We start from the raw sequence: 57343 nt of genomic DNA, 5'->3' as shown, positions 1-57343 counted from the left end.
AGCGTCACTTCGAGCCGCGTGAGGACCGCCTGCGCGGCCTTCGGATCGCCGGCCTGCAGGCTGCGCACCGCGCCCTGGTGCATGACCTGGAACACGCGGCCGAGACGCGAGCCCAGCAGGAACGACGACGTCGCGCTGCTCAGCATGTCGTGCCGCAGCACGTGCGTCGCACCGAGCGTATCGGCGATCACGAGCGCGCCCGCCCCGGTGACGAGCGAGCTGAAGCCGATCGACTTCCACAGCTCCGCCTTGCGGAACGACGGTCGGTGCACGCGCAGCGCGTTGATCTGCGCGAGCGCCTGCAGTTCCTCGATCATCTTGGCCTGTTTCGGGTTCGCCGCGATCTGCCGGCCGACGCTGATCGGCTTCGACGGATCGTTCTTCAGCGCTTCGCGCTCGACCACCGACTGCCAGTAGGCGCGACTGTCGGCCAGCGGCCCGGCGGGATCGGCGCTCGTCACGACGGTGCCGCGTGCCGGCGCGCGGCCGCCGGTTTCCGCGAGCCAGCGTTCGCCGAAGCGGCGGGCGAGTTTTTCGGTGCGCGTGGCGGGCGGATGGTCGGCCGACGCCCACTGCGTCATCGCATGCTCGATCGTCGCCTTGCGCGCCTGGTTGACGAGCGCGGTCGTGTTGCGTTCGTACAGTTCGCTGCGCAGCGTCGCGAGCGCGTCGTCGGACAGGCCTTTCGACTTGCCGATGCGCGCGATCTCCGCGAACAGCACCTGCTGCTGGTTCGCGAACGCCTCGGGGCTCACCGGTTCGAAGACGCGCGTGAGCGCGTCGGCGCCGTGCAGCCGGGCGAACTTGCCGTGACGGTCGGTCTGGTAATAGTCGACGATCCGTTCCGCCAGCGCCCGCGTCAGGTCCTGGTTCGCGATGAAGTCGGTCCCGTGCGTGCCGTACGACAGCCCGACGTGCAGCCAGTCGATCGCCTTGCGGTCGAGCAGCGCATCGAGCAGCTCGACGTGGCCGGCGCCCGGCACCGGTTCGAGCACGGCGTCCCACCCGTGAAAGCTCAGCATCACGTTCGGCGCGGGTGCGCCGGGGTGATCGTGCGACCAGCGCTCGAACGACGTCATGAGCCGCGTGTATTCGGCGTAGCTGTCGTTGGTGCCGGCGATCGTGCGGCGGTCGTCCGCGGACACGAGCGGGCGGCCGGCCGCCGCTTCGAGACGAAGCTGGAAACCGTAGCGCGACGCCGCGGTGAGCCATTGGTGCAGATGCGCGATGTCGTCGAGCTCGAGCGTGCGCGTGGTGCCGTCCGGCGCCTCGCGCGTGATCGTCGCGTCGGCCTCGTTGTAGCGCGCGCCGATCGGGGACCCGAACTGGCGGGCGCGCCGGATGAACGCCGGGTCGTGCTTGCCGCCGCGCGCGGCCGCGAGCGTGTGCGGATCGACCGGAATCGACACCACCGGCATCGCGCCGCCATATTGGTCGATGTAGCGCACCGCGAGCGCCGGATCGTCGCGCAGGTTGAACGCACGCGCCATCGGTGCGACGCGGTCCTGGATCTCGGCCGGCGCGCGCACGAACGCCTGGATCGCGCGCTTGTCGATCATGCGTGCCGCGCTGTGGCGCGTGGCGTACGCCTGCATCCACTTCACGAACCGGTTGTGATCGCCGCGTGGATCGGCGACCGGCCCGCGCGACGGCATGCTCGACACCTCGCGCGCGAGACCAAGGGGGATGCCGAGCGCTTTCAGCATCGGTGCGTCGGCCAGGATCGTCTGCGGTTCGTCGGTCAGCGCGAGGCCGCCGGCATCGGGCTGGTTCCGGCGTGCGGCGACCGCCTTCACGCGGTCGACCGTCGGGAACCAGTCGGCCACCTTGGCGGCGCCGTAGCGCATCACCCATTCCGCGACCGTGCTCGAACCCAGGCTCGGCTGGTATGGCCGCAGCGTCAGCGGCTTGGCGGCCGGCGTTTTCGGCGGCTTCGGCGCGGCCGGCACGTTCGACGCATTCGACGCATTCGCGGCGCGGCGGCTGCGCCGGCCGCCCTTGCCGCGCAGCGCGTTGCGCACCCGGCCGGCGGGGCGGGTCGTGCCGCCGCCCGCCGGCTGCGCGGCCTGCTGGGCGGCGGCGAGGTCGGCCTGCGCCGCTTTCACGCGATCGATCTGGCTGGCGATCTGCGTGCGGATCCAGCGCGTCGCGAGGTCGAACTTCGCCGGCAGCGCATCGAAATTCGATTTCTCGTCGAGCAACTGCGTGAGCCGTTGCGCAAGCGCGGCTTTCTGCGTGGCGGTCGCGCGCGGATCGAACGCATCGGGCGCGAGCGTCGACAGCAGGAAGTGCTGGTTCGCGCCGAACGGGCCGCGCCCGAGCGGCATCTCGTCGAGCGGGCGGCCCGCGTCCGGCCGGTCGCGCAATTGCTCGGCGTCGTCGTACCAGCGCGCGTTGCCGTCGCGGATCGCGATGATGCCGCGGCGCGCGTGCAGCGATTCGGCGACCGGATGATCGGTCTCGTACACGTACACGTAGTGATCGCCGCGGATGGCCTTCAGCTCCAGCGCGCGCATCAGATGCAGCGTGTTCGCGCCGCTGAAGTCGATCGCGAGCTGTTCGCTGTCCGGGACGAGCTTCGGCGGCAGCAACGGACTGTCGGCGCCGTCGATCTCGGCGATCTTGCGGCGCACGCCGGGATCGGCCTTCGCGAGGCCGCGCTGCACACGCGTGCCGAGTTTCTGCATCGGCGGCTTCTCGTCGCCGAGCGCCTTGCGCATCGCGGCCGGCGCGAAGCCGCCGTAGCGCTTGACCGTGTCGTGCGCGACGTCCGTCACGACGAATCGCACGCCGCGCCGGCTGCCGGACAGATTGCGCGCGCGCCGGCGGAACGCGGCGCCGAGATCGCGCGGTGCGATCGTCGCGTCGCCGAGCGAGGTCGACTCGTGATAGGTCCAGTCGTGCGCGGCGTTGCGCGTCGCGTAGCCGAGCACCTTGCCGGTTTCCTTGTCGATCGCGTAAAGGGTCGCGCCGTCGCCGGCCGCCTTCGCCGCCTGCTTCGGCCGGCGAAAACGCGGCGCGTCGGCGAGCGATTTCAGCGTCGTGACGACGCTCGCGTCGGGCGTCGCCGCCGCCTGTTCGGCTTCCCAGGTGCGGCCGTCGCTGCGCGCGGTGATCCGCGCGGCGCCGCCGTACTCGCGCAATTGCGCGAGCGACACGGGCGACACGTAGAAATCGACGTCCGCCCGTTGCGCGCCACCGTTGTCCTTCAGCGCGCGATAGACCGCGTCCGGGATCGGCGCGGCCGGATCGGCGGACGCCTTGTCGACGAACGTACCGTTGCCGTCGGTGCGCATGCTCGCGACGAACTTCGGCTGCGCATGGCGCGCCTCGACGGACGCGTCCGGCCGCGGTTCATGCTCGGCGATCAGCACGTGCGCATTCGTGCCGAACGCCTCCTTCATCTGCTGGAGCGACGCGAGCTGCGAACCGTCGATGCGGACCAGGTCGCGCTTGCCGTGCGACGCGAGGTGATCGAGCGCATGCCGGCGGCTCGCGGCGTCCGCCGTCGCGGCGGCGGCCGGCACGTTCGACGCCGGCTGCGGTGCCGGCGCCGGCATCTCGCGCGGCACGCCGCGCGCATGCATCGCGTCGGCCTGGTTCGCGTAGTACGCGCGATAGTTCATGTGGCCCGGCACGGACGGCGCGGCATCGCCGAAGGCGGCCGCGAGCCGGCGCAGCCCGGCTTCGTCACCGGGCATCACGTGGTCGGCTTCCCGTGCGATCGCGTCGGGCAGGCGGGCGTCCCGGGCGATGTCGATGCCGCCGTCGTCGAGGATTTCGCGGCGCACCGCGAACGCGTTCGCCTGCGCGCGCGCTTCGGCCATCAGCGCACTGTCGGTCAGCGCCTCCGGCGACGAGCGATCGAGCGCGAGGCGGCGCGTGATCGTCTCGACCGCGTGCTGCGCTTCGTGGGCGAGCGTATAGACGAGCGTGCCGGTGCCGTGGAACTGCCCGTCGAGCACGATCCGCTGCTTCGCGGTATCGATCCGGCTGCCGCGCCCGGGCCGGCCCACCACGATTTGCCAGCCGGCCTCGCCGGCCAGCGCGACCTGCTGGCGCAACAGGCTCGAGCGGTCGATCAGCGCATGAGCGGCCTTCGGCAGCGGCGCGCCGCCGAAACGCATGCGGATGCGCGTGATGACGGACGGCTTCTGCACGAATGCGTCGGGCGGCAGGTGTTCGGCGATGCCCGGATGCGCGAGCTCGATCGCGCCGCGCGCGATGCCGTCTTCGAGCGTCACGCGCAGCGCGCCGATCTCGCGGACGATGCCTTCGACGTTCAGCTTCGGCGCATCGGTCATGACCGTCGACGGGTCGCTCAGGTAGAAGTCGCCGTGCGCGTCGAACACGCCTTCGAAGTCGTAGTACAGGCGGTGCCGCGTGGTGATGTCGCGCGCACGGTCGAGCTGCGCGAATGCGTCGCGGGTGACGCGCGCCGGCAGCACGCCGGCCATCACGTCGTGGCTGCTCAGCGACGCGAACGGCGCGTACATCACGGCCACGCGATCGAAGGCCGCGAACGGGCCGCCGACCGTGAGCGTGCGCAGCCCGTGCGCGCGCAGCGCCGCGAGGCCTTCCTGTTCGAGGCGGATCGATTCGATGTGACCGAGGATCGCGCGATTGTCGGTGCCCAGGTAGAGGCCGATCGCATTGCGGCGGCCGAGCTCGAACACGGTCTTCTCGATGCCGGCGCCGGTTGCCGCGCCGGTGAAGCGCTCGACCGGCACGCGGGCGGCCGGATCGCCGCTGACGTGGACGCCGTTGCCGTCCACCTCGAGCGCGCCGAGGTCCGGGCGCAGGTGCGGCGCCGGATCGTAACGCAGCCACGCGTTCGTATGGCCGAGCCGTGCCTCGGCACCGAGCCCGACCGCGATCGTCGGCGGGGCGTAGACGGGGCGCTGCCAGACGTTCGCGAGCCACGCGGCGGCGTCGCGGCCGTTGCGTGCCGAGAGGATCACCGACGAGCCGGGCAGGCCGAGCACCGAGCGGTGCGCGAGCGTGACCTCGACCGGCGTGTATGGCCGGCCGTCCGGATCGACGAGGCGGCCTTGCGCGTCGGTGACGCCATGCACGATCACGATGCGGCCGTCGCGGTCGTAGGACAGCGGGCCCGAGCGGTCGAGCGTCAGTGCGTCGACGCCGGCTACCGGCTTGCCGTCGAACGGCGACGCCTTCACCGGACGGGCGCGCGACCATGCCGTTTCCTCGGCGAGCGTGGCGGCCGTGTCGCGCGGCGCCGGCATCGTGACCCCGGTACGCCGCGCGGCCTGCGCGTGGCGCCGATACAGCTCGCCGTAGGTCACGCCGCCGTCGAGCGACGTCGGGCTGTGCTCGAACGCGTCGGCGAGGCGCGCGAGCGAGGCGGCGTCGCCGGGCCGCGCGCGGCCGTATTCGTTGGCGATCGCCTCGGGCAGCGCGACGTGGCGGCCGATGTCGATGCCGAGATTCGCCCGGATCTCGTCGCGCACCGCGAACGCGTTGACCTGCGCGCGCGCCTCGGCGAGCAGCGCGCTACGCACGTAACCCTGCGTCGAGCCGTAGTCGAGCCCGAGCGTGCCGGTCGCGGCCTCGAGCGCGTGGCGGGCTTCGTGCGCGAGCACGTAGACCATCGATCCGGTCGACCGCAGGCCGCCGTCGATCGTGACGCGGCGCCGCCGCGTATCGATCTTGCTGCCGCCGCCGGGCTTGCCGCGCACGACTTTCCAGCCGGCGTCGGTGCCGAGCCGAAGCTGCTGAGACAGCAGGCTCGACGCGTCGATCAGCCGGTACGCTTCCTTCGGCAGCGGGGCGCCGCCGAAGCGCATCCGCACGCGCGTGATGACCGACGGTTTTTGCACGAACGCATCGGGCGGCGGCGTTTCGGCGAGCCGCGGATGCGCGAGTTCGATGTTGCCGCGCTCGAGGCCTTGCGTCAGCGCGCGCTCGATTACCGCGAGCCGCTGCAGCGCGGTGAAGTGCTCGCCCGCGCCCGTGCCGATCGGGCCGGGGTCGCTCAGCAGGAAATCGCCGCCGCGCGTGAAGAGGCCTTGCAGGTCGAAGCCGATGCCCGTGCGTTCGACGACTTCGCGAATCTGCCGGATATGCTCGAGCGCCGCGCGCGACACCACGCGCGGCAGCGCGCCCGTCTCGAAGCCGTAGCTGTGGAACACGCCCAGCGGCCGGTACAGCACGGCGACGCGGTTCAGCGCGGAGAACGGACCGTGCATCGTCACGGTCTTCAGGTCGTACGCGGCGAGATCGTCGAGTGCGATGCTCTCGTCGATCGCCGCTTCGATCTGGCGGGCTTCCGACGTATGCGGGCCGTGGTCGTAAACCGCGAGCGCGGCATCGTGGCCGAGCGCGAACACGGTTTTCTCGCCGCCGGCGCCGAGCAGTTCGCCGACGTGACGCTCGACGTCGATCCGCGCGGCCGGATTGCCCTCGACGTGCACGCCTTCGGCGTCGGCCGCCAGCGGCCCGAGATCGTGCGGTGCCGCGGGCGCCGGGTCGTAGCGGCGGAACACGCCGGTGTCGAGCAGCGCCGCGCGTTCGCCGACCGCGTGTGGGGGCGGCGCATACACCGGCCGCTGCCACAGGTTCGCGAGCTGCGCGGCAGCCGCATCGCCGCCGTGCTTCGCCGACAGCACGATCGAATAGCCGTCCTTGATCAGGAACGACGGCGCCTGGTCGAGCGCGTATTCATGCACGCTGGCCGGTTGTCCATCCGCGAGCAGCGTGCCGTCCGGCAACGTGTCGGCATGCAGCATCAGCACGCCTTCGTCCTGCAGCATCGTGAAGTGGCGGCTGCGCGCTGCTTGGAGGTCGGCCGCGGCAGGCACGGGCCCGTCGCCGAACGGCGACGCATAGTCGGCATGCGCGCGGCTCCAGGCGACGCGTTCGTCGAAGCTGCGCACGCCGCGCGGCGCGTCGGCGGTCTCGTGCGTTTGCGGCGCGGGCATCCGGCGCGGGATGCCGCCGCGGCGCTTCTGGCGCGACCATACGTCGTCGTAGAAGTCGCGGTAGGTCTCGCCGTCGCGGCCCGATACGGGCGCATCCGCGAATGCGTCGACGAGGCGTCCGACCGTGCCCGCGTAGTCGTGCGACGGCGCGCGCCACGCGGCGCCTTCGCGCTCGATCGCGTCGGGCAGGCGCACATGCGCGGCAATGTCGCCGCCGCCCGCGAGCTTGATTTCGTAGCGTGCCTCGAACGCGTTGATCTGCGCGCGCGCCTCGGCTTCGAGCGCCTTGCGCGTGAAGCGGCTGCGGTTGCCGTAGTCGAGATTCAGCACACCGGCCATCGCCTCGACCGCATGGCGCGCTTCGTGCGCGAGCGTATATGTGATGCTGCCCGGATGCTGGAGCGCGCCATCGATCGTCACGCGGCGCTTGCGCGGGTCGATGCGGCTGCCGCCGCCGCGCTTGCCGAGCGTCACGCGCCAGCCGGCGTCCTGCAGCATGCGCAGTTGGGTGGCGAGCGTGCCCGACTGCATCGCGAGCGCCTGTGCGGCTTCGGGCAGCGCCGCGCCGCCGAAGCGCATCTGCATCCGCGTGACCCAGCCCGGCTTCGATGCGCCGGGGTCGGGCGGGGCGGTCTCGGTCGTTTCGGGGTGCGCGGCGGCGAGGCCGATGTCGTCGTTCGCCGCGGCGCGACGTTCGCCGCCGGTCGGTGCGGGAGCGGTCGGGTCGCCCGCGTCGTCGATCGCGCGCGTGCCGCGGTCGGCCGCGGCCGTTTCCCGCTCCGCGTTCCGCTCGGGCGCACCGGGGCGTTCCGGCCTGACGAGCACGAGCACGCGGTTCGGCGCGCTGAACACGCCGTCGAGCGCCTTGACCGGCTCGGGCGGCGCGGCCGTACGGGGCATCGCCGGTTCGTTCGGGCCGCGCTTGCCGGCCAGCACGATCACCGTGTCGTCGCCGGCAGCCGGGCGGGGCGATGCCGGTGGCGTTTCGTCGGCCGCGGCCGCGCCCGGCAAGCCGGTTTCGGCTGCCGGGGTTTCCGGCGCGGGATCGAAACGCAGCACGCGTGCGTCGGCGCGCAGCTGGCCGTCGGCGCCGAACGCGTCGGGTGCGGCGGCGTAGACGGGCTTCTGCCAGCGGTTCGCGAGTTCGGGCGCCAGTGCCGCGTCATGTTCGCCCGCGACGACGATCACCGGCTCGTCGAGATCCTGCGGGCGCAACGCGGACGGCCGTGCGCCAGGCGCGTCCTGCGCGGTACGGTCGCGCACGACATAGACGGTGCGGTCGCCGACCTCTAGCGGTTCGGCGCTCGGCCCGCGCGGGACCGCGACGCCGGCCGGATCGCGCGCGGCCGCCCGGGCGGCCGGCGCTTCGTCCGTCAGGTCGACGATTTTCACGTTGACGCGCGGCGGCGAGCCATCCGTCTTCGTTCGCGTGCCGCCGCCGGCGGGTTCCTCGAGGTCGGCGGGCCGCGTGCGCAACGCCTGCGCGTCCTCGCTGCGCCGGTCGTTGCGCGCGGCCGACGTGCGGTCCAGTTCGGTTTCGTCGTGCTGCTGATCGATGCGCGCGCGTTCCTGGCTCGCGCGCTGCGTGCTGCGGGCGTTGTTCGCCGTGCTGGCCGTTTCGCTTTCGGCGGCCGTCTGCGCGAGGCTGCGCGGCGCCTGCGTGTCGGCGCCGCTTGCCTGCCGGATCGCTTCGCTCGTCTGCGCAAGGGTGTGATCGAGCAGTTCGAGCCGCGTCTTCGGGACGACGTTCGGCGTCGTGGTCATCTCGCCGTCCGGGCCGAACGACAGGCGCTCGCCGGTTCCCGTCACGTCGTCGATGCGCGTGCCGTTGGTCCATTCCTTCGGCGAGGCCGACACGACGGACAGCGTGCCGTCCTCGCCGAGCACCACCGATTTGCCGGGCGGCATCTGCTTGCTGGACGTCTTGTCGAGCACGCGGATCGGTTGGTTGTCGTAGGTCAGGATCTTGTCGCCGACCATCAGCATGCCGTCGGGCGACACCTTCACGGCTTCCCCGTCGAGCGTCGCCCGGGTGCGGCCGTAGGCGAGCGACGACACGTCGCCCTTGTTCAGGATCCGGCCGAGCATCTGGCTGTCGACCGTGACGGTGTCGCCGTCGGCCCCGCGGATCGGCACCGGCCGGCCGGTGTGCGTGCGCACCGACGTCACCGCGCGTTCCTTCAGGCCGCCGGCGGCCATCAGCGCGACGTTGGTGATCCCGGACTTGAGCTGCTCGCCGGCCGCCTTCGTGTCGCCCTTGACGAAATAGTCGTAGCCCGCTTCGCCGAACGCCTCGACCGCGCCGCCCACGCCCGTCACGACCGCGGTGGCGCGCGCGCCGGTGGTAAGCACCGATGCGACCTTCGGCGTGCGCGTGAGCGCCGTGACCGCGCGCGTGAACAGCTTGCTGCCGGCGAGCTTCGCGGCGCCCGCCGCGCCCATCGGCACGAGGTTGATGAAGTCGGCCCGCGCGCCCGCGTCGGTAAACGGATTGAGACTGCGCCCGTGGTCGGCGCGGTTGGCCAGATCGAGGCCCGCGCTCGTCATCGTCGCGCCGATCGCCGTGTACATCATCCCCGCGCCGAGGATGTTCAGCGGCACGCCGACGATCGCGCCGATGCCGGTGCCGTCGAGCAGCGTGCCGAGACCTTCGAGCGCCATCCCGCCGACCATCATGCCGATGTTCAGGCCCGTGCTGGTCAGCGTGTTCAGGAAACTGTCGAAGCCGCTTTCGTGATGCGCGGCCTTCGACACGAGCTGCAGCGAGCCGTCCGCGTTGTGACCGGTCGCGATGTCGACGGTGCCGTCCTTCGACAGCTCGTTGTTGTCGATGTAGTCGTTGATGTCGTTGTAGGTGCTCGCCGTCTCGTCGACGTACTGCGTGCCGTCCTTGCCGCTGACCTTGAACAGCGCGCTGGTGGTCATGCCGGCATCCTTGGCGGCGTAGACCATCGGCAGCACGTTGACCTGCGTCGTCGCGCCGCCGCCGATCGACAGCAGCTTGTCGCGCACGCTGTTGATCGTCGACAGCTTGTCCTTGTCGGTGTAGCGCGCGACGTCGTCTTTCGTCGGCGATACGGGATCCGAGCCATCGCTCGACGATGCCGTGTTCGGCACGTCGGGCTGCATGCCGAGCGCGACGCCGATCAGGTTGCGCTGCTCGTTGTCGGTCAGCTTGCCGAACGCGATCGTATCGCCGTTCTGCGTGCTCGCGCTCGCCGCGTCGAGCAGCGAGTTCGACAGCTCGCCGCGGTGCGCCTCGTAGAAGTCGTGCAGCGCCTTCTTGTAGTCGTTGCCGGCGTCAGAGTCGGGCGCCGCATAGCGCAGCCGCTCGTCGAGTCCCGCGTCGAATTGATCCATCAACACCTGCTGATGCGACGTCTCGCTCAGCAGTTGCAGACGTTGCACCGCATTGTCGGCCTGCGTGACGGCCGCCTTCGCCTTGTCGAGCGGGTCCTGGTACAGGTTGGGCCGCGGCATCGACGGCGCCGGGATCATGTCGTCGCCCGCGACGGTGCGAAAACGCATCGGCGGCGGATTCGCGGCTGCCCAGTCGTCGTACTGCTTCTGCACCGACGCGAGCGTGCTCTTCGCCTGCGTCTGCTGGATGCGCGCCTGCGACAGCGCGAGCTGGGTCGCGCGCTCGTTGACCGAATCCGACATGCGGCCGTCGGCCGCGCGGATCGCGCCCGCGACGGTCTGCATGCGCTTCACGTCGAGCATCGTCGGGCCGGCCTGCGCGGCGGACGGGCCCGACGACTGCGGCAGCAGGAACGGGCTGTCGAGCAGCGGCGACGCGGGCAGCGACGCTGCGCCGTTGGACCCGGGCAACGTCGGCGGGGCCAGCGGCGATGCGCTCGGCAGCGTTGGCGTGCCGGCGGGAGCGGCCGACGTCGCCGTCGACAACGACGATGCGGGCAGCCCCGGCAGGCCGTTCGCGGTCGACAGCGACGGCGTCAGCAGCGGCGGTTGAAGCCTCGGCTTCGTGAATATCGATTGCGCGTTCACCTGCGCCTTGATCTGCGATGCCTGATCGTCGTACTGCTGCGCGAGCGTCGCACCGTACGCGACGACGAAACCGTCGTGCGCGATGCTTGCCTGCTGCTTCGCCTGATCGAGCTTCGCATACGCATCGCCGAGGTCCATATCGACCTGCGGATCCTTGATCATCGCGTGCGGATTGTCCTTGTGCCACGCGTTGGATGCGTCCAGCTTCTTCGTATAGTCGGCCTGCAGCGCGTCGACCTGCCGCTGCGCGGACAGCATCTGCAGATAACCGCCGCTCGTGTTCGCGGCCGTCTGCGCGCGGGCGAGCGCGGTCTTCGCGTCCGACACCGCATTCGCGACGACCACCGTCGGTCCTTCCTTGCCGCTGGCCGAATCGTAGCGCTGCTGCGCGTTCGTGAGCGCCAGGCTGTCGTTGGCCGCGCCGTACGCGGCGTTCGCGTAGTTCGCATCCTTCGCGGCGGACGTGACCGCCTGCTGCGCGGCATCCTGCGAAGCGGGGGCATCGGGCATCGTGACCTGCAGTTCCAGCGGCTGCAGCGCATCGTTCAGCCGCCCGACGCCCGCATCGAGCGCGGCCTTGTAGTCCGGATCGGCGAGGTACGACTGGAACTGCGTATACGCGAGGTTGGAATTCGCGACGTCCGCGAAGTATTTCGACGCGCCCACGGCCGCCTTCGCGCTGGCGGTCTGCCAGTCGTCGTAGAGCCGGATCTGCAGCGGATTCTTGCAGTCGCCCGGCTGCGGTACCCAGTTCGGATCGTTCGCATGATCGGGGAAGGCGGCCAGCAGCGTCTTGAACTGCTGGTCGGCCGCGTGCTGCGCGTCGCCGGCGTCCGTCACCTTGCCGGAATCGTCGATCTTCATCCCGGCCGGCATGTCGGCGTTCGCCTGTTCGCCGTACAGGATCATGTAGCCGGCGTCGGTGGTCACGTTCAGCTCGCGCTGCGCGGTGTCGGCCGCCGTGCGCGCCTTCGCGTAGTCGGCCTGCGCGGTCTTGCGGTCGTCGGCCGTCGACTCGGGATCGCGGTTGACCAGGTGCAGCACGTTCTGCGCGCCCTGCAGCGTCTGCGATGCGTTGTCGTAGTTCGTCTGCGCGTCCTGGATCGCTTTCTGCACCGCGCGCGTCTTGTCGTTCTCGACGGTGATGTCGGGCGGCGGCGCCGTATATTGCGCGGCCATGTTCTGGATCAGCGACGTCGCGGACTGGATCTCGGCGTTGGTCGGCTTCGACGGATCGGTGGCCAGCGATGCGGTGACGGGAATCGGCGGGGCGACGCTCGGGCTCGCGGGCCCGGCGGCCGGATCGTCCTTTTTCGGCGGCGGAGGCGGCGGGGGCGGCGGTGCGACGACCGGATTCAGCGTTTCCGACAGGAAGCGCTGCCAGTTGACACCCAGTCCCACTCCGTCGATCAACAGCATGCTCGTCTCCGTTGAACCGCCCAATGCGCGGCACGCGCGGCGCCCTGCGCGCCGCGACGTGATCGTTCGAGTGTACGGACGCCCCCGGCGACGGGAACACCGCTATTTCGTAGCGGCAGGAAGGGGCCGACGCCCGGGCGCCGCGCGGGCTACGAGACGGACGCCGCGTGCGGCAGCCGTGCCGCGCGGCGTGGTTCGGACCCCTGAAAGCGACGCGCGTGCAGGGCGCCGCGCTTGCTCATGCGGTCACTGATCGAGACACCGCACGCACAGCCGCTTCGTCTGGCTCGCCGACAAGCCGTGGCACATCATCACGACCGGGCGCGCATGGCACGACGGCGGGTCGGCGGAGGCAGCCGGCAACGGCAGCCTGCGCGCGCGATCGGGCGGCGTGGTCGCGGCCGCGTCCATGCGTCGCTGCCGCGCCGGCGGCGGCACGTCACGCACCACCGGGATCGGTTCGACGCCGCCCTCGCGCGCGTTGCGCTGCGCGCTCGCGACGACGCGGCTCACGTAGCCGCTCGAGAAGCCGGTCGTGAAGTTGCCGCTGTAGTAGCACGACAGCGCCGCGCGCAGTGCGGCCTGCGTGGCGCGGCCGGTGCCCGACGAGCGCGCGAAGCATTCGGTCAGGATCGCGCCGCCGGCCTGCAGGTTGCGGCATGGCTCGAACATCGTCGTTTCGTCGAGCCCGTATTTCGCGAAGTTGCGCGCGTTCACCTGCGCGAGGCCGACGCTGTAGCTGTAACCGCGCGACGACAGTTCGCGCGCGGTCGCGCGCGCTTCGTCGAGCGACGCGGGCTGGCGCGTCAGGTGGCCGCCGACCACGCCGATCGCATACGGATTGAAGCCCGACTCGGTGCGCACCAGCGCGGCGAGCGTGTCGGGATCGACGTTCGGCGCGCAGGCGCGCGCGAGTCGAGCGAAACCCGCGGCAGCGCCGGCCGCCCGCGCGTCACGCGGCTGCAGGCCCGCCAGCGCGAGCACGGCCAGCGCGCACAGGCACGCCGCCGCGATTCGCAGGCCGCGCGCGTTCATCCCGCACCCGCCACGCGGTACGACATCACGAGCCCGTGCACGAGCAGCGACCAGCCGTCGAGCGCGACGAACAGCAGCAGCTTGAACGGCACCGAGATCGTCGTCGGCGAGATCATCTGCATCCCGAGCGCGAGCAGGATGTTCGCGACCAGCAGGTCGACGACGATGAACACGATGTAGATCACGAAACCGATCTGGAACGCCTTCGTCAGCTCGGCGAGCGTGAAGCTCGGCACCAGCACGAGCAGGTCGTCGTCCTTGATGCCGTCGGCGCGGTGCTTCGGCCAGACCGACGTCGCGGTGCGCACGAAGAACTCGCGGTCGCGCTGCCGCGTGTGCGACACGAGGAATTCCTTGATCGGCGGCAGCGCGGCATCGGCGAGCGCGCCGACGTCGGCCGTCGACAGCTGCCCCGACGCGTCGAAGTGGCGCGCCTGCAGCGCATCGCGGATCGACATCCCGACGGGCGCCATGATGAACAGCGACAGGATCAGCGCGATGCCGTTCAGCACGAGGTTCGGCGGCACCTGCTGGATGCCGAGCGCGGAGCGCAGCAGGCCGAGCACGACCACGAGCTTCGTGTAGCTCGTCACCATCAGCGCCGCGAACGGCGCGATGCCGAGCGCGGCGATCACCGCGATCAGCGCGACCGGGTTCGGCAGGTTGCCCATCGTTCAGCGCTCGCGCGGCGCGGGTTGCGTCAGCGTGACGACGCGCACGCCGAGTTTCTGGCCGACCGCGATCAGGTGGCCGGTGCCGATCAGCATCCCGTTCGCGACGAGATGGATCACGCTCTGGTTGATCCCTTGCTGCAGCTCGATCACGGCGCCCGGCTGCAGCGCGCTCAGCTCGCCGAGCGGCATCGACGCGGGCGGCAGCTCGAAGCGCAGGTCGACCGCGAGGCCGTCGAGCGTGCGCGGCGCATCGGCGGATGGCGCATCGTGTGTCGTGACGGGCGCGTGGTCGGTGCGGGTCGGTTCCAAAGGCATCTCCCTGATTCGTTCGACGGTCAGCCGGTTGCCCGACGGCCGTCCGGTGATCTCCCACGCCGGCGCGGCCGGCAGCCGCGCGACGCACAGCAGGTTCTGCTCGTGCGCCTGCCAGCGTTCGATCGCGATGATGTCGCCGCCGACGACGTCGGCCAGTTCGGCCGTCGTCAGCTCGGTGCGGCCGATCTCGAACACGAGCGGCACGGGCAGGTTCGCGTAGGCCGCGCGCGCATCGGCGAGCGCGGCCGGCGCGGTCGCGAAGAACACGGCCAGTGCATCCGGCACGTCGAACAGCAGCGCGCCATGGCAACGCCACGCGGCATCGGCGCGCCGCAGCTCGAAGCGCAGCGCGGCCGGCGCCGCACGCCAGGCCGGCACGCGCTCGGGCGGCGGCAGCAGCTCCACGCGCTGCCGCGTCGCGGCCTGCAGCACGGCCGCGAGCGGCGCGCCCAGGTCGGCGAGCAGCGCCGCGCGAATCACGGCCGGCACGGCCGGATCGGCTGCGTCGCCGAGCCATTCCGTTTCCGCGACCGGATCGATCCACAGCGTGCCGGTGGCCGGGCCGATGACGAAGCGGTACGCGTGCGCATCGGCGGCCGGCTCCGCGTCGACGCGCCAGCGCACCTCGTACGCGTGCTCGCCGAGCGTGACCGGGACGGCGCCCGTCGCGCCGTACGCGTGCGACAGCCCGCGCGCGGCGGCGGCGGACAGGCGCGGCAGGTACGGCGACGCGTCGAGCGCGACCGCCGCCGGCGCAGCGGCGGGGGGCGCGGAAGCGGCGGGCATCGCCCGGCTCGCGGCGTCGCCGGCGTCGGCATTCGTCAGGAACTGCGCAGGCACGGCGGGATCGGGGCGGATTCGGCGTTGATTCGACGGGTTGTTCCGGGGCCGGCGGCGCCGTAGGGCGCGCGGCTGCTGCGTCGATTGTAGGGACGGCCATGGCCGCGTGCCGGGCCGGAATCCGTAGTCGCACGCATCGTGCGGCGATCGAGCTAGCGGGGTGCTACGAAGCGTGATGAAGCCGGGCAGGCGGCGGCCGGCGCCCAAAAGCAACCGCCGCCCGGAGGCGGCGGTCGGGTCGCGACTGGCTGGCGGGCCGGAGGGCGTGCAGGCCGGATCCGGCTGGCAGGCCGCGAGGCGCTGCGGCTGGGCGCAGCGCGGTGGGGGGGACGTGGCCGCTGCGCCGCGAGCAGGCGGCGCGCGGGGGCAGCGTCACGCGTAGTCGGCGGCCATCGCCGGTTGCGGCGCGGCACGCAGGACCGGCGCGGCATCGTGGCGCTCGACGTGCGTCATGGCCGCACCGAACAGCACCAGGCGATAGCCGACCGCGTAGATCGGGATGATCCGCAGGTTCTTGTCGTGTTCGAGCTGCAGCTTCGAACGGATCCGCGAGATATGGGTGTCGAGCGTGCGCGACGACACGCCGAGCTCGCGGCCCCACACGGCTTCCTGGATTGCCTGCCGCGGCACGATCTTGTTCATGTTGTCGAGCAGGAATTCGACGACGTCGAATTCGCGCGGCGTCACGTCAACGACCTTGTTGTCGATTTCGATCGTGCGGCGCACGAAGTTGATTTTTATGTTGTCGATGTACAGGTATTTGCAATCCATGGTGGCCCTCACATGTCCATTAAGGAGTGTTTGCGGGTCCTGTGCTGCAACTTTCGGGCCAGGCAGAGGATTATCGAGCGCCGACTGGCGGCGGCACGGCTGCGCGCGGCCCGGCAGCCTTGAATTTAAAAGAATTTTTAACGGGAGAGGCGAGGCGGACACTGAAGGGGTCCGAGCATCATTGAAGGATTGTTACGTAGCATCGGGTGGGGATGTTACGGGTGACGGGCGTTACGTCTGACGTAACGCGAGGGGCGGCTGGATGGAGACCGGCCACGGAGGCGTTTCGCCCCGTGGCCGGTGCGCCTGCACATCAGGCCTTCGCGCCCTCCGCCGCATCGAACGGCAGCACGTAGTGCCGCTTGCCCGTCGCCGCGAAGATCGCGTTCGCCACGGCCGGGCCGACCGGCGCGACGCCCGGCTCGCCGACGCCGGTCGGCGCCTCGGCCGACGGCACGATATGCACTTCGACCTTCGGCATCTCGGCCATCCGCAGCACCTGGTAGCCGTCGAAGTTGCGCTGCTCGACCTGGCCGTCCTTCAGCGTGATCGCGCTGTGCATCGCCGCGCCGAGCCCGAAGCCGATGCCGCCCTCCATCTGCGCGGCGACGATGTCGGGATTGATCGCGATCCCGCAATCGACCGCGCACACCACGCGCTCGACCTTCACCTTGCCGTCCGCGTCGACCGACACCTCGGCGACCTGCGCGACATAGCTCTTGAACGCCTCGGCGACCGCGATCCCGCGCCCACGGCCCTTCGGCAGCGGCTTGGCCGGATCCCAGCCGGCCTTCTGCGCGGCGAGATCCAGTACCGCGCGCATCCGCGGTTCCTTCTCGAGCAGGTCGCGGCGGAACGCGTACGGATCCTTGCCCGCCGTGTGCGCGGCTTCGTCGATGAACGCCTCCACCGCGTAGGCCGTGTGCGAGCTGCCGACCACGCGCCACCACAGCACCGGCACGCCGGTCTTCGCGGTGGTGAGCTCGACCGACACGTTCGGCACCGCGTACGGCAGGTTCGCCGCACCCTCGACCGACGTCGCGTCGACGCCGTTCTTGACCATGAACGCTTCGAACGGCGTGCCGGCGAGGATCGACTGGCCGACGATCCGGTGGCGCCAGCCGACCAGCTTGCCGTCCGCGGTCAGGCCCGCGTCGAGCTTGTGGAAGTACATCGGGCGGTACAAGCCGCCCTGGATGTCGTCCTCGCGCGTCCACTGCAGCTTGACGGGCTTGCCGTCCGCGCCGAGCGCCTTCGCGATCGACACGGCCTCGACCACATAGTCCGACCACGCGTTCGCGCGCCGGCCGAAGCTGCCGCCCGCATACAGCGTGTGGATCTGCACCTGTTCGGGTTTCAGCCCCGCCGTCCTGGCCGCGTTGGCCTGGTCGACGGTCTGGAACTGGTCGCCGGCCCAGATTTCGCAGCTGTTCGCCGTCAGCTTGACGACCGCGTCGAGCGGCTCCATCGGCGCGTGCGCGAGATACGGGAATTCGTACGACGCGCTGATCTTGCGCGCCGCGCCCGCGATCGCCGCGTCGGCGTCGCCGTCCTTGCGCGCCGACGTGCCGGGCTTGTCGGCGAGCTGCCGGTATTCGCGCATGATCTCGCCGGACCCGCGTTTTTCCGCGTGCGCGTCGTCCCACTCGACCTTCAGCGCGTCACGGCCCTGTTTCGCGGCCCAGAAGCCGTTCGCGACGACTGCCACGCCGCCCGGCACCTGCACGACCGACACGACGCCCGGCACGGCCTTCGCGGCCGTCGCGTCGAACGATTTCACCGTGGCGCCGAAGCGCGGCGGGCGCTGCAGCAGCGCGACGCGCATGCCGGGGAAGGTCGTATCGAGCGTGAAATGCGCGGTGCCGTTCGATTTCGCCGACGCGTCGACGCGCGGGATCCGGTGCCCGATCAGCTTGAAATCGGCGGGCTGCTTCAACGTGACCTTGTCGGGCACGGGCAGCTTCGACGCATCGGCGACGAGCGTGCCGTACGGCGCCGTCTTGCCGCTCTTCGCGTGCGTGACGACGCCATTGGCGGTCGTCAGCTCGCTGGCCGGCACCTTCCAGCGGGCCGCGGCGGCCGACACCAGCATCGCGCGCGCCTTGCCGCCCGCTTCGCGCAGCTGCTGCCACGAGTTCGCCATCGCCGAGCTGCCGCCGGTGCCCTGCATCGTGCCGAACGCGAGGTTCGCGTAGCGCTTCGCATCGGCCGGCGCGCTTTCGACGCGCACGTTCGACCAGTTCGCGTCGAGCTCCTCGGCGACGATCGTCGCGATGCCCGTATACGCGCCCTGGCCCATTTCGACGTGCTTCGCGATGACCGTGACGGTGCCGTCGGGCGTGATGCGCAGGAATGCGTTCGGCGCGAAACCGGCTTCGGGCGCGGTCGCGGCGAGCGCGCGGCGGCCGAAGCCGGTGAAGTCGAAGCCGATGGTCAGGCTGACCGCGGCCGCGGCCCCCGCGGTCTTCAGGAACGTGCGGCGCGACGGACGCACGGAGCCGGTGTTGTCGAGTTCGATCGTCATGGTCAGGCTCCCAGCGTCGCGGCTGCGTCGTGGATCGCGGCCCGGATGCGGGCGTAGGTCGCGCAGCGGCACAGGTTGCCGTTCATCGCGGCATCGATGTCCGCGTCGGTCGGCTTCGGGTTCTGTTCCAGCAGCGCGGTGGCCGACATGATCTGGCCGGACTGGCAGTAGCCGCATTGCGGCACCTGCAGCTTGACCCAGGCGGCCTGCACGGCGTGCGCGGGCTTGCTCTGCAGGCCCTCGATCGTCGTGATGTGCTTGCCCGCGATGCCGGCGAGCGGCAGCACGCACGAGCGGACGGCCTGGCCTTCGAGATGCACGGTGCACGCGCCGCACTGCGCCATGCCGCAGCCGAACTTCGTGCCGGTCAGTCCCGCGTGTTCGCGAATCGCCCAGAGGACGGGCATCGACGGATCGGCGTCGAGCGTGACGTTCTTGCCGTTCAGGACAAACGAGGTAGGCATTTTTATGTCTCCATGGGGAAAACCCGCCATACGGGCAGGTTAGCCGGGAGTGTGCGCGAGCCGCCGCTTTTTGCGTCTACCCAATCCTGCAAATTTATTGAACAATCCTGCAAATCCCCGGCACGCGGCGGGCCGTTTCGCTATGCTCCCGCGACACGGGAAATCATTCGAGGATGCGTCATGGACATGACCGATATCGTGGCGTCGCGCGAATCCGGGCGGCGCGAGCTGGCATCGCTGATTGGCCGTTTCGCACCGGCCGACGGCTCGCATTCGACGGCCGTGCCGGGCTTGATGCTGCATCGGCACACGCGTCCGGTCGATCTCGGCTGCGGCGTGTCGCGGGCCGCGCTGGTGATCGCCGCGCAGGGCGCGAAGCGCGTGATCGTGGCCGGTCACGCTTACGAATACGACACGCACAATTGCCTGATTACGTCGATCGACTTGCCGATCCTCTCGCGCGTGACGCGCGCGTCGCCGGAGGCGCCGTACCTGTGCCTGTCGCTGACGCTCGATCCGCAGCGCATCGTCGAGCTGGCGGCCGAGATGCGGCTGCCCGAGCCCGATGCGGGCCCGGAAGGCGAGGGGATCGCGCTCGCCGAACTGACGCCGCCGCTGCTCGACGCCGCGCTGCGACTGTTGCGCCTGCTCGATACGCCTGCCGACATTCCGGTCGTCGCACCGTTGATCGAAAAGGAAGTGCTGTACCGGCTGATGACGAGCGGGCAGGGCACGCGGCTGCGACACATGGCCATCGCGGGCAGCCAGACGCACCGGATCGCGCGCGCGATCGAATGGATCCGCGATCACTTCGCGGAGCCGATGCGCGTCGAGTCGCTCGCGCAGGCGGTCAACATGAGCGTGTCGTCGCTGCACCATCATTTCAAGCACGTGACGACGCTGAGCCCGCTGCAGTACCAGAAGCAGTTGCGGCTGCACGAAGCGCGGCGGCTGTTGCTGCGGCAGGGCGGCGACGTCGGGTCGGTCGCCGCCGTCGTCGGCTACGAAAGCGCATCGCAGTTCAGCCGCGAATACAGCCGGCTGTTCGGCGCGCCGCCGATGCGCGACGTCGTGCACCTGCGGAAGAAGGAATTGCTCGGCTGAGGTGCCGCCGGCACCGGCCGGCACGCGTCTCGGGCGGTGCGCGGTCATTCATCGCCGTCTCCTTCGTCGAGCATCTCGAGGAACCACAGGTCGATCTGCCCGACGGCGTCGCGCACGCGCTCCATCCCGCTGCACGGGTGCCGTTTCGGCAAGCGCCGGTCCGCCTGTTCCGATGTCGACGAAGCGCCGCGACAGGCGCTCCGGTTTCGCTGACAACCCCGTTGATGCTTGAATGGCGCAAGCGCCGATCGATCGGTGGTGATCTTCATCGCCGTTTCCCCGACACGCAGGTTGCGAGCGGGCCGCCGCCGGTGCTCCGTGTGCCGTGGCGTGCCGCTCGGTGAGAGCCGGACATCAGGCAATCGGCATGCCACGGACGACACGCCGCCGCCGGGCGCGGGCACGGCCATGCCTTCGCCGATCGACAGGCGTGCAGGCGTTTCACGCGTGAATCGTGGGGACAGGCGAATGAGCCGGGCGAGCGCCGGATCAATGCGATTCGATACGATGAAACGCTCGATAAATCAGGCTTTTACGAGATTGTTAACGTAAGGCGCACGTTGAATCGGCATGTTTCATCGATGAGAATCGAGCGGATAAATGCTTGAAAACGTTTCTCGAATGTGTCGCATCCTCGGGGTGTATCCGGCGTGAAAGGTGGGTTGAGCCGGAATGAAAAATGGTGCTTGTGCTTTTGCCGGCATTCCATGTTTACATTTGTTTTAATTATTACGCCGGTAACGGTCGCGATGGCAACATTTTTCGTCGCGCGATCGTGTCGGTATTTTCACGAATGAATCAAATTCGTTTTGCCGAACCGGGGATAAGCAAGCCGAAGACGCATCGAAGGCCGTTGCGTCTGGCGCCGGGGCCGTACGCAGGGTGGATCGATTCTCGTTCGTTTTCGCACGGAAGCCGGGCCGCATACGCATCGAAGCGTCGTTCGTCAGTGGAAACACGGATGCCGCCCGGCGGGCGACGCGGCGCGCTTCTCAAGTTTGAAACACCCGTTCAACCTGCCGTCCGGCAACGCGCCGCGGGCCGGATTCGTCCGTCTAATCACGGGATTGCGTCATGAAGCGCAGCGATCGCGACGTGTGCCAAACCTTTGCCGCGATACATTCCTGAAACAAAAAACGACGTTTCCGGCGAAAAGCCGCGGCCTGGCGGCGGTTCGGCGCGCGCAACGAACGATGGCGCAACGCGTGGCACGCTGCTTGCGGTATTGGACGCATCGGCGGGCGGTCGACACGATGCAACAAAGATGTGGGGGCGACCAACTCGTCAGTGAGCAGTCGGGGAAACGGCGATGAAGACCATAAGCAGTAGTGTGATCCGCGCGTATTTTGCGCACCAATGGGGTAGTCGGAGAAATCGGGGTGTTGCTCACGACGCAGTGCCAGCGTCGCGGGTATTCCATCGCTTTCCCGGCGTCCGCGCCGGCCGCCTGCCGCGGCGGTTGTCGCGCCTCGTGACGAGCGGGCGACAGGGGTGCCCCCTTTCATTCAGTTCACCCGGATGGGTCAGGCTGTTCGTGCCGGACAGTGTGACGCCGTTTCGTCTTCAACCGTGCAGGGCGGTTTCGATCGCGCCGGGCCAGTACCGGCGCCGGCCGGATTAGATCGAACGCACGTCGGCCGGATTGTCCGGACGCCCTTTCTTCGCCAGCTCAGGGAGCAAACATGCCATCTGTCTGCAATGCGGCACCGTCGTCGCTCGGCTGACGAGCGCCATTTGAACGGCTGTCGTATTTTGCGGTGGTATATATTCGCGCATTTTTGATTTCGAAACGAATGCCAATGCCGGTATCCGTTTTCGACGGGGTATCGAAAATCGTGAGCCGGAGGATGCGCGCGTCATTCCGGTTGCGAAATTGGAGGTGTTTTTTTAAAAATATTCAATGGTCATAAAAATAATAGAAAACACCTACGCATAAATTTTGGACAAGCTGAAAACATAAAACTAGACTTCGGCTGTCAAAAATAGACAAAAAATTAAAATTAAGAGCCAGCACGAATTTCTTGATTTGATAGTAATCCTTATTTTTTAAGGATTGCTCGAGGCAGGAAGGTTGATGGCGTGCAGTCTTCCTTGCTCATTCTCTCCACGCCGTTATGGAGTCGACCATGAAGAAGCTTCTGATTGCAGCAGCAGTTCTGGCGGTTTCGGGTGCAGCGTTTGCAGGCAGCGGCACGGTGTCGAGCAGCAATTCGTCGAGCGGTGGCCAGACGATGGCCGGGGTCGTCGGGTTCGGCCACTTCTCCGCAACCGATTCGGGCTCGGCACTCGGCGCAGCCGGTGCAACGGCCGGTGGCGGCAGCAGCGGTTCGATCTCGTACACGAACCACACCCAAACGTCGACCGTCGGCGGCTTCGGCTTCGGCGGCGCACAGGCTGGTGGCAGCAGCGGCGCGAATGCCGGTTCGACCGGCTGGACGTATCACCACTAAGCCGCGGCGCGTAGCGTTCGTCATTGGCTGGCGGTACGGATGCCGGGTTCTGCCCCGCGAGGGCCAGCCCGGCTCCGCCACCGTCGAACTTCCTCACAGCAAGGAATTGCTATGAAAGCCAAAGTCATATTAGCGACAGCGCTCACCGTCCTATCGTCGGCCGCATTGGCAGCAGGTTCGTTCACGAACAACCAGACGCAATCCGTCGCAGCGGGTGTGTCCGGTTCGGTACTGGTCGGGTCCGGCAGCTATACGAGCAATTCGACATCGACGGCTGGTGCAAGCGCCGGCAGTACCGTGACACCCGCCGGTTCCGCCGGCACCGCATCCGCCTTCCACAACTCGACTTCGACGGCCAGCGGTTCGGGCACGAACGGAGGCGCGTTCGCGGCAGGCGGCGGTATCGGTGCCGCAGGCTCGTTCGCTGGAAACAGCAAAACGAACGAGAACGCGAATGCGCTGTCGGGAGGGGTGACCGCCACGATCGTACTCGGCGCGAACCACTACACGGCCACGGGTGCGAACGACAACGGCAACGCCAACGCGGGCGCCGCCGGGCTGACGGGCAGTGGTGGGTCGGGCGCGATCGCGGGTTCGAATCATTACAACTCGTCGACCGTGTGGAGTACCGGTCCGGCCGGTTCGCCGTCCGCATCGGGCGGAAGCCAGGGCAGTTCGAGCGCGACCGGGAGCAGTCATTAGTCAGGTGTGGGGGGGACCAGTTTCCCAGCGACGCTGGTCTCTTTTCCGCATTGTTGTCACGTAAGGAGTTGGCATGAAGCAGAACCTGATTGCCGCCGCTCTGATGTTCGCGTCTCTGACGGCGTATGGCGCTGACCGTGCTGCCGATGGTGGGCAATCGACTATGCAGACGTCAAACAATCCTGACCAGACAACCAAACCGTCAGAACAACAAACGCTTTCGTCGGGCAATGCCATCGGCGGACCGGATGCCCAGCAGTGGCAGGGCGTGTCGGCCGGCTCGTGGTCCCAGCTGGGCAGCGGCTGGAAGCAGTTCGGGGAAGCAGCGAAAACTGAAGGCATTCAGGGGAATTAGTACGGTTGCCTGGGTCGGAGGTCAAACCTCGTCCGGAGAGTGAAATGAACAGCAACAGGATCAAGGTGGCATGCGCGGCGATGTTCGCGATGACCACGATCGGTGCCCACGCGCAAACTGCCGACTCGACGTCGAGCGCGCAGTCCTCGACGTCGTCGACGGCCGTCAGCCAGGGTGGCGGTTCGAGCATGAACACGAACACCACGAGCTCGCGCGGCGGCAATGCCACCAGCTCCAGCGGGGTGCGCAGCAGCGGCAATTCGAGCGTGAACGTCAACGTGACGATGCCGTCCAGCACCAGCGGCGGCACGAATGTGACGCCGCAGTCGCTGCAGTCGTCGGGCGCGCCCGGCACCAACCCGTACAACACCCAGACCTCGGAAAACGTCAACTACTCCGGTACGCAGACGATCAAGACGAACCCGTCGATCCAGGCGCCCGGCCTCACGACCACGCTGTCCGATACCTGCATGGGCTCGGTGAGCGTCGGTGTGTCGTTCCCGGGCTTCGGCGCGACGGGCGGCACGACGCTGGTCGACCAGGCCTGCGTCCGGCGTCTCGATGCGCGTGAATTCCGTGCGATGGGCCTGACCGATGTGGCGCTCGCGCTGCTGTGCCAGAGCGATGCGAACCGGCGCGCGGTGGAAGCGACCGGCCACCTGTGCCCGGGCACGACCGCGCCGCTCGCGCGTTCGAACGTGGCGCCGAGCGTGGAAGCGACCGTCGCGGACGACGTGAAGTATCGCGACCCGATCGTGCGCGACCGCATGGGCCTGCCGCCGCTTGGCTCGGCCGCGCCGGCATCCGCGCCGACGCGTCCGATCCAGACGACGTCGGTGCAGACAGCGCCTGTTTCGGTGCCGGTTCCGATTCCGGTGCCGGCGGTCGCGCCGGTCGCCGCCGCCCCGGCCGTCGCCGCGCCGGCAGTCGCCGCGGCCACCCCGGCCGTCGCGTCGCCCGCTGTTGCCGCGGCGCCGGCAGTGGCTGCACCGGCGGCAGCGGCGCCCGCGGTTGCTGCGGCACCTGCCGTCGCCGCCGCGCCTGCCGCCGCGGTCGTACCGGCAGCCGCGATGGCGGCCGTGCCGGCTGCGGCTGTCATCGCCGCGCCCGCGGTGGCTGACAAGGCATCGCAAGCGCCTGCCACGCCGGTCGCTGACACGAAGGCCGCCGAGCCCGCCCAGCCCGTGGCTGACACGAAGGCGCCGGAGCCCGCACAGCCCGTTGCCGACACGAAGGCCGCCGAGCCCGCCCAGCCGGTTGCCGACACGAAGGCGCCCGAACCCGTGCAGCCCGTCGCCGACAAGGCACCGGAGCCGATGCCGGCCGCCACCGACAACGCAGCGCAGGCCGCAGGCGAACCGGTTGCCGAACCGATGCCGGCCGCTGCCGTCGTCACGGCGCCGGCAGCCGATGCAAAGGCTGCCGAGCCGGCGCCGCAAGCGACTGTCGAAGCGCCCGCTCCGCAAGCCGCGCTGCCTGAGGCAGCAGCGCCGGCCGACATGCCGACTGCCGACGCGAAGGTGCCCGAAGCGGCCGAATCCGCTGCCGCACCGGCTGCGCCCGCCGCCGACATGCCGGCGTTGAGCGACCCGGCCCAGGCGTTGCCGCCGGCCACGGTCGACCAGCAGGCCGCACCGGCCGCACCGGTTGCGCCGGCGCCGGCCGTCATCTCGACGAGCACGTCGTCGTAAGCACGCGGGGCCGTCTGCCGCGCGGCCGAATGCCGGTCGCCCGGCCGGCGCCCGGCCCCGATGCCCGATGGACGTTTCCGGTTGGACGGGTGTTGGTCCCATCCCCGAGATCAACACCTCTTTTTGCCTGACGAGGATGCAAGGAGGCCTCAATCATGAGGATCTTTTTGGTCGCTTTGCTGCTGGTCAGCGTGCAAGCCGCTGCGCAGACGGTTTTCCAGAATCCCGCGGTGTTCGTGATCCTGAGCGAGCAGACCGCCGCGAATGCCGTGAGCGTTCAGCAGGCGCTGACGACGCTGGGCCGCGCCGACAACACCGCATGCGCGCCGATGGTGATGATCGGCGATCCGCAGATGATCTACATGATGCCGGAGCAAGGTCATGCGCCGTCGTGGAAGTCGCCGGTATACGGTCGCGGCGCGCCGTTCGAAGCGCAGAACGGCCCGACGTCGACGGGCAAGACGGTCGGCGCGATGCAGCATGCCGAGGACATGCAGACGCAGCCGTGGAGCGACGGCAGCGCGATCACGCAGAAGATCGCCGGCGAGTCGAGCGTGACGGCGGCGGACCGCGTGAGCGGGTGGCAGCACAGCGGGCTCGACAGGATCGAGACGGCCCGGGCCGAGGACGTGACGGTGAACGGCAAGACCTACCATGCCTATCGCGACGATCTCAACACGTCGGTGAAGCCGGCCGTCGAGCCGCAGATCTACACGCAGCGCGTCGTGTTCTGCCGATAACGAAACATCGATTCGAGGACGGGGCGGCGCCGCGCCGCGGGACCACGGGCCCCGCCGCATGCGATCCGGCAATGGCCGTTCCGACAACCAACCCTACGCGGCGAGGCCATCGTGAACTATTGCTGCCAGCTGAGAGTGTCGGGCCCGCAGGATGTCGAAAGGGAGGCCGGCGCGATGTCGTTCGTCGCCGCCCGGCGCAATCATGCGGTGCCGTCGCGGCCGCTCGTCTACCTGTCGCAGCGGCACGACGCCGCGCTCGCCGACTGCCTGGCGTCGCGCGGTTGGGACGTGTGGCGCGCGAAAACCGTTGCGGACGCACTGAATCTCGTCAAGGCGAACCGCCCGCATGCCGGCATCGTCGATTTCGGCAGTTTCGGTTCGCCCGACGTCGCGTCGTTCGAGGCGCTGCTGCGCGACTCGCGCGTCGGCTGGGTCGCGCTCGCCGACGGCGAGCGGCTGCGCGACCTCTCGATCGCGCGCCTGATCCGTCGTTGCTGTTTCGACTACGTGCGCAACGCGACGGCCTATACGACGATCGGCTATCTGGTCGGCCATGCGTACGGGATGCTGAAGCTCGCGGACGGCGACCCGGCTGCCGATGGCGTGCCGCCCGCCGGCGCGATGATCGGCTCGTGCGACGCGATGCGCCGGCTGTTCGCGACGATCCGCAAGGTCGCGAACACGGACGCCACCGTGTTCATCGCCGGCGAATCCGGCACCGGCAAGGAGCTGACCGCGGCGGCGATCCATCAGCAGTCGCTGCGAGCCGATGCGCCGTTCGTCGCCGTGAACTGCGCGGCCATCCCGTCCACGCTGCTGCAGGCCGAACTGTTCGGCCATGAGCGTGGCGCCTTCACGGGCGCGCACCAGCGCAAGATCGGCCGTATCGAGGCCGCGCACGGCGGCACGCTGTTTCTCGACGAGATCGGCGACATGCCGTTCGAGAGCCAGGCGAGCCTGCTGCGATTCCTGCAGGAGGGCAAGATCGAGCGGCTCGGCGGGCACCAGTCGATCGCGGTCGACGTACGGATCGTATCGGCGACCCACGTCGATCTCGAGGCCGCGATGCGAACAGGGCGGTTCCGCGCCGATCTGTACTACCGCTTGTGCGTGCTGCGCATCGACGAGCCGCCGTTGCGCGCACGCGGCCGCGACATCATGCTGCTTGCCGATTACGTGCTGCGGCGTTATCGCGGCGACGGTTCGCACCGGATTCGCGGCTTCACGCCCTGCGCGGTCGAGGCGATCCACAACTATCCCTGGCCGGGCAACGTGCGCGAGCTGATCAACCGGATCCGGTTCGCGGTCGTGATGACGAACGGCCCGCTGATCTCGGCGGCCGATCTCGAACTGCATGCGTACACGTCGCGGCGGCCGCCGACGCTGGCGGAAACGCGCCGGCAGGCCGAGCGGCGCGCGATCGAGGAAACGCTGCTGCGCAACCGCCACCAGCATGCGGACGTCGCGGCCGAACTGGGCATTTCGCGCGCGACGCTGTACCGCCTGATGACCGCGCACGGGCTGCACGGCTGATGGGCGCCGGTGCGCGGCGCTCAAGACTGCGCGACAGCGGCCGTTAAGACAGGAAATGACCCGTGCGGACCGCCGGCGCATCGCCGCGCTTGCGGCCGACACGCGGCGCATCACGCTTATCCGAGGGTTATCGTGACAGAGTGCAGTCACTGCGGCAGGACGTTCCTGGTCGGCGGCCGGTCGATCGACGGCCGCCGCTATTGCAGCCGGGTGTGCGCCCGCGCGCATCCGATCATCGTCGAGGCCGAACGGGTGCCCGACGCGAAAGTCCGGCAGTATGTCGACGACTGGCGCTACGGGCCGTGCCCGATCTGCCTGCGCGAAGGGCAGCCGGTCGACGTCCATGCGTCGCATCGCGTCGTGTCGCTCGTGTTCGTCACCCGCTGGGCGACGCGGCGCCACGTGTGTTGCCGCCGCTGCGGACGCCGGAAGCAGGTGCTCGCGCTGCTCGCGTCGGCCGCGCTCGGTTGGTGGGGGCTGCCGTGGGGCATCGTGCTGACGCCGATCCAGCTCGTGCGCAACGCGCTCGGGCTGGCCGCGCGCGATCCGGAGGTCGCGACGCAGCAGTTCGAGCAGTTCGTGCGGCGCAAGCTGGCGGCGCGCCGGCTCGCGCGTGCGGAGCAGGGCGCCGGCACCTGATCGCGCGCGCCGGCGCGTCGCGCCCGCTCAGGCCGGCCGCTCGAAGCCCGACGCGACCCAGCGTTCCGCGCTGGCCTTGTTGAGCTTGAACCCGGCCGACACCTTCGCTTCGGCCAGCAGCTCGCCATACGAATCGAATGCCTTCAGTTGCGCGTACGGCTCGAACTCGTCCGGCACGATGTCGAGCGTCACCGATACCTCCTGCCCGTCGTCGCCCTGGACCGTCACTTCCTTGTGCAGCATCGCGCGCCGCTGCTGCTCGTGCCGCATCAGCACCTCGGTCGCGGTTTTCACGAGCGTGCGGAACGCGTTCGCGTCCATCGGTTTCGGATTCTTCTTGTCGCGGCCCATCGTCCACGGCCCGACGAGCGCGGGCTCGGACTCGCCGTCCTTGATCATCTCGACGGCCCAGCCGTCGTCGTCTTCGTTCTTGATGATGCGGGCCGTCCAGCCGTTGTCGCGCCAGAGGCCGTCTTCGTGGATGGAGGTGTCGTCGGATTGCAGATCGGAGTCGGTCATGAGGAAAGGGGCGAGTGCGGGCAGCCGGCAAAAGGGCGGTGGCGCGCGGCCGGTAGCGGCGCATCGCTCGCCGCCGGCGAGCCCGGAGTGGCATGCAAAGGCCGTAATTTTACCTGCTGGCGACCGCATGGCGCGCAACCTTGGCCATCGGGCCGATGCCGCGACCGTCGCCGCTGGCCGCCGGCCGCCTGAACCCGCGCAAATATCAAACTTGTATTACCTCCCCGGCGGCCGATCCACGTGCCGTCCGATATCCCGCCCGCGCACGGCTTCCTAGAATCGGGTGGCAGGCTAAAAATAGCCTGATCATCCTTTCAACGCTTGGCCGGCCGCCCGCGTTCCGCGCCGCGCGGCCGGCGAATCACCAGGAACTGCGCATGAGGAAATTCAATGTTCGCATCGTCGTCGCTTACGACTGGCCGCTGACGCTGGCCGGCATCGAGCAGGTCGCCGGCAGCGCCTGCGCGATCGAGCTCGTCGCGGTCTGCCGGAGCACGGCCGAACTGGTCGCGTCGCTCGGCGCGGTCGACTGCGATGTCGTGCTGGTCGACTATGCGATCCGCGGCGACGCGCGGATGGACGGCCTCGCGCTGTTCGACTGGCTGCGCCGCACGCGGCCGAACGTCGGGATCGTCGCGCTGGTCGCGAACGAGAATCCGCTGATTTTCCGGTCGATCATCGCGACCGGCGGCGTGAGCGTCGTCAGCAAGTTCGACGAGGTCGGCCACATCGTCACGGCGATCCATTCGAGCTACAGCGGCGGCGCGTACCTGTCGCCGGTCGTCAGGCGCGCGCTCGACACGCTCGGCGAGCGCGGCGAGGCGCCGGTGAAGCTGACGGCCCGCGAGATCGAGGTGATTCGCCTGTACCTGTCGGGCGTGCCGATCAAGACGATCGCGCAGCGCCTGAGCAAGGGCAAGCAGACGGTCAGCGCGCAGAAGATGAGCGCGATGAAGAAGCTCGGCGCGAGCAACGACGTCGAGCTGATCCAGCGGGCGGCCGGACTGGGGCTCGGCGGCGGGGCGGGCGCGCTGCCGGCCGGCGGTGCCGCTTGAGCATGCCCGCGCCCGCCGGGCGTCTTCAGGCCGGCAACGCGAACCGCGTGACGGCGTCGCGCAGTGCCTCGGCCTGATCGCGCAGCGAATGCGCGGCTGCCGCCGCCTGTTCGACCAGCGCCGCGTTCTGCTGCGTGACCTGGTCCATCTCGCCCACCGCGCGATTGACCTGTTCGATCCCGGCGCTCTGCTCGCGCGACGCATGGCTGATTTCGTCGAGGATCTCGTTCACGCGCCGCACCGACTGCACGAGCTCGGACATCGTCTCGCCCGCGTTGGAAACGAGCGCCGCGCCGTGTTCGACCGTCTCGTTCGACGACACGATCAGCGACTTGATTTCCTTCGCCGCCGTCGCCGAGCGTTGCGCGAGCGAGCGCACTTCGGCCGCGACCACCGCGAAGCCGCGGCCCTGTTCGCCCGCGCGCGCCGCCTCGACGGCCGCGTTCAGCGCGAGGATGTTGGTCTGGAACGCGATGCCGTCGATCACGCCGATGATGTCGCCGATCTTGTGCGAGCGGTCGGTGATCTCGTTCATCGTCCGCACGACGTCGTCGACCACCGCGCTGCCGCGCGTCGCGACCTGTGCGGCCTGGCCGGCGAGTGCCGCGGCCTGCGCGGCGCTGTCCGCGTTCTGTTTCACGTTCGCGGTCATCTGGTCCATGCTCGACGCGGTCTGCACGAGCGCGGCCGCTTGTTCCTCGGTGCGCTGCGACAGGTCCGTGTTGCCGGACGCGATCTCGCTCGCGCCGACGTTGATGTTCTCGGTGCCGGTCCGTACGCGCGACACCATGTCGATCAGCCCGCCCTGCATCGTGTGCAGCGCATGCAGCAGGCTGCCTCGATCGTCCTGCTTCACGGTCACGCGCGCGGTCAGGTCGCCTTGCGCGATGCGCTGCGCGGCGTCGAGCGCGACTTCGAGCTCGCCGCCCAGGTTCGCGCGCACGCTCTTCAGCACCATCACCATCACGGCAGTCGCGATCGCGCCGAGCACGGCCGTCATCGCGAACCAGCGGCCGATGCTCGCGAGCACCGCCGTGCGCACGTCGTTCATGTACATGCCCGTCACCAGATACCAGTCCCACGGCGCGAAGCGCTGCACGGCGCTGGTCTTCTCCTGCGGCTTGTCGGCGCCCGGTTTCGGCCACAGATATTCGACGAAACCCTTGCCGCCCTCGGCGTTGCCGGCCTTCACGATCTCGACGAAGAGGTGCTTGCCGTCCGGGTCGGTGAAGTTCGACACGTCCTTGCCGTTGAGATCGGTCTTGATCGGATGCATCACGATCACCGGCTTCGAATCGTTGATCGAGATGTAGCCGTCGGCGCCGTGACGCATCGCGGCGATCGCCTCGAGCGCCTTCTGCTTCGCATCGGCTTCCGGCAGCGCGTTCTGCTGCGACAGCTTGTAGTAATGGTCGGTCACGCTCGCGGCCTGCGCGACCAGCGAGGCCAACTGGTCGCGGCGGTCCGCGATCATCGACGCGCGCGTCTGCCATGCGCCGAGCCCGGCGATCACGAGCAGGCCGAGCCACAGGATGACGATCATCGAGGCGAGTTTCTGATTCAGCGAAAGGTTGCGCATGGTGTGTGGTCGGTCAGTCGAGGAGGCTCGCCGGGGCGGCGTGACGGGATAAGTATCTTGACGGCGCTCGATGCGCGTTACCGTAGACGGGTTATCCCTAGGAATCGGTGCCGCCGCCCATCCCTTCGCTGCCGGTAAGGGTATCTATGCATATGCATAAAGGGTATCGCTATACTGTCGGGCGATGGTGTACGCGCTGCGCGCCCGGGCTGGCGCCGACGCGGGCGCTGAACGAAACCGAAAGGAGGCAACGATGCGAATTCTGGTGGTAGGGGCCGGCGCGGTCGGCGGGTACTTCGGCGGCCGGCTGGCCGCGGCGGGGCGTGACGTGACGTTCCTGGTGCGCGACGGCCGGGCCGCGGCACTGGCACGCGACGGGTTGCTGATCCGCAGCCCGCGCGGCGACCTGACGCTGGCGAACGTGCAGACGGTGCGCGCGGCCGACGCGAACGCGGGCATTGCGCCGTTCGACCTCGTGCTGCTGAGCTGCAAGGCATACAGCCTCGACGACGCGATTGCGTCGTTCGCGCCGTTCGTCGGGCCGCGGACGCTGATCCTGCCGATGCTCAACGGGATGCGCCACCTCGACGTGCTGCGCGAGCGCTTCGGCGCCGCGCAGGTGCTCGGCGGGCTGTGCGTGATCGCGGCCACGCTCGATCGCGAGCAGCGCATCGTGCACCTGAACGATACGCACGGCGTGACGTTCGGCGAGCTCGCCGGCGGCGAATCGCCGCGCGTGCGGGCGGTTGCCGACGTGCTCGGCGGCGCGGGCTTCGACGCGACGCTCAGCGACGACGTCGCCGCACGGATGTGGGAAAAATGGGTGTTCCTCGCCACGCTCGCCGCGAGCACGTCGCTGTTTCGCGGCTCGGTCGGCGACATTCTGGCCGCGCCGGATGGCCGCCGCATGCTCGAGACGATGCTCGCCGAATGCAGCGCGATCGCCGAACACAATGGCCACCGGCCCGATCCGGTCGCCATCGAACGGATGCAGCGGATGGTGCTGACGCCGTCGCCGCTCACCGCGTCGATGCTCCGCGACGTCGAGAACCATGCGCGTGTCGAAGCCGATCACGTGATCGGCGACCTGCTCGCGCGGCGCGACCCGCAGGCGGCCGACGCGTTGTCGCTGCTGCGGATCGCGTACAACCACCTGAAAGCGTACGAGGTGCGCACCGCGCGCGAGCACGCGAGCGCGTAGGCGCCGGCGCGGGCGGCCGCACGGCCGTTCCGCACTGCACAAATTTGCCGTCCGGCGCCGTTTGCGGCCGGATCGCGCAAAAAAGTATCGGAAATCAGGCGTAAAGTTGGTGGAGCCGCGTACGCGATCGACCTACATTGCTTCCCATGCGACCGGTCGCGTCGCCGCGCGGAACGCGGCAACACGCGGCGCGCCGCCGAACAGGCCGGCCAGCGATACATGGGAATGGAGACGCCAACATGATGCACCCCGATCTCGAAGTGGTCGACGTGCGACGCGACGAGTCGTTCAAGGTCTGGTCGCACGGCTATCCGTATCGCACGATCCGCTGGCATTTCCATCCCGAATTCGAGCTGCACCTGATCGTCGCGACGCACGGCAAGTATTTCGTCGGCGATCACGTCGGCTCGTTCGGTCCCGGCCATCTCGTGCTGCTCGGCCCGAACCTGCCGCACAACTGGGTCAGCGACATGGCCGAAGGCGAAACCGTCGAGCGCCGCAATCTCGTGATCCAGTTCGACCCGGCGTTCGTCCGGCGCTGCATGGACGCGTTTCCCGAATGCCGCGACGCGCAGGCGCTGCTCGACGATGCGCGCCGCGGAGTCGGTTTCGACGCCGCGACGAGTGCCGCGATCGCGCCGCTGTTCGACGCATTGCTGGCGGCGCGCGGCATGCGCCGCATCGCGCTGTTCATGACGATCCTCGAACGCCTGTGCGGCGCGGCCGAACGCACGCTGCTCGCGAGTCCCGCGTACGACCAGACCGACGTCACGCCGACGCGGTTGAGCCACGCGCTGTCGTATATCGGCAAGAACCTCGCGTCCGAGCTGCGCGAATCCGATCTCGCGCAGCTGACCGGGCAGAGCGTCAGCGCGTTCTCGCGCGCGTTCCATCGCCAGACGGGCATGCCGTTCGTCCAGTACGTGAATCGTCTGCGGATCGAATCCGCGTGCCAGATGCTGCTCGCCGACGACGCGAACATCACCGACATCTGCTTCCAGGCCGGCTTCAACAACGTGTCGAACTTCAACCGCCAGTTCCGCGCGGTGAAGGGGATGGCGCCGTCCGAATTCCGTGCGCTGCAGCGCCTGAACGCACGCAGCCGCGACCTTGCGCTGCATGCGGCGCCGACCGGCAACCCGATGCCGCCGCGCGTGCTGACGCCCGGCGCGCCCGAACTCGCCCCGCAGCCCGGATGATCGCCGGGCCGTTGCCCGCCCGAGTTTCCCGTTCGTTTCACCCAGCCGATCGCGCCGTTCACGTCGCGAGGGGCGCATTCACCCACGAAAAAGCCGCACACAATTCTGGAGACACCGTCATGACGCACGCATCGCCCGCCTCATTCCCCCGTCGCGCCGCCCGCATGGCGGCCGTTGCCGCGCTCGCCGCCGCGGCCTGGCTGCCCGTCACGGCCGCGCAGGCCGCGCCGCTGCGGATCGGCATGACGTTCCAGGAGCTGAACAACCCGTATTTCGTGACGATGCAGAAGGCGCTGAACGACGCGGCCGCGTCGATCGGCGCGCAGGTCGTCGTCACCGATGCGCATCACGACGTCAGCAAGCAGGTGAGCGACGTCGAGGACATGCTGCAGAAGAAGATCGACATCCTGCTCGTGAACCCGACCGACTCGACCGGCATCCAGTCGGCGATCACGCAGGCGAAGAAGGCCGGTGCGGTGGTGGTGGCCGTCGACGCGAACGCGAACGGCCCGGTCGACTCGTTCGTCGGCTCGAAGAACTACGACGCCGGCGTGATGTCGTGCGAATACCTCGCGAAGGCGATCGGCGGCAGCGGCGAGGTCGCGATCCTCGACGGCATCCCGGTCGTGCCGATCCTCGAACGCGTGCGCGGCTGCAAGGCCGGGCTCGCGAAATTCCCGAACGTGAAGCTGGTCGACACGCAGAACGGCAAGCAGGAGCGCGCGACCGCGCTGTCGGTCACCGAAAACATGATCTCCGCGCATCCGAACCTGAAGGGCATCTTCAGCGTGAACGACGGCGGCTCGATGGGCGCGCTCGCGGCCATCGAAGGGTCGGGCAAGGACATCAAGCTGACGAGCGTCGACGGCGCGCCCGAGGCGATCGCCGCGATCCAGAAGCCGAACTCGAAGTTCATCGAGACGACCGCGCAGTTCCCGGCCGACCAGGTGCGCATCGCGCTCGGCATCGCGATGGCGCGCAAGTGGGGCGCGACGGTGCCGAAGGCGATCCCGGTCGACGTGAAGGTGGTCGATCGCGGCAACGCGAAGGGCTTCAGCTGGTGAACGACGTGCGACGCGACGCGAAGGGCGGCGGCACGGCCGAGGCCCTTCGCACGGAGAAGCCGATGGACACGATACTCAGGCTCAACCACATCACGAAAAGCTTTCCAGGCGTGAAGGCGCTGTCCGACATTCATCTGGATATCGCGCGCGGCGAGATTCATGCGCTGCTCGGCGAGAACGGCGCGGGCAAGTCGACGCTGATGAAGATCCTGTGCGGCATTCATCAGCCGGATGCCGGCACGATCCAGATCGACGGCACCGCGCGCCATTTCGCGGACTATCACGACGCGGTCGCGGCGGGCGTCGGCATCGTGTTCCAGGAATTCAGCCTGATTCCGCACCTCGATGCCGTCGACAACCTGTTCCTCGGCCGCGAGCTGCGCAACCGCTGGGGCGCGCGCGACCGCAAGCGGATGCGCCGCGCGGCCGCCGCGATCTTCGCGCGCCTGGGCGTCGCGATCGATCTCGATGCGCCGATCCGCGCGCTGTCGGTCGCGCAGCAGCAGTTCGTCGAGATCGGCAAGGCGCTGTCGCTCGACGCGCGCATCCTGATCCTCGACGAGCCGACCGCCACGCTCACACCGGCCGAGGCCGGGCACCTGTTCGCGATCATGCGCGAGCTGAAGCGCCAGGGCGTTGCGATGATCTTCATCTCGCACCATCTCGACGAGATCTTCGCGGTGTGCGACCGCATCACGGTGCTGCGCGACGGCCAGTACGTGGCGACGACCGACGTCGCGCGCACCGACGTCGAGCAACTGGTGCGGATGATGGTCGGCCGCCGGATCGAGAGCAGCTTTCCGCCGAAGCCCAGGTTGCCGAGCGACGCGCCGGCCGTGCTCGAAGTCGACGCGCTGCAGATCGAGCGCGACGGCCCCGTGAACCGCTTCACGTTGCGAGCCGGCGAGATTCTCGGTTTCGCCGGGCTGGTCGGCTCGGGCCGCACCGAGACCGCGCTCGCGGTGATCGGCGCGACGCGTGCGCACCGCAAGGACGTGCGTGTGCGCGGCACGGCGGCGAAGCTCGCCGATCCGGCCGATGCGTTGCGCGCCGGTATCGGCATCCTGCCGGAGAGCCGCAAGACGGAAGGGCTCGTCACGTCGTTCTCGATCCGCGACAACATCTCGCTGAACAATCTCGGCAAGTACCGGTCGATGCGCTGGCTGATCGACCGCGGCAGCGAGGCGCGCACGACCCACGACGTGATGCGGCGTGTCGGCGTGAAGGCGCCGTCGATCCACACGGAAGTCGCGACGCTGTCCGGCGGCAACCAGCAGAAGGTCGTGATCGCGCGCTGGCTGAACCATCACACGTCGGTGCTGATCTTCGACGAGCCGACGCGCGGCATCGACGTCGGCGCGAAAGCCGAAATCTACGGGCTGATGCGCGAACTCACCGCGCGCGGCTACGCCATCATCATGATCTCGTCCGAGCTGCCGGAAATCGTCGGCATGTGCGATCGCGTCGCCGTATTCCGGCAAGGACGCATCGAGGCGACGCTCGCCGGCGACGAGATCGATCCCGACACGGTCATGACCTATGCCACGGCCGGCACGCGAGGAGCGACCCATGAACCTGCCTGATTCTTCTTCCACGCCTTCCACGACGCTCGCGGCGACGGCCGGCGACGCGCCGCCGCCACGCGCGCCGTGGACGCAGCTGCGGCGCTCGACGCTGTTCTATCCGCTCGTCGGCCTGATCGTCGTATGCATCGCGATGATGATCGCGAGCCCGAGCTTCCTGTCCGCCGCGAACCTCGAGAACGTGCTGCGCCAGGTGTCGATCAACGCGATCATCGCGGTCGGCATGACCTGCGTGATCCTGACCGGCGGGATCGACCTGTCGGTCGGCTCGGTGATGGCGCTGTCGGGCACGCTCGCGGCCGGGTTGATGGTCGCGGGCGTCAATGCGGTCGCCGCGCTCGCGATCGGCATCGCGGTCGGCCTCGGCTTCGGCTTCCTGAACGGCGTGTTCGTCGCGTTCGCGGGGATGCCGCCGATCATCGTCACGCTCGCCACGATGGGCATCGCGCGCGGCCTCGCGCTGATCTATACGGGCGGCTATCCGATCGACGGCTTGCCCGACTGGGTCGCGTTCTTCGGCAGCGGCAAGGTGCTCGGCATCCAGGCGCCCGTGCTGATCATGCTGGTGGTGTACGCGATCGCGTGGCTGCTGCTCGACCGCATGCCGTTCGGCCGCTACGTGTATGCGATCGGCGGCAACGAGCAGGCGACGCGGCTCACCGGCGTGCGCGTCGCGCGCGTGAAGCTGATCGTCTACACGCTGGCCGGCGTCACGTCGGCGCTGGCCGCGATCGTGCTGACGGGCCGGCTGATGAGCGGGCAGCCGAACGCGGGCGTCGGCTTCGAGCTCGACGCGATCGCGGCCGTCGTGATGGGCGGCACGTCGATCTCCGGCGGGCGCGGCGCGATCCTCGGCACGCTGGTCGGCGCGCTGCTGCTCGGCGTGCTCAACAACGGGCTGAACATGATCGGCGTGAACCCGTATGTGCAGAACGTGATCAAGGGCGGAATCATCCTGCTCGCGATCTACATCAGCCGCGAACGGTCGCGGTAACGATCGATTCATCGGTCTTCCGAATCATCAACGAAAGAGACAACTCATGACGACACCCGAAGCCCAGCCGCGGATGACCGCGGTCGTCTGCCACGGCCCCGAGGATTACCGCGTCGAGCAGGTCGCGAAGCCGCGCCCCGGCGCGAACGAGCTCGTGATCCGCATCGCCGCGTGCGGGATCTGCGCGAGCGACTGCAAGTGCTATACCGGCGCGAAGATGTTCTGGGGCGGCCCGAGCCCGTGGGTGAAGGCGCCCGTGATTCCCGGCCATGAATTCTTCGGTTACGTCGAAGCGCTCGGCGAAGGCGCGGCCGAGCATTTCGGCGTGGCGCCGGGCGACCGCGTGATCGCCGAGCAGATCGTGCCGTGCGGCAAGTGCCGCTATTGCAAGTCGGGCCAGTACTGGATGTGCGAAGTGCACAACATCTTCGGCTTCCAGCGCGAGGTCGCCGACGGCGGGATGGCCGACTACATGCGCATCCCGCCGACCGCGATCGTCCACAAGATCCCGCTCGGCGTATCGCTCGAGGATGCGGCGATCATCGAGCCGCTGTCGTGCGCGATCCACACCGTGAATCGCGGTGACGTCCAGCTCGACGACGTCGTCGTGATTGCCGGCGCGGGCCCGCTGGGGCTGATGATGACGCAGGTCGCGCACCTGAAGACGCCGAAGCGGCTCGTCGTGATCGACCTGATCGACGAACGGCTCGAACTCGCGCGGCAGTACGGCGCCGACGTGACGATCAACCCGAAGCGCGACGATGCGCGCGAGATCGTCCGCGCGCTGACCGACGGCTACGGCTGCGACGTGTACATCGAGACGACCGGTGCGCCGGTCGGCGTGAACCAGGGGCTCGACCTGATCCGCAAGCTCGGCCGCTTCGTCGAATTCAGCGTGTTCGGCGAGGATGCGACGGTCGACTGGTCGATCATCGGCGACCGCAAGGAGCTCGACGTGCGCGGCGCGCACCTGGGGCCATACTGCTATCCGGTCGCGATCGACCTGCTCGCGCGCGGGCTCGTCACGTCGAAAGGCATCGTCACGCACGATTTCGCGCTCGAGGACTGGGACGACGCGATCCGCGTCGCGAAATCGCCCGAATCGATCAAGGTGCTGCTGAAGCCGGTCCGCTGATGCGGCCGGCGTGCGCGTTACCGGAGACATCATGGAATACGTGATTGGCGTCGACATCGGCACGCAGAGCACCAAGGCGCTGCTGGTCGACCGGCATGGCGCGATCGTCGCGCGGCACGCGGCCGGCTACCAGCCCGATACGCCGCGCCCGCTGTGGGCCGAGCAGTGGCCGCAGGTCTGGTTCGACGCGGTGCTCGAGTGCATCGCGGGGTGCGTGCGCGACGCGCGTGCGCAGGGCGTGCCGGCCGCTGCGATCCGCGCGGTGTGCGTGAGCAGCCTGTACGGCGGCTCGGGCATTCCGGTCGACATCGACATGCGGCCGCTGCATCCGTGCCTGATCTGGATGGACCGGCGCGCGACCGCGGAAGTCGACTGGGTCAACGAACACGTGAACGTCGAGCGGCTGCGCGTGATCACGGGCAATGGCGTCGACAGCTACTACGGCTTCACGAAGATGCTGTGGCTGCGCGGCCAGCGGCCGGACGTGTGGGCGAACGTGCGCTATTTCCTGCCGCCGAACGCGTACGTGATCTACCTGCTGACCGGTGAAGTGGCGGTCGATCACAGTTCGGCCGGCAACATCGGCGGCGTGTACGACGTCGCGCGCCGCGAGTGGTCCGACGACGCGCTCGACATGCTCGGCATTCCGGCGACGATGATGCCCGAGCGGCTCGTCGATTCGACGGAGATCGTCGGCGGGCTGCTGTCGCAGTGGACGGAGCAGCTCGGCGTGCCGGCCGGCACGCCCGTCGTCGCGGGCGGTGTCGACGCGGCCGTCGCGACCTTCGCGGCCGGCGCGACGCGTACCGGGCAGCATGTCGCGATGATCGGCACCAGCATGTGCTGGGGCTACGTGAGCCGGCATGTCGATGCGCGGCACGGGCTCGTCAGCATGCCGCACGTGTTCGACGGGCAGCGCGACTTGTACGTGTTCGGCGGCGCGATCACGGCCGGCGCGTCGGTTGCGTGGTTCCGCGACCAGTTCTGTCAGGCGGAAATCGATGCGGCGCGCCTGCTGCCGCACGGCGATCCGCACGTGCTGCTCGAGGCGGCGGCCGAACGCGTGCCGGCCGGCGCCGACGGCGTGCTGTTCCTGCCGTACCTGATGGGCGAGCGCAGCCCGGTGTGGGATGCGAAGGCCAGCGGCGCATTCGTCGGGCTGAGTCTCGCGCATACGCGCGCGCACCTGTATCGCGCGGTGCTCGAAGGCGTCGCGTTCGCGTTGCGCCACAACATCGAGGCCGGCCGGCGCGGCGCGGTCGCGCTGGACGACCGGTTGATCGTCGTCGGCGGCGCCGCGCATTCGGCGCTGTGGATGCAGATCATCGCCGACGTGACGGGTTTTCCGGTGTGGACGATCGAGCAGGACGTCGAAGCCGCGATGGGCGCCGCGCTGCTCGCGGGGGTCGGGGCGGGGCTCGTGTCGCACGACGAGGCGCAAGGGGGCTGGGTCACGCTCGTCGAGCGTGCGCGGCCCGACGCCGGCCGCGCCGCGACGTACGACGCGCGTTTCTCGCTCTACACGGCGCTGTATCCGGCACTCAAGCCGATCATGCACAGGCTGGGCACATCATGAACACACGATTCGATTTCAGCGGTGCGCGGGTGCTCGTCACGGGGGCATCGAGCGGGATCGGGCGCGCGTGCGCGGTCGCGCTGGCGCAGGCCGGTGCGCAGGTCGTCGCGGCGGCGCGCGACATGGCCGCGCTCGAGGCGCTGGCCGGCGAGACCGCGTGCGAGACATTGCGCATCGACGTCGGCGGCGACGAGCGTGCGATCGACGCGGCGCTCGCCGCGCACGATGCGTTCGACGGCCTCGTCAATTGCGCGGGGATCGCGTCGCTCGAACCGGCGCTCGAGGTCGGCGCCGAACAGTTCGATCGCGTGATGGCCGTCAATGCGCGCGGTGCGGCGCTCGTCGCGCGCGCCGTCGCGCGGAAGATGATCGAACGCGACGCGCGCGGCGCGGCCCGTGCACGGGGCAGCATCGTCAACGTGTCGAGCCAGGCCGCGCTGGTCGGCCTGCCCGCGCATTTGAGCTACTGCGCGTCGAAGGCGGCGATGGACGCGATCACGCGCGTGCTGTGCATCGAACTCGGGCCGCACGGCATTCGTGTGAACAGCGTGAACCCGACCGTCACGCTCACGCCGATGGCGCAGTTCGCGTGGAGCGAGCCGGAGAAGCGCGCGCCGATGCTGGCCGCGATTCCGCTCGGGCGCTTTGCGGAACCCGACGAAGTCGTCGAGCCGATCCTGTTTTTGCTGAGCGACGCGGCGTCGATGATCAGCGGCGTGTCGCTGCCGGTCGACGGCGGGTATACGGCGCGCTAGGCCGCGTCACGCGGCGATCGCGCATGACGGAAACACGGCCATGAAGGCGCGCGGCAGCCGATGCGCGGCTAAACCGGGTCCTTGCTCGGCGGTCCGTCCGGTTGTTGCGGGTTGTCGTGATGACCGGGCGGTGACGACAGCGGGTCGTCTTCCGGATCGCGGTTCGGGTCGGCCGGTGGCTCGGGCGTCGGGGTCGTGTGGTCGGTCATGGAGAACTCGCGCAGTGCGTGACGGCGGCGCGGCGGGTGCGCCTCGTCTCCGTTATAGCCAATCGGGCGCACGTTTGCAGCGCGATTGTTGCCGCCGGTCGGCGAGCGTCGGGGAAGTTCGCGCGTGGGTGGTTTGCGTGCGGGATCGTGCCGGGCGCGGGCTCCCGCGCGATCGCGGTCAGCGCAAATCCGCTGGCGTATCGACGTCGCGCAGGATGCCGGGATCGTCGACCTCGAGCAGTTTCACCGGCGCACTGGCGAACAGCGCGCGGGCGCCCGTGTCGCCGTCGAGGGCGGCGAGCGCATCGAAATGGTGCGCGGCGAAACCGACCGGATGGCCGCGTACGCCGCGATAGGCGGGCGCCACGATCGAGGCGTCGTCGGCTTCGAGCGCGCGTGTGACCGTTTCGTAGGTGGCCGCGGCGATCCACGGCATGTCGGCGAGCGCGACGAGCCAGCCGCTGGCGTCGGGCGCCGTGCGGACGCCGGCCGCGAGGCTGGCGCCCATGCCGCGCAAAGCGTCGGGTGCATAGACGACCTGACAGCCGGCTTCGTTCAGCAGAATCGCGAGTTTCTCGGCGCCGGGACGGACGACCGCGATCACGTCGGCCGTGGCCACCGCGAGACGGCGGGCGGCGGCGACCGCCACCGGCGTACCGTCGGGAAGCACCGCGAGCAGCTTGCTGTGCAGGCCGCTCGGGTCGAAGCGTTGACCAAGGCCGCCCGCGAGCAGGACGCCGGTGGCAAGTGATGCATAGGACATCGGCGCGGGGGGAGTGAGGCAGGTGCTGCGATTGTGCGGGAGCGGGCGGGGATCGGCAAGTGAGGATGTTACCGAGGCGCGCTCGTCAGGCCGGCAAGACTGTCATCGCGATGTCTCGTCGAGCATGCTTTCCTCGACAGGACCGTAAATGGCGTGCGATTCGTTCTTGATGAGGGCCCAATAGCGATCGCCGAACGACCAGTGCCATCATTCGGACGGGTAATTCGTGAAGCCGGCGCTGGCCAGCGCGGCGCTCAATATCTGGCGGTTGCGTGCGGCCGGGCGGCTGATGAACGCGTTGTGCGTGTAGCACGCACCGGACGATTCCTGGTCGGTGGCGTTCATGATGCTGCCCATGTCGGCTTCGACGCCGTCTGCCGAAATCAGCGTGAGGTCGACGGCGGCACCGGTCGGGTGAGCGGCGACCTCGGGCGGCGCGACATAGTGGCTCGCGAGTTCGACCAGCACGTCATCGGCCGGCAGCGGATTCAGCGTCGCGCGCAGCGCCGCGAGGTGGCTGGCGAAGTATTCGCGCTGAAGGGCGAGCGGGCGATAGCCTTCCTTCACATACAGGCGCAGGCCGGCCGGGAGCGCGTGCGCCGCGGCGGTCAGCCTTTGCGCGACACCGCGGCGAACCTTCAGGAAATGCGGACTCGTGTTCGCCACGACGCTGCGCGAGTGGTCGACGGCGATGCGTTCATCGAAGGAAGCGAGATCGACGAACCCTTCGTGCGACTCCATCAGGGGGATCGACCGGACGGCGGGATCGGAGAGCGATATCACGGTAGCGGGCAAGTGGCGCGACGACGGTGGCAGGCCACGAACCGATGGGGTGAGGCGGCCGTGGTCGTTCTGGTCAGACGAATCGTCAATATGCCAGAGTCCGGCCGGGGACGCGCGACGATTGGGCCCGCAGGCGGGCGATGCTTACCAGAGTGTCTTCACGTGCGCGTACGCGCGGATTTTTTCGTCTCGGGTGACGAGCGGCGCGCCGAGCCGCCGCGCGGTTGCAACGATCATGCGGTCGGCCGGATCCTTGTGGAACGTGCCGGGCAGGTCGGTGGATTTCGCGGCGATGTCGGCGTCGACGGGCACGAACCGCATGCCGTCGATCTGCGCGACGGTGGCGAGCCACGCGTCGACATCCATCGTCAGGGCGAGGCGATCGTTGCGCACCAGCATGGCGATCTCCCACGCGGAGATCGCGGACGCGGCGAGCCCGCCTTCGCTGCGTGCGCGATCGATCGCGCTGCGCGCTTTCTTGCTGAGCGATGCGTCGCCCGCCGCCCACCATACCAATGCATGCGTATCCAGCACGATCACCGCGACGCCTCCCAATCATCTTCCGCAATCGGATCGAGAGGATTGTCGTAGCGCATGACCGAGCCGCGCAATATGTCCAACGGCTGAGCCTCGCGTGCGTGATACGGCCGGATTTCGAGCGTCGGCTTGCCGTGATCGGTGACGATCAGGCTTTCGCCCGACGACTCGACGAGCCGGAAGTATTCGAGCGCGCGAGCCTTGAATTCGGATTTCGATACGGGAGCGTGAGGCATCATGATATGAGCATGGTCATTTGACGATGGTCATTTTAGGCCCGCATTTCGACCCGACGCAAGCGCCGGGCGTCACGCGTGCGCAACGCGTGGCGCCGGAAAGGGCGGCGTTACCGGTTCGCGCTACGCATCGGCCCACTTCCTCAACAGGTTGTGATAAATCCCCGTCAACGCAATGACCATCGGATCCTTCGCGCCTTTTTCCGCGGAAAGCGCCTGAATCTGCGTATCGAGCTGGAACAGCAGCGTGCGGTCGCCGTCGTCGCGCACCATGCTCTGGATCCAGAAGAACGACGCGACGCGCTCGCCGCGCGTCACCGGCGTCACGTGATGCAGGCTCGACGCGGGATACAGCACGAGATCGCCGGCGGGCAGCTTCGCGCGATGCACGCCGTACGTATCCTCGACGCACAGCTCGCCGCCGTCGTACGCATCGGGTTCCGCGAGAAACAGCGTCGCCGACAGATCGCTGCGCACGCGGAAATCGGTGCCGCGCAGCAGCCGGATCGCGTTGTCGACGTGCGTGTCGAACGTCTCGCCGCCGGCATAGCGATTGAACAGCGGTGGAAATACCTTCAACGGCAGCGCCGCCGAAAAGAACAGCGGATGGCGCGCGAGCGCATCCTGGATCGCGTCGCCGACGGCACGCGCGACGGGCGAGCCTTCCGGCAACTGCCGATTGCGTTTCGCGAGCGCCGACTGCGCGCCGGACGTCGCGTTGCCGTCGACCCATTCGGCGGCATCGAGCAGGTCGCGGCATTGCGCGACCTGCGCCTGGGTCAGTACACCGGGGACATGAAGCATCATGATGCGGATTCCATGGGGTGCGGCGCCAGCTGCATGGCTGCCGAGCGAAAGGCGTCGACCGGCGACGACGCGAGATACGCGCGCATCTTCGCGACGAACGCGGGCGTCGCGGTGGCCGGCACGCGCGCGAGCCAGTCGAGCGCTTCGTCGATGTGCCCGCGCTCGGCGAGCAGCCGCGCATAGTTGAACTGGCCGCGGAAGTCGCCGGCTTCGGCCGCGCGGCGATAGTGGTCGAACGCGGCGCCGGTGTCGACCGGTACGACCCAGCCATCCTCGTAGAAGCCGCCGATCAGGTTGATCGACTTCGCATGGCCGAGCGCGGCCGCACGGCGGAACCAGTCGAGCGCGTCGGGGCGGTTCTCGTCGACGCCGTTGCCGAGCGCGAGCGCCGTCGCGTAGTTGTACATGCCCCAGTCGAGCCCCGCCTGCGCGGCGAGCCGGTACCAGTACACGGCGACCGGCGCGCAGGCGGCCGTGCCCCAGCCGAACTCGTAGCAGCGGCCGAGCATGTTCATCGCCATCGGATGGCCGGCTCGGGCCGCATGCCGGAACCAGTCGAACGCGGCCGCCGGATCGCGCGCGACGCCGTGCCCGTCGAGCAGGTACTGCCCGTAGACGGCCTGCGCATCGACGATGCCGTGGCCGGCGGCCGCCGCGACCCACGCGGCGGCGCGCTCGGGCGGCCCGGCCAGGATGTCGGCGAACTCGCGCGGCGATACCGACGCGAGCGCCTTCAGCGACACGGCCTCCATCGATCAGTAGCGCGCGTTCAGCGTGACGAACGCCGAGCGGCCCGGCGCGATCGACGCATAGTGCGCCGGATACGCCTGATCGAAGTACGTGCGGTTGAACAGGTTGTTCACGTTCAGCTGCAGATCCAGCTTCTTGTTGATCCGGTACTGCGCCATCGCGTCGAAGCGCCAGTACGACGGCACGGCGCGCAGGTTCGCGGGATCGCCGAACACTTCCGACATGTAGAACGCGCCGCCGCCGACCGTGAACTTCGGCGTCACGTCGTAGTTCGACCACATCGTGAGGCTGTGCTTCGGCGTGTTGGGGAAGCGGTTGCCGTTGTTCGCGCGGTCCTTGCCGTTGTCGCGCAGCTCGCTCTTCATGTAGGTGTAACCGCCGAACACCTGCCACTGCTTCGTGATCTGGCCGGCGAGGCCGAGTTCGAGGCCTTGCACGCGCTTGTTGCCGACCATCGCGTACTGGTTGTTCGGCAGCGTCACACGCGCGTTCGTCGTGTCGATCTGGAACAGTGCGGCCGTCAGCGACAGCTTGTCGTTCAGCACGTTCCACTTCGTGCCGAGCTCGATGCTGCGGTTCTTTTCCGGCGACAGCTGATCGGCGTTCGCACCGACGCCGCCGCGGCCCGGCGTGAGCGACTGCGTTTCGCTGCCTTCGCCGAGCATCATGCCGGCCGGCGTCGACGACGTCGCATACGACGCATAGATGCTGCCGTTCCGTGCGGGCTTGAACACGAGGCCGGCTTGCCAGTTGAACAGCGTGTCGTCGCGGGTGGTGGTCTTGCCGCCGTTGGCCTTGGTGTCGGTGAAGCGGGTCGAGTAGTCGTCGACACGCACGCCGGCGTTCACCTGCCAGCGCGGCGTGATCTCGATCGTGTCGAAACCGTAGATCGACTTCGTCGTGGTGCGCGCATGCGCGTAGTCGTTGTTGCGCGTGATCGAACCGGCCCACGGGTCGTTCGGGTTCGGCGACCACAGGCTCGTGCAGTTGTAGCCCGACGCGGCGCCGATGCCTTTCTGGCAGATCTTGCCGGTGTCGGTCGCGACCGTGTACGAATCGCGCTTGCCCCATTCGCGCGACAGCTCGATGCCGGTACTGAAGCTGTGCTTGAACGGGCCCGTGCGGAATTCGCCGAACAGTTCGGTCTGGTTCGCGAGGCTGTTGATCGAGCTGTTGCGGTTGTTGTTGCGGCGCCAGACCTTGCCGTTCACCACGTTGCCCTGACTGTCGTCCGGCTGCGTCCAGATGTAGTCCTGCGTCGATTCCGTGTAGCGCGTGGTGTTGCGGATCGTCAGCGACGACGTGATGTCGTGCTCGATCCTGATCGTGCTGATGTCCGACGTCGTCTTGCGGAAGTCGCGGTCGATCAGGCCGTAGAAGTTGTGGCGGTCGACGGGCGCCGGATAGATCGTGTCGACGTTCGCGGGCTTGTTCGACGTCGTGTAGAAGTACGGGATGCCGCCGTCGGGCATGTCGTCCGTCGACAGGTGGTAGTAGCTCGCGGTCACGCGCGTCGGCGTGCCGAGGCCGAACGCGATCGACGGCGCGACGCCCCAGCGCTCGTTGTTGACGGCATCGCGGCCGGCGACGTCGTTGTTGTGGCTCATCAGGTTCAGGCGGAACGCGGCGTGATCGGCGAACTGCCAGTTGCCGTCGGCCGTGAAGCGGCGGTAGCGGTCGGTGCCGAGGCCCGCGCTCGCGGCGGCCGTCGTGCCGAGGTGCGGGGCCTTCGTGATCAGGTTGATGCTGCCGCCTGCGCCGCCGCGGCCGCCGTAGGCGCCGTCGGAACCCTTGGTGATCTCGACGCGCTCGGTATTGAAGATCTCGCGCGTGGTCGCGCCCGTGTCGCGCATGCCGTCGACGAACAGGCTGCCCTGCGTGTCGTAGCCGCGGATGAACGGACGGTCGCCGAGCGGGTTGCCGCCTTCGCCGGCGCCGAACGTGATGCCGGGCACGGTGCGCAGCGCTTCGGTCAGCGTCGATGCGCCGCTGCTGCGGATCAGTTCCTGCGGGATCACGGTGACGGACTTCGGCGTATCGACGAGCGGCGCGGTGAATTTCGCGGAAGCGGAAAAGTCGGCCTTGTAGCTGGGCTCGGTCTTGCCCTGGATCTCGATCGGCGCGAGATGGCCTTCGGTGCTGGCGGGGGCCGCGGGCGGCGTGCCGTCGGCGAATGCCGGGCTCGCGGCGAGCACGCCGCAGAGGGTGGTGAATGTACCGAGCTTCAGCTCGTCGGGACGGGACTTCATGATGCGCTTCGACCTCGCGAGGTGGCCCCGGAGACGGTGTGGTGCAGGAATGTGCATGCCGCCGGGAATTATTACGATTTGTTTTCAGGCGGCATTCTATGTAATTTCATGTTGAATGAGAAGCGTTCTTGTTTGTATTTGTGACGGAATCGTTAACGAATGTGTCGGAGGGCTGCGGGCCGGCGATGCGCGGAGAGATGGCCGATCGGGCCGAGTATGGCGCGGGTATCGGGCGGGCTAGAGTGGTTGTGACTCGACTCGGTCCGTGTGACTGCAAGATGATAAATGACTGCATTGAAAGCAATCTTGGTGGAACGCGTCATGCCAGTGCTCACCGTTCGAAATTTGCCCGACGAAGTGCATCGCGCACTTCGGATTCGTGCTGCCCGGCATGGTCGCAGTACCGAAGCCGAGGTGCGCGACATCCTCGAACAAGCCGTTCTGCCCGAGGGGCGGCTCAAGCTGGGAACATTGCTGGCGGAATTCGGGCCGGAGGCAGGCGATGGCGATTTCGGCATCCAGCGCGACAAGGCGCCAGCCGCTCCGATGAGCTTCGAATGATCCTGATCGACACGAACATCATTTCGGAGCCGTTGCGGCGCGAGCCGAGCGCGGCAGTCGTCGAGTGGCTCGATGCGCAGCACGTCGAGACGCTGTTCCTGTCGGCGGTCAGTCTTGCGGAATTGCGGTTCGGCGTCGCCGCGTTGCCGGAGGGACGCAGGCGGGACTGGCTGCATCAAGGCATCGAGCAGCGCGTCGTCCCGCTGTTTCGAGGTCGGATCCTGCCGTTCGACGATGCGGCGAGCAAAGCGTATGCGAGCCTTTGCGCGCGGGCTCGTGCCGCAGGCAACGCGGTCGCCGTCGCCGATGGTTACATTGCCGCCACGGCCGAGGCGAACGGGCTGATCGTGGCCGCGCGCGACGTCGCGCCGTTCAAGGCGCTCGGGCTTCGCGTCATCGACCCTTGGGCGCGATAGTTCGCGATTTTCTGCCTCTTTCCTTGCACCGAAATTGAAAACGCGCCGTGCAAGACGGCGCGTTCCGCGTCAGGCCAATCCGGTGCGCTCCCGCAGCGATGGCGGGTGGGCGCGACATGTCCGGTGCGATGTCAGTCCACCCCGTGAAACACCGCGTCTTCCGGCCCGAGGTAGGCAGGCGGGCGCCACGTCGCGTCGCGCATCGAATGCTGAACGAGATTCTCGACGCCGAGCAGCACCGCGAAGATCGCCATCCGCACCGGAATGCCGTTGTCGGTCTGCCGGAAGATGGCTAGACGCGGGTCGCGGTTCAGGTCGACCGACAGGTCGTTCGCGCCGGGCCGGCTGTCGCGCGGCAGCGGGTGCATGATCAGTGTGTCGGGCTTGCACGCCGAATCGACCAGCGCCTGGTTGATCTGGAAATCCGGTGTGTAGCCTTCGAACGATTCGTCGGTGAAGCGCTCCTTCTGGATCCGCGTCGCGTACACGACGTCCGCACCGCGCAATCCGGCCGCGAGGTCGGTCGTCTGCTCGATCACATGGCCGTTCGTCGCGATCTGGTCGACGATGTACGCCGGCATCTCGAGCGTCGGCGGCGACACGAGCGTGAACTTCAGCCCGCGGTACAACGCGAGCAGCTTGACGAGCGAGTGCACGGTACGGCCGTACTTCAGGTCGCCGACCAACGCGATGTGCGCGCCGTCGACGATCTTGCCGAGCCGCGAGAACTCGCGCTGGATCGTATAGAGATCGAGCAGCGCCTGGCTCGGATGTTCGCCGGGGCCGTCGCCGCCGTTGATCACGGGCAGGTTGGTGGCGCGCGCGAACTCGGCCACCGAGCCTTTCTCCGGATGGCGGATCACGAGCGCGTCGACGTAGCCGGCCATCACGCGGCTCGTGTCGTAGATCGATTCGCCCTTGGCCATCGACGAGAACGTGAAGCCCGTCGTGTCGCATACCGAGCCGCCGAGCCGGCAGAAGGCCGCGCCGAACGATACGCGGGTGCGCGTGCTGGCCTCGAAGAACAGGTTGCCGAGCACCGCGCCTTCCAGCACGCGCGAGATCTTGTGGCGGCGCGCGATCGGCTGCATCACGTCGGCCACGCGGAACAGCGCCTCGACCGAGTCCCGCGAGAACTGGTCGACCGAGATCAGCTGCGGCTTGCCTTCGAACAGGAACTGCTTCGAGAGTCCTTGTTTGTCTACGCTTTGCGTATAGTCCCCGCCATCCGGTGCTGAGCGCTCGACGATTTCCGACACGAAGCGCTCGACGATCTCGGGCATCCCGCGCGATTCCTGCGAGTCGTCGGGCAGCAGCCACGTATCGAGCGCGCGCCGGCTGACGCCGATACGATTGGCGAACGCTTCGCGGGTCATGTTGAGGCGGCGCATCGCGTCGCGGAGGAAGGCTTGCTGGGGAACGGTCATCGGCGGCTCCTGACGGAAAATATACGCGATGCGTATATTAGTTCGTGGCGCAATGAAGTCAAGGAAAATCTGCGCGACCGGCTGTGTGGCGCGGGTAACACGCGGCGGGTTGGTGCTGGCGCGCCGCTTCCGTCTCCGTATAATCAGGTCAGGCCCCGTGTCCGGCATCCTGTCGTGCGCCGGGCCACACACGATTCGCCCGGTCGGGCTTGTTGATTCGAAGGAGAATGAGAATGACGCGTACGATTGCTGCAATGCTGCTGGTGGTGACCGCCGCGCTCGCCGGATGCAATACGGTCGCCGGCGTGGGCCAGGACATTTCGAAGGGTGGTCAGGCGATCAGCGATACGGCCGAAAAGGCCAAGTAAGGCGACCGGTTCCGGAATGCAGAAGGCGCCGGGCCGTCCCGCGATTGCGGGGCGGCCCGGCGCCTTTTTTGTGTCTGGCGTCGGCGCGGGTGCGGCGTCAGGCGTGTTCGACGAACGCGTAGCGGCCTTCGACCTTTCGCGGCGTGAACCAGCCGTAGTCGGGGAACATCCGGTTGCGCACGTACCACACGTAGCCCACCAGCAGAGCCGTGATCAAGAGGCTGGGCAGCGCGGTCGACGGGTCGCGTCCGAGCTCGGCGATGGTCTTCGGCAACTGCAGCAGCGACAGCAGGATGAACGCGTGATAGGCGCCGACGCGATTCGTCGCAAAACCCCAGATGAACAGCAGCGACAGCGGCACGGTCAACGCGAGGAACACGAGCACGAGGACATTGCCGGCGCCGCTTGCGAAGAAGTAATACGCGAGCATGAGGCTGATCGCCAGCTGGGCGATACCGAGCGCGACCAGGATCCGGATGTGCACCTTGTTCTTGCGGCAGCGCTCGGGGTCGGGGCGCGACGCGATCAGGTGCGCGAGCACGCGATCCTTGAGCCCCTGTCCTGACAGTTCGGCCAGTGCGTCGGCCTTCCTCGTTCCCGCGGAGAGCAGCACCGCGATTCTTGTTTTGGCTTCCTTCCTGTTCATTGCTGGGCGGATTGTCGTTCGGTGGTTGTCAAAGGTTCCGGCCACGCGAATATTGCATCTTGCGAGGTGGCGCGCAATCGATTTGCGGCCCGCGGACACATTCCTACAGTTGCCGGAGCGTGCGGGAGATGGGCCATATGACGACGGGAAGCGGCCGCCGTTGCCGTCTCCCGCGATGGGCGCGGGTCAGTCGGCGGCGGCTCGCGCGGTGGTGGGCGCGGGGCTCGCGGGCTTCGCATCGCGCGTGTCTGCGCGGCGCTCGCGCCGCCGAGTGGCACCGACGAGCATGCCTGCGACGACGAGCGCGATGCCGGCGACTCGCGTGCCGGTCAGCGTTTCACCGAACAGCGCGACCGCGAACAGCACGGCCGAGACCGGCGCGACCGCCGTGAAGAGCGCGGCCTCGGTGCCGCTGGTGCGGGCCGAGCCGGCGTACCAGCACAGGTAGCCGAGCACGGTCGGTACCAGCGCGTAGTAGGCGATCGCCGATACCGCGCCGACGGTCCAGCCATGCGCGGCCGCGCGCCATTCGAATGCCGCCGGCACGAGCGCGAGCACGAAGCCGAGGCCCGTCATCGCGGTGGACAGCGCGAGCGGCGTCAGCGGCGCGGCCAGCCGCCGGTTGAGCAGGATGAAGACGGCTTCGCACGCGACGGCGGCCAGCACCAGCGCGTCGCCGGCAAGCGTCTGGAACGACGGCATCGCGTGGCCCGGTGCGAACGTGACGAACAGCACGCCGGCCGTGGCGAGCGCGGCGGCCACCCAGTCGCGCGGCGTCTGCCGCTCGCGCAGCACGACGGCCGCGATCAGCGTGGACATGGCCGGCAGCGTACCGAGCATCACGCCCGCGTCGAGCGGCGACGACAACTTCGTGCCGCTGATCAGCAGCACCGTATAGCCGACGCCGCCCGCCGCGGCCTGAATGACGAGCAGGACGGCGTCGCGCGCGGAAAGGCGGGGCCAGCGCATGCGCTGCGCGCGCATCAGCGCGAACAGCAGCGGCGTCGCGATCAGGAAACGCAGTGCCGTGGCCGCGAACGGCGGCAGGCCGCCGGCCGCGAGACGGCTCGCGATGACGGTGCTGCCGACGCCCGCCATCGCGGCGGCGAGATAGAGATAGCCGATCAGTCGTGTTTTCATGCGCCGCATCGTCGCGTACGGCGGCTATGTGCGTCTTGAATGAAATTGCAGCGACGGAGGCCTGATTGCGGTGTGCTGCTTGCGTGCGCCGGCGATCCGCGGACCACCGGTGACCGTCGTGCGGGCGACTGCCTTCAAATGCGGTGCGACTGGGCCCGGCGCATCAAGAGGGCGCTCGCGTCAAACCGCCTGTGCGAACCGCCCGGGCGTGATTCCGAACTGGCGCGCGAATGCGCGCGTCAGGTGGCTCTGGTCGGCAAAACCGGCTTCGGCCGCGGCATCGGCGATCGGCATTCCGCTGGCGAGCAGCGCGCGCGCCAGCCGGGCGCGCGACTGGATCAGGTAGGCATGCGGCGTGATGCCGAGCTCGCGTGCGAAGCCGCGCAGCAGCTGGAAGCGGCTCACCCCGCTCAGGCCGGCCAGTTCGGCGAGCGAAACGGGCGCGGCCGGCGCCGCGTCGAGCCGCTCGCGGGCCACGCGGACCGCCGGTGCGACGCCGGCCGCCGGCAGCGTGCGGTTCGCATGCCGGGCGAGCAGCCCGGCGACGAGCATCACGAGCGCCTCGTCGCGGGAGATCGACTCGGATGCGCCGGCGACGATGCGAGCATGCAGCCGGCCGACGGCGGCCGCGAGCCGCGCGTCGCGCACGGCCGGGTGCGCCAGCTCGACGCCGCCGAGGCCTTCTTCCGCCGCGACGCCCGCCACCAGCGCGGGTGCGAGGTACAGCATCCGCCAGCGCCGGCCCGTGCCGGCATCGATCGGCGATCCGTCGTGCATTTCGCCCGGGTTGACCATGATCGCGTCGCCGGCCAGCGCGTCGACCTGCCCGCGGCCGCTCCACGACCGGTGCGCGCCGCTGACGATCACGCCGACTCCGAATTCGTCGTGCGCGTGACGCGGAAACGCGCGGTCGGATTCGAGGCTGATCGCCTCGATGCCTTCGCCGGTGCGTCGGTAGTGGGTGACACGGTGCATGTGCGCTCCTCGCGCCGGTCGCGGCGCGGATCACGTGCACTTTAGCGCGTTCCGGCGCCGCGCGCCCTTCATCCTTTTGGCGGATACCGCGCGGCATGCGCAGCCCGCACCATGTGCATATCGGCAGCGTACACGGCCCGTCGGGCCTGAAGCTGCGCGGGAGACGGCAGGTGGAACGACAGGATCCGGTATTCATTCAGGTTGGTGCGCTCGCGGACGGCTTCGCGCCGGAAGCGAACATCCTCGCGTCCGTCGACGCGCTCGCCGGGCGCACGCTTGTGCTCGGTGATGCAGCGGGCGCATGGCGCGTCTATTCGTTCGAGCGGGGCGCGCTGCAGTGGCGCGACGCGGCGACCGACACGGGCGGCCGCGAACCGTGCCGCGTGACGCGGCTGCGCGACGGGCTGTACTTCGTCGACTACATCGACACGGCTGCCCGCGCGACGTCGGTCAGTCTCGTGATCGATCTCGACCAGGGCGTATGGACGTCGGTCGTCGGCGTGCTGCCGACCGAAGCCGACACGCGCATCGACGCCTTCACGCGCGTCGCGCGCGGGTTGCCGCTGACGGGCGTCGACGCGGCATTCCGGCACGGCACGCTCGGCGGCCACGCGCAGCCGGGGCCGCTGCACGCGCCCACGCGCGAGTTGATCGGCAAGCGCACGATGTACCGTTACAGCCCGACCGAATGCTACGAGCACATCTACCTGAACGAGAACTTCTACGCGTGGCAGTGCCTGCAGGGCGTCGAAGGCGGGCTGGCCGATGTCGACCGCTGTCACTACTTCAGGATCGCCGACGAGCTGTATCTGTTCGTGTGGCGCGAAAAGGTGGTGCCGACGCTTGGCGTCGTCCTGATCGATCTCGCGCAGCGCAAGACCGACGGCAAGATCTTCGGCTATCAGGGCGGCGATTTCGGGTCGCTGTCGAACTTCCAGATCGGCGCGTACGCGCAGGTGCTGAACGAAACCGTGCACCCGCTCGGCGGCGAGGCGCAGCGATGAATGCGGTGCCGGGCAGCGGCCGCCTGCGCGCGGATTTCAGCGGGCGCGTCGTGCTCGTCACGGGCGCCGCGCAGGGGATCGGCGCGGCGATCGCACGCCGTTTCGCGGAGTCCGATGCGTTCGTCGCCGTCGCCGACCTGAACGGCGACGCGGCTGCCGCGCAGGCCGAAGCGCTGGCCCGCGCGGGCGGCGACGCGCGGGCGTACCGGGTCGACGCAGCCAGCCGGGACGAACTGGGCGCGCTCGTCGCGGCAGTCGAGCGCGACGGCGGCCGGCTCGATGTCGTCGTTCACAACGCCGCGTATTTTCCGCTGACGCCGTTCACGCACATCGACGAGCCGACGCTCGCGCGCACGCTGTCGGTCAACCTGTCGGCGCTGTTCTGGCTCGCGCAGGCCGCGTTGCCGGCGTTCGAGCGTGCGGGGGCGGGCCGGCTGCTCGTCACGTCGTCGGTGACGGGGCCGCGCGTCGCCTATCCGGGGCTCGCGCATTACGCGGCGTCGAAGGCCGGCGTGAACGGCTTCATTCGCGCGGCGGCGCTGGAGCTTGCGCGTCGCAACGTGACGGTGAACGGCGTCGAGCCGGGAATGATCCGTACCCCGGCGGCCGGCAATCTCGGCGACGCGTCGGTCACGGCGCAGATCGCACGCGATATCCCGCTCGCGCGGATGGGCGAGCCGGAGGACATCGCGAACGCGATGCTGTTTCTCGCATCGGCCGACGCGGCGTACATCACGGGGCAGACGATCGTCGTCGACGGCGGGGCGACCTTGCCGGAAAGCGGTGCGGTGCTGGGAGACGCCTGACGGCGGGCGCGAACCGCCGCAAGCCGCCACGGCGGGAAGGCCGCGGCCGGCATGTCGTGGCGGGCGGCGTCACCGCCGGCCCGCCTGTCGCCGTGACTACAGCCAGCCGTTGCGGATGAATTCGACGATCGAATACCGGCGGTTCTCGAGATCATGTTGCCGGACGGCTTCGACGATGCGCGATACGCCGTCCGCGTAAGGGGTCGCGCCGTACACACGCGATTCGAGCCGCAGGCTGCATGCACCGTCGTCGATGTGTATCCGGTGCACCGCATGGCGGCCGAGCTGATCGTCGGGGATGCCGAATTCGCCGCGCTGCACGTCCGGGTCGCGCACGGAGCGGATGTCCTCCGCCGGCACGCCGAGCGACTGGGCGATGCCGACGGCCGTGCCGGGGACGGACGTCTTGGCGGCCTGATGCGACTCGGTCAGGCTGATCTCGCAACCGCGAAACAGGTGGCCGCTGGTTTCCAGCATGCTCATGAACTTGAGCATCAGGATGTTCGTGTTCGGACAGAGCACGACCGGAAAATCGTGCGACGCGGTTTCGAGGTCGGAGCCGGTGGACAACTCGATGAGCGGCGACACGGTGGCGCGGCAGAACGCGATCGCGGCGGGGAGTTCGCGGCCGGAACCGGCGTGCACGACGATCGATCGGGCGTCGGTACGTCGGGCGTCGCTACGTCGGGCGTCGGTACCTCGGGCGTCGGTTCGCGTGCTGTCCGCCCAGGGCAGCACGCGACAGATTGCCGGGTCGAGCGTGTGCGCATCGAGCAGTTCGTGGGCCAGCTTGCCGGTTCCTACGACGATTACTTGCATGGACTTGACGGGTTGGGATTCGGGATTCGGGCCGCGGTCGACGCGGGCCGGCGGGTGGCCCGGTACGGCGGCGCGGCGCGCTGGCCTCGCGCATTATGCCCGGCCGTCCGCCTCCGTGCCGGCCGGGCCGTGCGCGAGACGTCGCGGCGCGTCAGCTTGCCGACGTGGTCGGCAGCCATGCATTCGCCGCATTCTGCGCGGCGAGTTGCTTCGCGATCGAACGCGCGAGGCGGTCCGTATCGGAAGCCACCGTGTCGTGCTTCGCTTCCGACGCGCCATGCAGGCCGGCGCCGACTGCCGCCGACGTCGCGAGCCGGCCGGCCACCGCGCCCACCCCGGCGGTTTCGACCATGCCGGGCAGGTGGCCGCTGTTCGCGCTGGCCGAGAACGTGCCGAGCGGCTGCGCGATGCCGTGCGCCGGCTGAAACAGCACGGTGACCGATGCGCCCACTTCGCTCTTGCCCGCGCCGAACCCGATCAGGACGCGGCGGCGACGGTTGCCGGCGTCGATCGTGTCGAACCGGCCTTCGATCACCAGCGCGTCGCGGCCGTCGGGTACCGGGCCGCGCAGCGCGGGCATGCCCTGCGCCCGGAGTTCACGCACGAGCGCATCGGCGAGTTGATCGCGGGTCTTCAGTGCGCGCTGCTGGCGCTGTGCGTCGGCGGACGAACCGGTGGCGAGCGTCGCGAGCGTGTGGATCATTCCTCCGTCGACCTGGACGTCGGTGGTGCCCACGTCGAACTCGGAGACGTAGACGACCTCGGCATGAACCCGCGGCAGCGTGCGGGCTGCCGGCACGGCGGCCGTGGTCGTGGTTGCGGTCGATGCGCAACCGGTCATCGCGAGCGTGCCGGCAATCAGCGCGACGCGGGTCAGATGTTTGGCATGGGCGGCAAATGCGCGAAGGGAAGGGGGCATGTCGATCTCCGTGGTCTGGATGAAGGTGCCGATACCATCGCGGCATTCAGGAACGCGAACGATCGGAAGCTGGGCGTGATCGCTGGCGAGGGAGAGGGTTCATGCCGCTGCGCAATACGCAGGCGCAAGTATGCTCAGGTCGGGTGTCGCGCGCCACGCAGGAATTATGTCGGCGCATGTCACGCGCCGGCGCGCGACATGCGCCGCGCAGTCGGGCTGTCAGGTCGTCACGCCGACAGCGGCGGCCGGGCCGGCGCAGGCGGATCGAGCGGCAGCGCGACGACGGCCTCCAGGCCGCCGCCATCGCGGTCGCGAAACGTCAGCGAACCGCCGTGCAGGCGGGCGATCCGTTCGACGATCGCAAGGCCGAGCCCCGTGCCGCCGGCATGGCCGCGCGCGTTCGCGCCGCGGCTGAACGGTGCCTTCAGCCGTTCGAGTTCGGCGGCGCCGACGCCGTTGCCGCGATCGCTGACGACCGCATACGCGATGCCGTGCTCGGTCCAGGTCCGTACGCCGAGGCCCGTGCGACCGTAGACGACCGCGTTCTGCATCAGGTTCATCAGCAGCCGCATCAGGCCGATCGGGCGGAACGCAAACGCGGGCACGTCGCCTTCGTCGAATTCGAATGCGTGTCCGAGCCCCGCGAAATCCGCGACGAGCTGGCCGATCAGCGCATTCAGGTCGCCGGTTTGCGGGGTCTCGCGCTCGCCGCTGCCGGCGTAATCCATGAATTGTTGCAGGATCGTATCGATCTGGTCGAGGTAGTGCTCGGTCGATGCGGTGAGCGAGTCGTGCGTGCCGCGCGGCAGCGCCATCGCGATCGCCAGGCGCAATTTCGTGAGCGGCGTGCGGATGTCGTGCGACACGCCGGCCAGCATCAGCGAGCGGGTTGCGTCCGCCTGTTGCAGCGCATCGGCCATCCTGTTGAACGCACGGCTCACGTCGGCGATTTCGGTCGGGCCGTCGGTGGGCAGCGGCGGCGGGCGTTCGCCCGCGCTGACTCGCTGGGCCGCGCGCGCCAGCGCGTCGAGCGGCCGGTTCAGGTGGAGCTGGATCAGGTAGC

At 68.9% G+C, this 57343-nt stretch carries 48 protein-coding genes (2 of these 48 running past the window's edge); 23 read left to right on the top strand and 25 right to left on the bottom strand.

Annotated elements, in window-relative coordinates:
• The 7 genes from AC1VVG_RS29870 to AC1VVG_RS29840 form a co-directional block, all read right to left on the bottom strand.
• Positions 1–12368, bottom strand: partial view of an LWXIA domain-containing protein gene (locus AC1VVG_RS29870; RefSeq protein WP_482837103.1) — the 5' portion only. Its footprint begins 1144 nt before the window's first position; 12368 of the gene's 13512 nt are visible here — the first part of the coding sequence; its start codon is at positions 12366–12368; its stop codon lies off the left edge, out of view.
• 246 nt (positions 12369–12614) lie between these two features.
• Positions 12615–13403: a lytic transglycosylase domain-containing protein gene (locus tag AC1VVG_RS29865; RefSeq protein ID WP_034189409.1), complete on the bottom strand. Its 789-nt coding sequence runs from the start codon at positions 13401–13403 to the stop codon at positions 12615–12617.
• Entirely contained in the window at positions 13400–14074 is a 675-nt protein-coding gene (gene sctR / locus AC1VVG_RS29860) for a type III secretion system export apparatus subunit SctR (protein ID WP_049034062.1), read from the bottom strand. The genes AC1VVG_RS29865 and sctR overlap by 4 nt, the downstream gene beginning before the upstream one ends.
• Positions 14075–14077: 3 nt before the next feature.
• Positions 14078–15232 carry a type III secretion system cytoplasmic ring protein SctQ gene (gene sctQ / locus AC1VVG_RS29855; RefSeq protein ID WP_473375539.1) on the bottom strand — a complete coding sequence of 385 codons (1155 nt, stop codon included), beginning with the start codon at positions 15230–15232 and terminating at the stop codon, positions 14078–14080.
• 372 nt (positions 15233–15604) lie between these two features.
• Positions 15605–16003: a winged helix-turn-helix domain-containing protein gene (locus tag AC1VVG_RS29850; protein ID WP_034189412.1), complete on the bottom strand. Its 399-nt coding sequence runs from the start codon at positions 16001–16003 to the stop codon at positions 15605–15607.
• A gap of 313 nt (positions 16004–16316) precedes the next feature.
• Complete coding sequence (locus AC1VVG_RS29845; RefSeq protein ID WP_482837102.1) at positions 16317–18527, bottom strand: xanthine dehydrogenase family protein molybdopterin-binding subunit; 2211 nt, start codon at positions 18525–18527, stop codon at positions 16317–16319.
• A gap of 2 nt (positions 18528–18529) precedes the next feature.
• A complete protein-coding gene (locus tag AC1VVG_RS29840; RefSeq protein WP_011354470.1) occupies positions 18530–18991 on the bottom strand; it encodes a (2Fe-2S)-binding protein in 462 nt (153 codons plus the stop codon).
• A 180-nt stretch (positions 18992–19171) separates the two neighbouring features.
• Between AC1VVG_RS29840 and AC1VVG_RS29835 the strand changes: the two genes are divergently transcribed.
• A complete protein-coding gene (locus AC1VVG_RS29835) occupies positions 19172–20095 on the top strand; it encodes an AraC family transcriptional regulator (RefSeq protein ID WP_059556784.1) in 924 nt (307 codons plus the stop codon).
• A gap of 44 nt (positions 20096–20139) precedes the next feature.
• On the opposite strand, the gene AC1VVG_RS29830 is transcribed toward AC1VVG_RS29835, so the two are convergent.
• A complete protein-coding gene (locus AC1VVG_RS29830) occupies positions 20140–20364 on the bottom strand; it encodes a hypothetical protein (RefSeq protein ID WP_226104081.1) in 225 nt (74 codons plus the stop codon).
• 410 nt (positions 20365–20774) lie between these two features.
• Here AC1VVG_RS29830 and AC1VVG_RS29825 point away from each other — a divergent pair, with 410 nt between their 5' ends.
• The 8 genes from AC1VVG_RS29825 to AC1VVG_RS29790 all read left to right on the top strand — a co-directional run bounded on the left by AC1VVG_RS29825 (position 20775) and on the right by AC1VVG_RS29790 (position 28205).
• Positions 20775–21173, top strand: coding sequence for a hypothetical protein (locus AC1VVG_RS29825; protein ID WP_141727549.1), 399 nt, complete (start codon positions 20775–20777; stop codon positions 21171–21173).
• 1048 nt (positions 21174–22221) lie between these two features.
• Positions 22222–22545: a hypothetical protein gene (locus AC1VVG_RS29820; RefSeq protein WP_069707117.1), complete on the top strand. Its 324-nt coding sequence runs from the start codon at positions 22222–22224 to the stop codon at positions 22543–22545.
• Positions 22546–22656: 111 nt separating this feature from the next.
• The gene (locus AC1VVG_RS29815) at positions 22657–23247 is read left to right on the top strand and encodes a hypothetical protein (protein ID WP_367188625.1); all 591 of its coding nucleotides are present in this window, start codon (positions 22657–22659) and stop codon (positions 23245–23247) included.
• A 73-nt stretch (positions 23248–23320) separates the two neighbouring features.
• Positions 23321–23602 carry a hypothetical protein gene (locus AC1VVG_RS29810; RefSeq protein WP_069707110.1) on the top strand — a complete coding sequence of 94 codons (282 nt, stop codon included), beginning with the start codon at positions 23321–23323 and terminating at the stop codon, positions 23600–23602.
• Positions 23603–23646: 44 nt separating this feature from the next.
• On the top strand, positions 23647–25293 hold the full coding sequence (locus AC1VVG_RS29805; RefSeq protein WP_482837101.1) for a chemotaxis protein CheA: 1647 nt from the start codon (positions 23647–23649) through the stop codon (positions 25291–25293).
• A 155-nt stretch (positions 25294–25448) separates the two neighbouring features.
• Positions 25449–26033 carry a hypothetical protein gene (locus AC1VVG_RS29800; RefSeq protein ID WP_482837100.1) on the top strand — a complete coding sequence of 195 codons (585 nt, stop codon included), beginning with the start codon at positions 25449–25451 and terminating at the stop codon, positions 26031–26033.
• A 174-nt stretch (positions 26034–26207) separates the two neighbouring features.
• Positions 26208–27566, top strand: a complete 1359-nt coding sequence (locus AC1VVG_RS29795) for a sigma-54 dependent transcriptional regulator (RefSeq protein ID WP_264167163.1) — start codon at positions 26208–26210, stop codon at positions 27564–27566.
• Positions 27567–27698: 132 nt separating this feature from the next.
• Entirely contained in the window at positions 27699–28205 is a 507-nt protein-coding gene (locus tag AC1VVG_RS29790) for a hypothetical protein (RefSeq protein WP_343727477.1), read from the top strand.
• A 27-nt stretch (positions 28206–28232) separates the two neighbouring features.
• Here AC1VVG_RS29790 and AC1VVG_RS29785 read toward each other — a convergent pair whose 3' ends face one another.
• Complete coding sequence (locus tag AC1VVG_RS29785; RefSeq protein WP_034189422.1) at positions 28233–28724, bottom strand: hypothetical protein; 492 nt, start codon at positions 28722–28724, stop codon at positions 28233–28235.
• A 377-nt stretch (positions 28725–29101) separates the two neighbouring features.
• On the opposite strand from AC1VVG_RS29785, the gene AC1VVG_RS29780 reads away from it, so the two are divergent.
• The gene (locus tag AC1VVG_RS29780; protein ID WP_049030065.1) at positions 29102–29779 is read left to right on the top strand and encodes a LuxR C-terminal-related transcriptional regulator; all 678 of its coding nucleotides are present in this window, start codon (positions 29102–29104) and stop codon (positions 29777–29779) included.
• 25 nt (positions 29780–29804) lie between these two features.
• Here AC1VVG_RS29780 and AC1VVG_RS29775 read toward each other — a convergent pair whose 3' ends face one another.
• Positions 29805–31358, bottom strand: a complete 1554-nt coding sequence (locus tag AC1VVG_RS29775) for a methyl-accepting chemotaxis protein (protein WP_034189424.1) — start codon at positions 31356–31358, stop codon at positions 29805–29807.
• Positions 31359–31611: 253 nt separating this feature from the next.
• On the opposite strand from AC1VVG_RS29775, the gene panE reads away from it, so the two are divergent.
• The 8 genes from panE to AC1VVG_RS29735 all read left to right on the top strand — a co-directional run bounded on the left by panE (position 31612) and on the right by AC1VVG_RS29735 (position 40865).
• On the top strand, positions 31612–32559 hold the full coding sequence (panE, locus tag AC1VVG_RS29770) for a 2-dehydropantoate 2-reductase (RefSeq protein ID WP_482837096.1): 948 nt from the start codon (positions 31612–31614) through the stop codon (positions 32557–32559).
• A 239-nt stretch (positions 32560–32798) separates the two neighbouring features.
• A complete protein-coding gene (locus AC1VVG_RS29765) occupies positions 32799–33758 on the top strand; it encodes an AraC family transcriptional regulator (RefSeq protein WP_034189425.1) in 960 nt (319 codons plus the stop codon).
• A gap of 119 nt (positions 33759–33877) precedes the next feature.
• Complete coding sequence (locus AC1VVG_RS29760; protein WP_034189426.1) at positions 33878–34822, top strand: substrate-binding domain-containing protein; 945 nt, start codon at positions 33878–33880, stop codon at positions 34820–34822.
• Between the two features lie 62 nt (positions 34823–34884).
• Positions 34885–36405 (top strand): sugar ABC transporter ATP-binding protein, encoded by a 1521-nt coding sequence (locus AC1VVG_RS29755; protein ID WP_482837095.1) that lies wholly within the window; start codon positions 34885–34887, stop codon positions 36403–36405.
• The gene (locus AC1VVG_RS29750; RefSeq protein ID WP_034189427.1) at positions 36392–37399 is read left to right on the top strand and encodes an ABC transporter permease; all 1008 of its coding nucleotides are present in this window, start codon (positions 36392–36394) and stop codon (positions 37397–37399) included. Before AC1VVG_RS29755 ends, AC1VVG_RS29750 begins: the two co-directional genes overlap by 14 nt.
• A 46-nt stretch (positions 37400–37445) precedes the next feature.
• Positions 37446–38534, top strand: a complete 1089-nt coding sequence (locus AC1VVG_RS29745) for an alcohol dehydrogenase catalytic domain-containing protein (protein ID WP_059556778.1) — start codon at positions 37446–37448, stop codon at positions 38532–38534.
• A gap of 31 nt (positions 38535–38565) precedes the next feature.
• A complete protein-coding gene (locus tag AC1VVG_RS29740; protein WP_059556777.1) occupies positions 38566–40110 on the top strand; it encodes an FGGY-family carbohydrate kinase in 1545 nt (514 codons plus the stop codon).
• Positions 40107–40865 carry an SDR family oxidoreductase gene (locus AC1VVG_RS29735; protein WP_059556776.1) on the top strand — a complete coding sequence of 253 codons (759 nt, stop codon included), beginning with the start codon at positions 40107–40109 and terminating at the stop codon, positions 40863–40865. Before AC1VVG_RS29740 ends, AC1VVG_RS29735 begins: the two co-directional genes overlap by 4 nt.
• A gap of 68 nt (positions 40866–40933) precedes the next feature.
• Here the strand turns inward: AC1VVG_RS29735 and AC1VVG_RS29730 are convergent, their stop codons facing one another.
• From AC1VVG_RS29730 to AC1VVG_RS29695, 8 genes are all read right to left on the bottom strand, one after another.
• Complete coding sequence (locus tag AC1VVG_RS29730) at positions 40934–41074, bottom strand: hypothetical protein (protein ID WP_021158153.1); 141 nt, start codon at positions 41072–41074, stop codon at positions 40934–40936.
• A gap of 178 nt (positions 41075–41252) precedes the next feature.
• Positions 41253–41837, bottom strand: a complete 585-nt coding sequence (locus tag AC1VVG_RS29725; protein WP_034189431.1) for a nucleotidyltransferase family protein — start codon at positions 41835–41837, stop codon at positions 41253–41255.
• 207 nt (positions 41838–42044) lie between these two features.
• Positions 42045–42578 carry a M15 family metallopeptidase gene (locus tag AC1VVG_RS29720; protein ID WP_482837093.1) on the bottom strand — a complete coding sequence of 178 codons (534 nt, stop codon included), beginning with the start codon at positions 42576–42578 and terminating at the stop codon, positions 42045–42047.
• 186 nt (positions 42579–42764) lie between these two features.
• Complete coding sequence (locus tag AC1VVG_RS29715; RefSeq protein WP_059556955.1) at positions 42765–43160, bottom strand: type II toxin-antitoxin system VapC family toxin; 396 nt, start codon at positions 43158–43160, stop codon at positions 42765–42767.
• Positions 43157–43396 (bottom strand): type II toxin-antitoxin system Phd/YefM family antitoxin, encoded by a 240-nt coding sequence (locus AC1VVG_RS29710; protein WP_048245635.1) that lies wholly within the window; start codon positions 43394–43396, stop codon positions 43157–43159. The genes AC1VVG_RS29715 and AC1VVG_RS29710 overlap by 4 nt, the downstream gene beginning before the upstream one ends.
• A 120-nt stretch (positions 43397–43516) precedes the next feature.
• A complete protein-coding gene (locus AC1VVG_RS29705) occupies positions 43517–44200 on the bottom strand; it encodes a Fe2+-dependent dioxygenase (RefSeq protein ID WP_034189433.1) in 684 nt (227 codons plus the stop codon).
• Positions 44197–44952: a tetratricopeptide repeat protein gene (locus AC1VVG_RS29700; RefSeq protein WP_034189434.1), complete on the bottom strand. Its 756-nt coding sequence runs from the start codon at positions 44950–44952 to the stop codon at positions 44197–44199. Before AC1VVG_RS29700 ends, AC1VVG_RS29705 begins: the two co-directional genes overlap by 4 nt.
• A gap of 3 nt (positions 44953–44955) precedes the next feature.
• Positions 44956–47199 carry a TonB-dependent receptor gene (locus AC1VVG_RS29695; RefSeq protein ID WP_034189435.1) on the bottom strand — a complete coding sequence of 748 codons (2244 nt, stop codon included), beginning with the start codon at positions 47197–47199 and terminating at the stop codon, positions 44956–44958.
• Positions 47200–47520: 321 nt separating this feature from the next.
• Between AC1VVG_RS29695 and AC1VVG_RS29690 the strand changes: the two genes are divergently transcribed.
• A complete protein-coding gene (locus AC1VVG_RS29690) occupies positions 47521–47760 on the top strand; it encodes a FitA-like ribbon-helix-helix domain-containing protein (RefSeq protein WP_069706871.1) in 240 nt (79 codons plus the stop codon).
• Positions 47757–48176 carry a type II toxin-antitoxin system VapC family toxin gene (locus tag AC1VVG_RS29685; RefSeq protein WP_069706872.1) on the top strand — a complete coding sequence of 140 codons (420 nt, stop codon included), beginning with the start codon at positions 47757–47759 and terminating at the stop codon, positions 48174–48176. Before AC1VVG_RS29690 ends, AC1VVG_RS29685 begins: the two co-directional genes overlap by 4 nt.
• 131 nt (positions 48177–48307) lie before the next feature.
• Here the strand turns inward: AC1VVG_RS29685 and AC1VVG_RS29680 are convergent, their stop codons facing one another.
• Entirely contained in the window at positions 48308–49603 is a 1296-nt protein-coding gene (locus tag AC1VVG_RS29680) for an aspartate carbamoyltransferase (protein WP_034189438.1), read from the bottom strand.
• Positions 49604–49836: 233 nt separating this feature from the next.
• On the opposite strand from AC1VVG_RS29680, the gene AC1VVG_RS29675 reads away from it, so the two are divergent.
• Entirely contained in the window at positions 49837–49971 is a 135-nt protein-coding gene (locus AC1VVG_RS29675) for an entericidin A/B family lipoprotein (protein WP_021158165.1), read from the top strand.
• A 97-nt stretch (positions 49972–50068) separates the two neighbouring features.
• Here the strand turns inward: AC1VVG_RS29675 and AC1VVG_RS29670 are convergent, their stop codons facing one another.
• The 3 genes from AC1VVG_RS29670 to AC1VVG_RS29660 all read right to left on the bottom strand — a co-directional run bounded on the left by AC1VVG_RS29670 (position 50069) and on the right by AC1VVG_RS29660 (position 52732).
• Positions 50069–50617, bottom strand: coding sequence for a hypothetical protein (locus tag AC1VVG_RS29670; RefSeq protein ID WP_049030176.1), 549 nt, complete (start codon positions 50615–50617; stop codon positions 50069–50071).
• Between the two features lie 186 nt (positions 50618–50803).
• Positions 50804–51757, bottom strand: a complete 954-nt coding sequence (locus tag AC1VVG_RS29665; RefSeq protein ID WP_482837090.1) for a DMT family transporter — start codon at positions 51755–51757, stop codon at positions 50804–50806.
• A 180-nt stretch (positions 51758–51937) separates the two neighbouring features.
• The gene (locus AC1VVG_RS29660) at positions 51938–52732 is read right to left on the bottom strand and encodes an AraC family transcriptional regulator (protein ID WP_482837088.1); all 795 of its coding nucleotides are present in this window, start codon (positions 52730–52732) and stop codon (positions 51938–51940) included.
• Between the two features lie 170 nt (positions 52733–52902).
• Here AC1VVG_RS29660 and AC1VVG_RS29655 point away from each other — a divergent pair, with 170 nt between their 5' ends.
• Positions 52903–53736 (top strand): molybdenum cofactor biosynthesis F family protein, encoded by an 834-nt coding sequence (locus AC1VVG_RS29655; RefSeq protein WP_482837087.1) that lies wholly within the window; start codon positions 52903–52905, stop codon positions 53734–53736.
• On the top strand, positions 53733–54542 hold the full coding sequence (locus AC1VVG_RS29650; RefSeq protein ID WP_124670303.1) for an SDR family oxidoreductase: 810 nt from the start codon (positions 53733–53735) through the stop codon (positions 54540–54542). The genes AC1VVG_RS29655 and AC1VVG_RS29650 overlap by 4 nt, the downstream gene beginning before the upstream one ends.
• A gap of 96 nt (positions 54543–54638) precedes the next feature.
• Here the strand turns inward: AC1VVG_RS29650 and AC1VVG_RS29645 are convergent, their stop codons facing one another.
• From AC1VVG_RS29645 to AC1VVG_RS29635, 3 genes are all read right to left on the bottom strand, one after another.
• Positions 54639–55361: a dihydrodipicolinate reductase gene (locus AC1VVG_RS29645; RefSeq protein ID WP_482837086.1), complete on the bottom strand. Its 723-nt coding sequence runs from the start codon at positions 55359–55361 to the stop codon at positions 54639–54641.
• 151 nt (positions 55362–55512) lie between these two features.
• On the bottom strand, positions 55513–56280 hold the full coding sequence (locus AC1VVG_RS29640; RefSeq protein ID WP_482837084.1) for a DUF4410 domain-containing protein: 768 nt from the start codon (positions 56278–56280) through the stop codon (positions 55513–55515).
• A gap of 227 nt (positions 56281–56507) precedes the next feature.
• Positions 56508–57343, bottom strand: the 3' portion of a protein-coding gene (locus AC1VVG_RS29635; RefSeq protein WP_482837083.1) for an ATP-binding protein. 511 nt of this gene lie beyond the right edge of the window; the window shows 836 of its 1347 coding nt (coding positions 512–1347); its start codon lies beyond the right edge, outside the window; it ends in the stop codon at positions 56508–56510.

The sequence above is a fragment of the Burkholderia sp. L-4 genome, assembly GCF_056856535.1.
This window is presented reverse-complemented; position numbering and strand designations above follow the sequence as displayed.

Bases quoted from the DNA above. Each gene is read 5' to 3' on its own strand.
- AC1VVG_RS29810 (WP_069707110.1), top strand. From the start codon at position 23,321: ATGAAGCAGAACCTGATTGCCGCCGCTCTGATGTTCGCGTCTCTGACG.
- AC1VVG_RS29735 (WP_059556776.1), top strand. From the start codon at position 40,107: ATGAACACACGATTCGATTTCAGCGGTGCGCGGGTGCTCGTCACGGGG.
- AC1VVG_RS29755 (WP_482837095.1), top strand. From the start codon at position 34,885: ATGGACACGATACTCAGGCTCAACCACATCACGAAAAGCTTTCCAGGC.
- AC1VVG_RS29670 (WP_049030176.1), bottom strand. From the start codon at position 50,617: ATGAACAGGAAGGAAGCCAAAACAAGAATCGCGGTGCTGCTCTCCGCG.
- AC1VVG_RS29660 (WP_482837088.1), bottom strand. From the start codon at position 52,732: ATGCACCGTGTCACCCACTACCGACGCACCGGCGAAGGCATCGAGGCG.
- AC1VVG_RS29645 (WP_482837086.1), bottom strand. From the start codon at position 55,361: ATGCAAGTAATCGTCGTAGGAACCGGCAAGCTGGCCCACGAACTGCTC.
- AC1VVG_RS29750 (WP_034189427.1), top strand. From the start codon at position 36,392: ATGAACCTGCCTGATTCTTCTTCCACGCCTTCCACGACGCTCGCGGCG.
- AC1VVG_RS29685 (WP_069706872.1), top strand. From the start codon at position 47,757: ATGATCCTGATCGACACGAACATCATTTCGGAGCCGTTGCGGCGCGAG.
- AC1VVG_RS29815 (WP_367188625.1), top strand. From the start codon at position 22,657: ATGAAAGCCAAAGTCATATTAGCGACAGCGCTCACCGTCCTATCGTCG.
- AC1VVG_RS29675 (WP_021158165.1), top strand. From the start codon at position 49,837: ATGACGCGTACGATTGCTGCAATGCTGCTGGTGGTGACCGCCGCGCTC.
- AC1VVG_RS29785 (WP_034189422.1), bottom strand. From the start codon at position 28,724: ATGACCGACTCCGATCTGCAATCCGACGACACCTCCATCCACGAAGAC.
- AC1VVG_RS29725 (WP_034189431.1), bottom strand. From the start codon at position 41,837: ATGTCCTATGCATCACTTGCCACCGGCGTCCTGCTCGCGGGCGGCCTT.
- AC1VVG_RS29820 (WP_069707117.1), top strand. From the start codon at position 22,222: ATGAAGAAGCTTCTGATTGCAGCAGCAGTTCTGGCGGTTTCGGGTGCA.
- AC1VVG_RS29850 (WP_034189412.1), bottom strand. From the start codon at position 16,003: ATGGATTGCAAATACCTGTACATCGACAACATAAAAATCAACTTCGTG.
- AC1VVG_RS29805 (WP_482837101.1), top strand. From the start codon at position 23,647: ATGAACAGCAACAGGATCAAGGTGGCATGCGCGGCGATGTTCGCGATG.
- AC1VVG_RS29780 (WP_049030065.1), top strand. From the start codon at position 29,102: ATGAGGAAATTCAATGTTCGCATCGTCGTCGCTTACGACTGGCCGCTG.
- AC1VVG_RS29720 (WP_482837093.1), bottom strand. From the start codon at position 42,578: ATGGAGTCGCACGAAGGGTTCGTCGATCTCGCTTCCTTCGATGAACGC.
- AC1VVG_RS29710 (WP_048245635.1), bottom strand. From the start codon at position 43,396: ATGATGCCTCACGCTCCCGTATCGAAATCCGAATTCAAGGCTCGCGCG.
- AC1VVG_RS29730 (WP_021158153.1), bottom strand. From the start codon at position 41,074: ATGACCGACCACACGACCCCGACGCCCGAGCCACCGGCCGACCCGAAC.
- AC1VVG_RS29765 (WP_034189425.1), top strand. From the start codon at position 32,799: ATGATGCACCCCGATCTCGAAGTGGTCGACGTGCGACGCGACGAGTCG.
- AC1VVG_RS29690 (WP_069706871.1), top strand. From the start codon at position 47,521: ATGCCAGTGCTCACCGTTCGAAATTTGCCCGACGAAGTGCATCGCGCA.
- AC1VVG_RS29740 (WP_059556777.1), top strand. From the start codon at position 38,566: ATGGAATACGTGATTGGCGTCGACATCGGCACGCAGAGCACCAAGGCG.
- AC1VVG_RS29640 (WP_482837084.1), bottom strand. From the start codon at position 56,280: ATGCCCCCTTCCCTTCGCGCATTTGCCGCCCATGCCAAACATCTGACC.
- AC1VVG_RS29865 (WP_034189409.1), bottom strand. From the start codon at position 13,403: ATGAACGCGCGCGGCCTGCGAATCGCGGCGGCGTGCCTGTGCGCGCTG.
- AC1VVG_RS29705 (WP_034189433.1), bottom strand. From the start codon at position 44,200: ATGATGCTTCATGTCCCCGGTGTACTGACCCAGGCGCAGGTCGCGCAA.
- AC1VVG_RS29760 (WP_034189426.1), top strand. From the start codon at position 33,878: ATGACGCACGCATCGCCCGCCTCATTCCCCCGTCGCGCCGCCCGCATG.
- AC1VVG_RS29840 (WP_011354470.1), bottom strand. From the start codon at position 18,991: ATGCCTACCTCGTTTGTCCTGAACGGCAAGAACGTCACGCTCGACGCC.
- AC1VVG_RS29700 (WP_034189434.1), bottom strand. From the start codon at position 44,952: ATGGAGGCCGTGTCGCTGAAGGCGCTCGCGTCGGTATCGCCGCGCGAG.
- AC1VVG_RS29825 (WP_141727549.1), top strand. From the start codon at position 20,775: ATGGTGCTTGTGCTTTTGCCGGCATTCCATGTTTACATTTGTTTTAAT.
- AC1VVG_RS29795 (WP_264167163.1), top strand. From the start codon at position 26,208: ATGTCGTTCGTCGCCGCCCGGCGCAATCATGCGGTGCCGTCGCGGCCG.
- AC1VVG_RS29650 (WP_124670303.1), top strand. From the start codon at position 53,733: ATGAATGCGGTGCCGGGCAGCGGCCGCCTGCGCGCGGATTTCAGCGGG.
- AC1VVG_RS29695 (WP_034189435.1), bottom strand. From the start codon at position 47,199: ATGAAGTCCCGTCCCGACGAGCTGAAGCTCGGTACATTCACCACCCTC.
- panE (WP_482837096.1), top strand. From the start codon at position 31,612: ATGCGAATTCTGGTGGTAGGGGCCGGCGCGGTCGGCGGGTACTTCGGC.
- AC1VVG_RS29830 (WP_226104081.1), bottom strand. From the start codon at position 20,364: ATGAAGATCACCACCGATCGATCGGCGCTTGCGCCATTCAAGCATCAA.
- AC1VVG_RS29745 (WP_059556778.1), top strand. From the start codon at position 37,446: ATGACGACACCCGAAGCCCAGCCGCGGATGACCGCGGTCGTCTGCCAC.
- AC1VVG_RS29665 (WP_482837090.1), bottom strand. From the start codon at position 51,757: ATGAAAACACGACTGATCGGCTATCTCTATCTCGCCGCCGCGATGGCG.
- sctR (WP_049034062.1), bottom strand. From the start codon at position 14,074: ATGGGCAACCTGCCGAACCCGGTCGCGCTGATCGCGGTGATCGCCGCG.
- AC1VVG_RS29680 (WP_034189438.1), bottom strand. From the start codon at position 49,603: ATGACCGTTCCCCAGCAAGCCTTCCTCCGCGACGCGATGCGCCGCCTC.
- AC1VVG_RS29835 (WP_059556784.1), top strand. From the start codon at position 19,172: ATGGACATGACCGATATCGTGGCGTCGCGCGAATCCGGGCGGCGCGAG.
- AC1VVG_RS29800 (WP_482837100.1), top strand. From the start codon at position 25,449: ATGAGGATCTTTTTGGTCGCTTTGCTGCTGGTCAGCGTGCAAGCCGCT.
- AC1VVG_RS29775 (WP_034189424.1), bottom strand. From the start codon at position 31,358: ATGCGCAACCTTTCGCTGAATCAGAAACTCGCCTCGATGATCGTCATC.
- AC1VVG_RS29845 (WP_482837102.1), bottom strand. From the start codon at position 18,527: ATGACGATCGAACTCGACAACACCGGCTCCGTGCGTCCGTCGCGCCGC.